The sequence below is a fragment of the Pseudomonas psychrophila HA-4 genome, from assembly GCF_000282975.1.
Lineage (GTDB): Bacteria > Pseudomonadota > Gammaproteobacteria > Pseudomonadales > Pseudomonadaceae > Aquipseudomonas > Aquipseudomonas psychrophila_A.
On the sequence record NZ_ALJC01000117.1, the window covers coordinates 1 to 57221 of the forward strand.

Sequence of the window (57221 nt, forward strand, 5' to 3'; positions counted from 1 at the left end):
GCCCCCCTCGCTCCTACCGTTAAAAACCTTTCTTCAACCGAACGCTTGCTGCAACGCCACGCCTGCGCCAATCAGACCTGAATACGGCGCCGTCACCAGCCAAACCGGGATGCCGTTGAGGTAGTCACTCATGCAACCTTTATCAGCAAAGCTTTTGGCAAACCCGCTGCTCAAGAAAATATCGGCAAAGCGCGGTACCACGCCGCCGACAATGTACACACCGCCACGCCCGCCGACAGTTAATACGTTGTTGCCCGCGACCCGTCCCAGCCAGCAACTGAAATGTTCCAGTACCTGCAATGCCAGCGGATCACCGTCCAGCGCTGCTGCCGTAATGGCACGGTCGCTGTCCAGCACCGGAGTATGCCCACCGACCGCGCAGATTGCCCGATAGACGCGCGGCAAGCCGCTACCACTCAGAATGCTTTCGGCACTGACATGGCCGATTTCGTTATAAATGTGCTGCCACAATTGAACCTCGCGCGGGTTGCTCATCGGCAGATCGACGTGGCCGCCCTCCCCCGGTAAGGCCATCCATTGGTCCTCGCCCAGATTGAGCAAGGTGCCCACGCCAAGCCCTGTACCCGGCCCGATTACCACCGCAGGGCGCGTCGGATCGGCAATACCGGGGCATACCTGAAGCACATCTGCGAGCTCAAGGCGAGTCATGCCCAAGGCCATGGCGCTGAAGTCATTGATCAACAGCAAATTGTCGACGTGCAATGTTTTGCAAAACGCTGTGCGGCTCAAGCGCCAATGGTTGTTGGTAAAACGAAACTCATCACCGCTCACTGGCCCGGCTACCGACAGGCACACCGAGCCTACAGCCCCAAGGCTTATGTCCAGATGTTGCAGGTAAACCTTAATCGCGTCTTCCGGGCATGCATAATCGGCGGTGGCCAGTACGCTGACGGAGCGTAACTGATCGTTTTCCCACAGTGCAAAACGTGCGTTGGTGCCACCAATATCACCGACAAGGGCGAGCTTCATTTAAGGTTTTCCAGAGCCGAGGTAAAGGTACTCGCGCCCTGCTCAGCCGAACTGAAAGCCTGACGCATAAACGCAAACAACTCACGCCCGGTACCTACGGCATTACTCAAGGTGCCGACGGCCGGGGTGCGTGCCGCGAATTCTGCCTCATCTACCAACAGTTGCAACGTACCTTTAACGCCATCGACCCGAATCAGATCGCCATCCTGAACTCGCGCCAGTGCGCCGCCAATCGAAGCTTCTGGGCTGACATGAATGGCTGCCGGAATTTTGCCCGACGCGCCGGACATACGGCCATCAGTAATCAGCGCCACTTTGAAGCCGCGATCCTGCAACACACCGAGGAACGGCGTCATTTTATGCAGCTCGGGCATGCCGTTCGAACGCGGGCCTTGAAAGCGCATAACCGCGACAAAGTCGTGCTCCAACTCACCGGCCTTGAAGGCATCGGCCAATTGCTGCTGGTCCTGGAAAACCCGCGCCGGGGCTTCAACAATCTGGTGTTCTGGCGCAACCGCCGAGACCTTCATCACCCCGCGTCCCAGATTACCTTCCATCACCCGCAATCCACCCTCAGGCGAGAACGCACGGGCCACCGGACGCAAGATCGATTCGTCGAGACTTTCAATCGGACCATCACGCCATACCAAGTTGCCATCCACAAGGAACGGTTCACGGGTGTACCGGCTCAGTCCATGACCGGCCACGGTGTTGACGTTTTCATGCAGCAGGCCAGCCTCAAGCAATTCACGAATCAGGAACGCCATACCGCCCGCAGCCTGAAAGTGGTTGATGTCGGCTTTGCCGTTTGGATACACATGGGACAGGGTTGGCACCACCTCGGACAGATCGGCCATGTCTTGCCAGGTCAGTTGAATACCGGCCGCCATGGCAATCGCAGGCATGTGCAAGGTGTGGTTGGTAGAGCCGCCAGTGGCATGCAGCGCGACGATGGAGTTGACCAGTGAACGCTCGTCCACGATCTCGCCCAACGGCATAAAGTCGCCACTTTGCTTAGTCAGGCGGGTCACTTGGTGCGCCGCTTCACGAGTCAGTGCATCGCGTAGCGGTGTGTAAGGATTGACGAAAGACGCGCCCGGCAAGTGCAGGCCCATCACCTCCATCAGCAACTGGTTGGTGTTGGCGGTGCCATAAAACGTGCAGGTACCAGGGCTATGGTAGGACTTCATTTCCGATTCCAGCAGCTCTTCACGGCTGGCTTTGCCTTCAGCGTAGCGTTGGCGTACGTCGGCTTTTTCCTTGTTGGAAATGCCTGACGGCATTGGCCCGCCCGGTACAAAGATCGTTGGCAGATGGCCAAAGCGCAGCGCGCCCATCAACAGGCCAGGAACGATCTTGTCGCAGATCCCCAGCATCAATGCGGCATCAAACATGTTGTGCGACAGCGCAACGGCGGTCGACAGCGCGATGACTTCGCGGCTCAACAGGCTCAGTTCCATCCCCGCTTCACCTTGGGTCACACCATCGCACATGGCGGGCGTGCCACCGGCGAATTGGCCCACGGAGCCCATTTCACGCAGCGCTTGTTTGATTTGCTCGGGGAAGTGCTCGTAGGGCTGGTGTGCCGAGAGCATGTCGTTATATGACGAAACAATTGCCACGTTGGCAGCGTTCATCAGTTTCAGGCTGTTTTTATCTTCCGTGCCACACCCGGCCACGCCATGGGCGAAGTTGGCACATTGCAGCTTGCCGCGTTGCGGGCCGTCGCTGGCGGCACCGCGAATAAGCGTCAGATACGCCTCGCGGGTTCCACGACTGCGGGCAATAAGACGCTCGGTGACTTCAAGAACGCGGGGATGCATGTGTTGAACTCCAGGCTAACGGATGTGGCGACCTGTGCGTGTCCTATGCTGACGGAGGCTCGCAGACGCGGCTTCAGTCATTTGGACCCGTTGATTCAGGTCACTCGTTGTAGATAAAACAAAATATTGCCACTTAAATGGCTTGTTTTCTATTTTTATGAGAATAATCTTGTAATTCCAACAACAAATTGATGACAGGTGCTTTCCATGACACTACGAATCGCAATCAATGGTTTTGGCCGGATCGGCCGTAACGTCCTGCGAGCACTGTATACCCAAGGCTACCGACAGGACTTGCAGATCGTCGCCGTCAACGATTTGGGCGACAGCTCGATCAACGCTCACCTGCTCAAGTACGACACGGTTCATGGCACATTCGACGCGACGGTTGAACATGATCAAGAAAGCCTGACCGTCAATGGTGACCGCATCAGCGTGACCGCCATTCGTAACCCGGCTGAGCTGCCATGGGCTGCGCTGAAGATTGATGTGGTGTTTGAATGCACCGGTTTCTTCACGGAGCGCAGCAAGGCCGAAGCACACATTACCGCTGGCGCCCGTAAGGTGATTATCTCCGCTCCGGGTAAAAACGCCGATGCGACGGTGGTCTATGGCGTTAACCACGACATTCTGCGCCAATCGCATCAGATTATTTCCAATGCGTCCTGCACCACCAACTGCTTGGCGCCGGTGGCACAAATTCTGAACCGTGAATTTGGCATTGAAAATGGCTTGATGACCACCATCCACGCCTACACCAATGACCAAAACCTGACCGACGTGTATCACACCGACCCGTACCGCGCGCGTTCGGCCACCCACAACATGATCCCGAGCAAAACAGGCGCCGCCGAAGCTGTGGGTCTGGTGTTGCCAGAATTGGCCGGCAAGTTGACGGGCATGGCGGTACGCGTACCGGTGATCAACGTGTCACTGGTCGACCTTACCGTTGAACTGAAACGCGACGTCACAGCGGCCGAAGTCAACGCCGTGTTCAAAGAAGCCAGCCAACACTCCAAAGTCCTGGGTTACAACAGCTTGCCGCTGGTTTCCAGCGACTTTAACCACAACCCGCTGTCGTCGATCTTTGACGCCAACCACACTAAAGTCAGCGGCAAACTGCTGAAAGTGCTGGCGTGGTACGACAATGAGTGGGGCTTCTCCAACCGTATGCTCGACAACTGCCTGGCGCTGCACAACGCGGAGTAACGCGATGATCGGTATCAGCTTCACCATGGCTACCTTGGCGGCGCGCAAGCGTATCGCCCTGGTGGCCCACGATCACTGCAAGGGTTTCCTGCTGGACTGGGCCGAACGCCACAAGGCAGAACTCAGCCAGCACGACCTGTGCGCAACGGGCACCACAGGCCTTTTATTGAGCAAACGCCTGGGGTTGCCGATCGAAAGCATGATCAGCGGCCCCTTGGGCGGCGATCAGCAGGTGGGCGCGCAGATCGCCGAGCAGAAAATCGACATGCTGGTGTTTTTCTGGGACCCGTTCGAGCCACAGCCCCACGACCCGGACATAAAGGCCCTGCTGCGCGTGGCAGCGGTGTGGAACATTCCCATCGCGAGCAATGAATGCACCGCTGACTATTTGCTCAGCAGCCCATTGATGGGCCAGCCGCACGAGCACCGTATTCCAGATTACGCAGCGTATTTAAAAGGCCGGGCATAAAACAACGCTCCTGCAGGATCACAAATCCTTAGGAGCGAGCTTGCATCGCAATCTTTTGATCTAAACCGCCCCCGCTTATTGGCGCTTATTCAAAAACATCACTTGACCAACAGTACAGATGATAAGCATTATCATTCGCTCAAAATCGGTCGGGTAGCACTGTGAGTCAGTCCCACTTCAATCAAGTCTTCCTTACTCAGCGAGTGATCTTGCTGCGTACCTTGCAGCGAATGGTACATAACCCCAGCACCGCAGAGGATTTGCTGCAAGAGACTTACCTGCGGGTAACCCGCGCCCTGAGCGAGCGCACGGTCGAGCATCTGGAACCTTTTGTCTTTCAGACAGCGCGCAATCTGGCGCTCGATCATCTGCGTGCCCGTCGTATTCAGGCGCGCACGGTGGTTGAAGATGTACCGATGGAAGTCATTGAAGGGGTTGCCTCCCCGCTCAGCACCCCGGAAGAAGCCCATCAAGCCGCGCAATTACTGGAGCGTTTGAGTGTGAGCCTAAGCCAGTTGAGCGCTCGCCAGCAGCGTATTTTTATTCTCAGTCGCCTGCATGGTTGCAGTTATCAAGAAATTGCCCAAGAGCTTGACGTCTCATTGAGTACGGTTCAGAAGGAACTGAAATTGATCATGGCAATCTGCATTGGTGTAGCCGACAGGCTTAATCGGCCTTAATCTTTAGCGCCGATGCCCACAAGCCAGCCCTGAAATTGCCAAGGAACACCCGTGACGGACACTCACAAATCTGCTGCGCCTGAACCGGCGCACAAGGTGCTGCCAGACAGCATCATGGATCAGGCACTGGACTGGCTGATTACCCTTGAGTGTGCGAGCGACGAACAAAGAGCCGATTTCAAGACCTGGCTAAACGCCGACCCGGCGCATGCCCAAGCCTTTGCCAAAGCCAACGCCATCTGGAACGGGCAACCGGTGCTGGATGCGGCCCAAACCCTACAAACGCGCCGAGCGCCTAGCCTGTTGCGCCGTATCAGTCAGCACTGGAAACACGTGGCTGCAGCGGCAGTATTGATACTCACGGTCGGTGGTTACAGCAATGTGCCGTTACGTCTGCAAGCGGATCACCTGACCGTGATAGGCGAGCGCCAGCGTCTGCAACTCGAAGACGGCTCAAAAGTGCTGCTCAATACCAATTCGGCATTTTCCAGCAAAGTGGTTAACGCTCAATCCAGCGCCCGCCTCTATAAAGGCGAAGCGTTTTTTGAGGTCCCGGCAAATCTTGAGCTTCCGATGATTCTGGATGCCGGGCCGGTGCGCGTCAGTGTGCGCGACACCGCCTTTGCCGTGAGTTACCTCAATGGCGAAGCACAGGTTCGCGTGCAGCGCGGTGATGTCGATTTGCGAGTGAGCAGTGTTGGCGCGCAGATGCGCTTGTCGGCCGGTAACAGCGTAAACATCGGCCCCAACGGTTTCAGCCGCACCACCAAACTCAACCCCCAGACCGACCTGGCCTGGGTTCAAGGGCGGCTGGTGTTTGAGAACTGCCCCATGAGCAAAGTGTTGGATGAAGTTCGGCGCTATTACCCCGGCTGGATCATCAACAAAAACGAGAAGTTGGCCAACGTAGCTGTGACGGGAAACTACCGTCTCGACCAGCCGCTGGACATCGTGCGCTCCCTCGCCCACATCACGTCAAGCAGCGTCTCTGAGTTCCCGGCGCTGGTTATTCTTAATTAGTTAACTATTTTTTTACTCGATAGCCTTTCGTCGTTCGTCTCGTTGTAGTCAATGCAACTGATTCGCATTTTGAGTCAGCTTCGCAACTATAAGATTCGTTCACCACGGAGCGCTATCAATGCCCACACGTTTCAACAACCGGTCTTCATCCAACGCCCGCACTGGCACTGGCGGCTTGCACCAGTGCACTTTGTCGTTGTTGACCGTTGCTATGCTTTTGGCCGGCGTTCAAGCGGTGCCGGCCATGGCCGCGACCGATGCACCGAGCACTAATCGCTCCGTGGGCAATTACAAATTTGCAATCTCTCAGCAGCCCCTCGCGTCTGCCTTGAACGACTTCATCGCCGTGACCGGTTGGCAGGTCGGCTTGCCTGCCGAGTTGGCGCAGGACGTGTCTTCTCCTGGTGTTCGCGGCTCCTTGGCCCCGGAAAAAGCCCTCGACCGCCTGCTCATCGGCACCAACCTGAGCTATCGCAAACTGGGCAGCAACAACATCGTCCTCGAAAAACGCGGCGCTACCAGTGGCACCCTGGCCTTGCAGCAAGTGACCATCAGTGCCACGCGCCAAGAACAAGACGTGACGTCGGTACCCAGTACCGTCACCGTCCATGACCGTAAAGATCTAGACCGCGAGAACGTCAATACCATTAAGGATCTGGTGCGTTATGAGCCGGGGGTATCGGTAGGTGGCGCGGGCTTACGCGGCGGGATCAGTGGCTACAACATCCGCGGCATCGACGGTGACCGGATCCTCACCCAGATTGATGGCGTTGAGATTCCAGACTCCTTCTTCAACGGCCCTTACGCACAGACCCAACGTAACTACGTTGACCCTGAAATCATCAAAAGCGTTGAAATCCTCCGTGGCCCAGCGTCCGTGCTGTACGGCAGTAACGCCATAGGCGGTGCCGTCAGCTACTTCACCCTGGATCCGGATGACATCATCAAACCGGGCCAGGATGTCGGCGCCCGCCTCAAGACCGGTTATAGCTCAGCCGATCGCAGCTGGCTCAAATCAGGCACTGTGGCCGGTCGCTCGGGTGACTTTGACGGTTTGCTGCACTTTAGTCAGCGCGACGGCCATGACACCGAGTCTTACGGCAACCGTGGCGGCAATGGCCTGGCACGTACCGCGGCTAACCCGGAAGACGTAAGAACTACAAGCGTGCTGGCCAAGGCAGGCTGGAACTACAACGACGACGACCGTCTGGCCCTCACTTACGAGAAGTACAAAAGCCACGACGACGTCAATGTGAAGAGCGCTGTGGGCGGGCCGTTCGGCAATGGAGTAGGACAAAACATGTACCGTTCGCGCACGGGCACCGACACGGTGAGCCGTGAACGCTTCGGCCTGGTCAACACCATGGTTGTCGACAGCCTGGTTGCCGATCACATCAAGACCAGCCTTAACTACCAAATCGCCAAAACAGATGAGAGCACGCTGGAAGATTACTTTCCATACACCCGCAATGTCATGCGGTCACGTGACACCACGTATCAAGAGAAGCAATGGATACTCGACGCCCAAGCGGACAAGGCCTTCAACATCGGTGAAACCGATCATTTGCTGACCTATGGCGCCACCCTTAAAAATCAGAAAGTCACCAGCTCGCGCAGCGGCTCCGGCACTTGCCTCGCTGTGGGCAAAGGCTGTACGGCAGTCGGCGCTGACAGCCCGTCCGATTACCTGGTCAAGTCCAGCGACTTCCCTAACCCAACCATCAACACCTACAGCCTGTTCGCACAAGATCAGATCAGTTGGAACGACTGGACCTTCATGCCGAGCCTGCGTTACGACTACACCAAGCTGACGCCGCACATCACTCAAGACTTTCTCAATACCCTTCCCGTCGCTGAGCGCACAAATGTCCCCGACGATAAAAAAGTCTGGCACCGTGTCTCGCCAAAATTCGGCCTGACTTACGCATTGACCGAGCAATACACTTGGTACGGCCAATATGCGGAAGGTTTCCGTACACCTAGCGCCAAAGCGCTGTATGGCACCTTCGAGAACCTGGCAGCCGGTTACAAAGTGGCAGCCAACCCGAACCTGGAACCGGAAAAAAGCAAAAGCTTCGAAACCGGCCTGCGTGGCAAGTTTGATGCAGGTTCATTCGATGTAGCGGTGTTCTACAACAAATACCGCGACTTCATCAACGAAGACGCTATTAAGCCCGGTTACAACGAGACCACCTTCCAGAGCAACAACATTAAACGCGCCACCATCAAGGGTGCCGAGGTTAAAGGTCTGTTGAATCTGGATGCGTTCGGCGCACCAAAAGGCCTGTACACACGCGGTTCGGTTGCATATGCCCATGGCGAAAACGAAGACAACGGCGAGCCAATCAACAGCGTAAACCCCCTCAAAGCCGTCATAGGCCTAGGTTACGATCAGGAAGCCTACGGTGCTCTGGTCAGTTGGACACTGGTCAAGCGCAAGGACCAAGTGGATAACACCACCTTCTTCGCTCCAGACGGCACCAGCAAACAATTCAAATCGCCGGGTTATGGCGTGCTCGACCTGAGCGGTTTCTACAAAGTCACCAAGGACGTTACCGTCAATGCTGGCCTGTACAACCTGACCGACAAGAAATACTGGAACTGGGATGACGTGCGCGGTTACGACAGCGTCGGTGAAGCGGGCGTGCTCAACCCTGCCAACATGGAACGTTTGACCGCTCCCGGCCGTAACTTCTCAGTCAATCTGGTCTGGGACATCTGATCATGAGCCTCGCTGCGCAGCCCTTTTATGCCGCGCAGTGAGGAATTTTTACTGTGATGCGTCTTGTTGATCGTCTAGTTACAAAGCGCATCTCATTCTCAAGGATATTTGCATGACCACTCCAGATACCACAGCGCGTCCCTCCGAGCGCTCAAAGCGCCTGACTCTGGCCACCCGTCAGACGCACGACACGCTGGGCGAAAAAGTCATGGGCCATGATCCCTTCGGCAGCATCGCCAATTACGCCCATTTCGCCACGGCTCAGTACCTGTTTTTGACTGAACTGGCAGCACTGCACACCGATGAGCGTCTGATTCAGCACATCCCTAACCTGCCTGAGCGTTGCCGCGCAGAGCAGATCAAGGCTGACTTGATCGACCTCAAAATCAAACTGCCCGCACCGGTTGCAGGCGCAGTGAAAAACCCGAGCATTGCGCAAGCACTGGGCTGGGTGTTTGTTTCCGAGGGCTCCAAGCTGGGCGCCAAAATGCTCATCAAACAAGCCGAAGGGCTCGGGCTCAGCACCACTCATGGTGCTCGCCACTTGGCGGAGCCTGTCGATGGCCGGGGCCGTAACTGGAACTCCTTCATCGAGATGCTTGACGCCGTTGAACTCACACCAGAGGAAGACGCAGAGCTGGAGCAAGCCGCTAACGATGCATTTAGCCGCTTCACCTTCCTGCTTGAGCAGACTTACGTAAAACAGCCTGAATTGGCTTAAGCTTCACCTGCCCGATCAGCGCTCGCTGACCGGGCGTCCTTTTCTGCGCCTTGAGCCTATGACACACCCAACTCAATCTTCATCCAAAATCGCCCGCTTCTTGTTTGGAGTGCTGGCCTACGTAAGCTTGGGCATTGGCCTGATCGCCATTGTGATTCCTGGCTTGCCGACCACCGAATTCATTTTGCTCGCCGCTTGGGCCGCGACCAAAAGCTCCCCGCGACTGAGTGCTTGGCTCGAAAACCACCGTTTGTTTGGTCCGATCCTGTTCAATTGGCGCAACGGCAAAATCATCCAGCGCAAGGCTAAAGTCAGCGCCACCATCAGCATGCTGCTATGTGCCGGGCTGATGCTCTACGTACTGGATCACGGCTGGCCGGTGTTTCTGGCCATTGCCGGTATGGGCATGGGCAACCTGTGGATCTGGTCACGACCAGAACGGCTGCCTTTGGCAAACAAATGACTGCACGCACATTTCTCTCGTAGCAGTTGCCCTCTTATAGGGTCAACATCCCGCTGAACAGCGCATACGCCGCCCCCAGCGCCGCAATCATCACCGCCCCGAAAATTATCGGCTCCGCGCCCTTAAACAGCGGCTCGCCCTGTTCACGTTTGGCTTTGGCGAACAGAAAAATCCCTGGCGCATAGAGCAAGGCCGACAACAGCAAATATTTCGGCCCCGCCGCGTACAGCAGCCACATCGCGTAAGTCATTGCGATGGCCCCTACCAACAAGTCTTTGGCCCGCGGCCGACTGGCCAGCTTGTACGTCTCGCCCCGCACGCAGAGCAGCACCGCATAAGCTGCCGACCAGAAGTAAGGCACCAGAATCATCGATGAGGCGAGGTAGATCAGGGTGGTGTAGGTGCCCGACGACACCAGGGTGATGATCAGGAAGGTCTGGATCATCACGTTGGTAAGCCACAGGGCGTTAACCGGTACATGGTTGGCGTTTACCTTGCTCAGGAACGCGGGCATGGTTTGGTCCTTGGACGTGGCAAACAAAATCTCAGCGCACAGTAGCGCCCACGACAACAACGCTCCGAGCAACGAAATGGCCAGCCCAATACTGATCAGGATCGCGCCCCACTCGCCCACCACATGTTTAAGCACCCCTGCCATCGAGGGGTTCTGTAAGCCCGCCAATTCAGGCTGGGTCCTGATGCCCAGCGACAGCACATTCACCAGCACCAACAAGGCCAGCACGCCCAAAAAGCCAATGACCGTGGCCTTCCCCACATCGGAGCGCTTTTCGGCCCGACCTGAATAAACACTGGCGCCCTCGATCCCGATAAACACAAACACGGTGACCAGCATCATGTTGCGCACCTGGTCCATCACGCCGCCCAGGCTGGGCATTTCAGTGCCCCAAAAATCCTCAACAAAAATGTCCGCCTTAAACGCGACAGCGGCCAACACGATAAACATTATGATCGGCACAATTTTCGCGACGGTGGTCAACTGGTTGATAAACGCGGCCTCTTTGATGCCGCGTAAAACCAGAAAGTGCACACTCCAGAGCAATACCGAGGCGCAGCCAATGGCAATCGAAGTGTTGCCCTGGCCAAACACCGGCATAAAGTAACCCAGGGTGCTGAACAGCAGCACAAAGTAGCCAACGTTGCCCATCCAGGCACTGATCCAGTAACCCCAAGCTGACGAGAACCCCATGTAGTCGCCAAAACCGGCTTTGGCGTAGGCATACACCCCGGAGTCCAGTTCCGGCTTACGGTTGGCCAGCGTCTGAAACACGAAGGCCAGCGCCAGCATCCCCACTGCGGTGATGGACCAACCGATTAACACCGCTCCGCCAGCAGCACGCTCCGCAATATTTTGTGGCAGTGAAAAAATACCGCCACCAATCATCGAGCCGACGACTAACGCAATCAGAGCATTGAGCCTAAGCTTCTGTGTCTGTTGTGACATCGCCACCTCAGTATTTAATTAATTATCAACGGATAGCCGGCTACAGATGTTCACTGAACTAAATATATGAACAGCTTGTTCGTTTAAACGTATTACGCAATAAACATTCACTTTTTAATAACAACCTTTTCCATTGAAGCCCAATAGACACTTCATATGTAGACGACGTTTTCATTTACGCAACAAAAAAATGAAACATGAATCTAACATTTGCAAATCTGCAAATAGTGTCTAGCTTCAATCCCCACGATACAACAGCTGTCACCGCCGTTCTGCCTACAAAGCCCCTTAGCACGGACTTTGCAGGCCGGGTCAAAAATACGTAATGGCGACCTACCCTTTATTAATAATGGAATGTAGTCATGCCCTGACCTACGTCAACTCACTGCATAAACAACGGAATAACCTTTTAGGCCTCATCTCTCCTGGATTGGAGTCCCTACAAATGTCTGATACTCCTGGAAAACTTCGACTGGGTGCATTGGTTGCTCTGGTAGTCGGCTCGATGATTGGTGGCGGTATTTTTTCACTGCCACAAAACATGGCTGCAAGTGCTGATGTCGGTGCAATTTTAATAGGCTGGGCAATTACCGCTGTCGGCATGCTGACACTCGCTTTTGTGTTCCAGACCCTCGCTAACCGAAAACCCAACTTGGACGGTGGTGTTTACGCCTACGCCAAGGCCGGTTTCGGCGACTACATGGGCTTCTCGTCAGCCTGGGGCTACTGGATCAGCGCCTGGCTCGGTAACGTCGGCTACTTTGTGCTGCTGTTCAGCACATTGGGCTATTTCTTCCCGATCTTCGGCGAAGGCAATACCCCGGCGGCCATCATCGGCGCCTCTGTTTTGCTGTGGGCCGTGCACTTCTTGGTGCTTCGCGGCATCAAGGAAGCAGCGTTTATCAACCTTGTGACCACCGTCGCCAAAGTGGTTCCGCTGATTCTGTTCATTCTGATCGCGGTATTCGCCTTCAAACTGGACATCTTCACCAGTGATATCTGGGGCCTGAAAAACCCTGATCTGGGCAGCGTGATGGACCAAGTGCGCAACATGATGCTGGTCACCGTGTGGGTGTTCATCGGTATCGAAGGCGCAAGCATCTTCTCTTCCCGTGCCGAAAAGCGTTCAGACGTGGGCCGAGCCACGGTGATCGGGTTTATCACCGTACTGCTGTTGCTGGTGCTGGTGAACGTCCTGTCGCTGGGCATCATGACCCAGCCCGAACTGGCGAAATTGCAAAACCCGTCGATGGCGGCCGTGCTTGAGCACGTCGTGGGTCACTGGGGTGCGGTGCTAATCAGTGTTGGTTTGATCGTGTCGTTGCTGGGTGCCCTGTTGTCGTGGGTGCTGCTGTGTGCCGAGATCATGTTCTCGGCCGCTAAAGACCACACCATGCCGGCCTTCTTGAAAAAGGAAAACGCCAACCATGTACCGGTTAACGCCTTGTGGCTGACCAACGCCATGGTGCAGGTGTTCCTGATCATCACCCTGTTCTCGGCCAGTACGTATCTGTCGCTGATCTACCTAGCGACCTCGATGATTCTGGTGCCTTACCTCTGGTCAGCGGCCTACGGTTTGTTGCTGGCGGTACGCGGTGAGACTTACGAAAACGCCCTGGCTGAACGCAAGAAAGACCTGTTTATCGGCGCTGTTGCGCTGATCTACGCCATCTGGCTGATCTATGCCGGTGGCCTGAAATACCTGCTGCTCTCGGCTCTGCTGTACGCACCTGGCGCGATTCTGTTCGCCAAGGCGAAACGCGAGAGTGGCCAGCAAGTGTTCACCAGTATCGAGAAAGTGATTTTTGCCGCAGTTGTCATCGGCGCCCTCGTGGCGGCGTATGGCCTCTACGACGGCTTTCTAACCCTGTAACTCCCTGTTTATGTACTTTGGAGGATGACTGTAATGACCACGGAAAAAGTGAAGTACGGCGTACATTCCGAAGCCGGAAAGCTGCATAAGGTTATGGTGTGCTCCCCAGGTCTGGCTCACCAGCGCCTGACGCCGAACAACTGTGATGAACTCTTGTTCGATGACGTGCTCTGGGTTAACCAGGCCAAGCGCGACCACTTCGATTTCGTCACCAAAATGCGCGACCGCGGGATTGATGTGCTGGAAATGCACAACCTGCTGACTGACATCGTCGCCATACCAGAAGCGCTGGACTGGATCCTGGACCACAAAGTGACACCGAATCAGGTGGGTGTGGGCCTGGTCAACGAGGTCAAATCCTGGATCAAAAGCTTGGAGCCGCGTCACGCAGCCGAGTACCTGATTGGTGGCGTATCGGCGGACGATTTGCCAAGCAGCTTCGGCGGCAAGACCATCCAGATGTTTCGTGATTTCCTCGGTCACACCAGTTTTATTCTGCCACCGCTGCCGAACACCCAATTCACCCGCGACACCACCTGCTGGATCTACGGCGGCGTTACGCTGAACCCGATGTACTGGCCAGCGCGCCGTCAGGAAACCCTGCTGGCCACCGCGATTTACAAGTTCCACCCTGAGTTCACCAACGCCGACTTCCAGATCTGGTACGGCGACCCGACAGTCGACCACGGCAATGCCAGCCTTGAAGGCGGCGACGTTATGCCAATCGGCAAAGGCGTCGTACTGATCGGCATGGGTGAACGTTCCTCTCGCCAAGCCATCGGTCAACTGGCACAGAACCTGTTCAAGAACAAAGCGGTTGAACGCGTCATCGTTGCGGGCTTGCCAAAATCACGCGCCGCCATGCACTTGGACACCGTTTTCAGCTTCTGCGACCACGACCTGGTCACCATCTTCCCGGAAGTCGTGAACCAAATCGTTGCCTTCTCCCTGTACCCGGATGAAAGCAAAGCCGGCGGCATTGACGTACGACGTGAAGAAGCCAGCTTCCTGGATGTGGTCGGCAAGGCGCTGGGCCTCAAAACCCTGCGCGTCGTCGAAACCGGCGGTAACGCCTTCGCCGCCGAGCGCGAGCAGTGGGACGACGGCAACAACGTGGTGGCACTGGAGCCGGGCGTGGTGATCGGTTATGACCGCAACACCTACACCAACACCCTGCTGCGTAAGGCCGGTGTGGAAGTGATCACCATCAGCGCATCTGAACTAGGACGCGGCCGTGGCGGCGGCCACTGCATGACCTGCCCCATCATCCGCGACCCAATCGACTACTAATTCACTCAATTGATTGCTTGCGCTGGCCCCCACAAGGGGCGGCGCAAGCCGGTTAACCAGAAACCCAGGAGATCCCCATGGCGTTTAACATGAAAAACCGCAGCCTGCTAAGCCTCGTGCACCACACTCCACGCGAGCTGCACTATCTGCTGGATCTGTCCCGTGACCTCAAGCGCGCCAAGTACACCGGTACTGAAGAGCCGCATTTGAAAGGCAAAAACATTGCGCTGATCTTCGAAAAAACCTCGACCCGCACCCGTTGCGCCTTTGAAGTGGCGGCCCACGACCAGGGCGCGCACGTGACGTACATCGATCCGGTTTCATCGCAAATCGGCCACAAAGAAAGCATGAAAGATACCGCTCGCGTTCTGGGCCGCATGTTTGACGCCATCGAATACCGGGGTTTTGAACAAGCGATCGTGGAAGAGCTGGCCAAGTACGCCGGTGTGCCGGTGTTCAACGGCCTGACTGCTGAGTTCCACCCAACGCAAATGATCGCTGACGTGCTGACCATGCGCGAACACAGCGACAAGCCATTGCACAACATCAGCTACGCCTACTTGGGCGACGCCCGCAACAACATGGGTAACTCCCTGCTGCTGATCGGCGCCAAGCTGGGCATGGACGTACGTATCGCAGCCCCTAAAGGTCTGTGGCCAGAAGAAGCATTTGTTAAGCAGTGCCAAGAATTTGCCAAGGAAAGCGGTGCCAAAATCACCCTAACCGAAGACCCGAAAGCCGCCGTTAAAGGCGTGGACTTTATCCACACTGACGTTTGGGTGTCGATGGGCGAGCCGGTTGAAGCGTGGAACGAACGCATCAAACTGCTGCTGCCGTATCAGGTCAATGCCGAAATGATCAAAGCGGCAGAGAACCCACGCGTGAAGTTCATGCACTGTCTGCCAGCGTTCCACAACAGTGAAACCAAAGTCGGCAAAGACGTGGCAGAACACCACCCGAACCTGAAAAACGGCATTGAAGTCACAGAGGAAGTGTTCGAGTCCCCGGTCAATATTGCTTTTGAGCAAGCCGAAAACCGTATGCACACCATCAAGGCAATCTTGGTAGCGGCTCTGGCTGATATCTAAGTCATAACGCCAATTCTGTAGGCGCGAGCTTGCCTCGCGATCTTTTAACAGCTCAAAAGAACGCGCGACAAACTCGCGCCTACAGATCCGGACTTCCCTGCTCAATAAGGACTTTTTCTATGCGTATCGTCGTTGCACTGGGCGGTAACGCCCTTCTGCGTCGCGGTCAGCCCATGACCGCTGAGAATCAACGCGAAAACATCCGCACCGCCACCGCCCAAATCGCCCGCATTGCCCATGGCAATGAATTGGTGGTAGCCCATGGCAACGGACCTCAAGTTGGCCTGCTGTCGCTGCAAGCTGCGTCCTATACCGCCGTAGCGCCCTACCCGCTGGACGTGCTCGGTGCGGAAACCGAAGGCATGATCGGCTACATGATTGAGCAAGAGTTGGGCAACCTGCTGCCATCAGAGGCGGCTTTTGCCACCCTGCTGACCCAAGTTGAGGTCGATCCTAAAGACCCCGCATTCCAGAACCCGACCAAGCCAATTGGCCCGGTTTACAGCGAATCCGAAGCCAAGAGCCTGGCGGCCGAAAAAGGCTGGAGCATTGCCCCGGACGGTGACAAGTTCCGCCGTGTTGTAGCCAGTCCGAAACCCAAGCGCATCTTTGAAATCCGCCCAATCAAGTGGCTGCTGGAAAAAGGCACCATCGTGATTTGTGCAGGCGGTGGCGGTATTCCGACCCTGTACGGCGAAGACGGCAAACTCAAAGGCATTGAAGCCGTGATCGACAAAGACTTGGCCTCTTCGCTGCTCGCGCAACAACTGGGTAGCGATCTGCTGGTGATTGCCACTGACGTCAACGCTGCGTTCATCAACTGGGGCAAGCCGGACCAAAAAGGCATTGCTCAGGCGCACCCGGATGAGCTAGAAAAACTCGGCTTCGCCGCAGGCTCTATGGGGCCGAAAATCGAAGCGGCTTGCGAGTTCGCCCGTAAAACTGGCAAAACCGCAGTGATTGGCGCACTGGCGGATATTGAAGCTATCGTTCAAGGTAAAGCGGGTACTCGGGTCAGCACCGAAAAATCTGGTATTACGTATTTCTGAACCTAAGGGCAGGCCTTACCGTCTGCCCTTAACTAATTTAGCCCCAAGGAGCAGCCCTATGGCCTCGTTCGAACCCGGTCACCTGCATATCCATCGTGAGGCACTAAATACACAAGACTTTAGTTATGACATCAAAATTGATTACCAGGTCGTTCAGGATCCCAAGGAAGGTAAATCGATGCAGTTCGACATGCACGGTCATATCAACCATAAGGACTTCAAGGACACGTTCACCCTGCCCAAGGACATGGCGTTCAACTTCGCTCAAGTGGCCTTCAAGATTGCCGTGAAAAATGGTATGCCGGGGAACGCAACAATTATTTCAATGCACAAGTACTACGATTTGATGTTCAAGGACGTACGAGAACAACTCAACGTCCAGCCGGGCGACCCGGTTAAACCTGAACACCTCGAATAACCCCTTCCTGTAGGAGCCAGCGATCTTTTAAAAAATCAAAAGATCGCGCGGCAATCTCGCTCCTGCACGTTGTCTGTATACGACCCACATTTCACCAATCCTCCCCGCCAAGGCATACTGGCCATCCTTTGGCCGAAGTTTTCCTCGTTCTCATGCGTATCCATGTCAGTTTTATCGACCGTGTCGGCATCACCCAGGAAGTTCTGGCGTTGCTTGGCGGGCGTAATCTCAATCTGGATGCGGTGGAGATGGTTCCACCCAACGTTTACATCGACGCCCCGACGCTCAGCCCGCAGGTGCTCGACGAATTGCGCGAAGCGCTGTTCCGGGTCAACGGTGTGCAGTCGGTGACGGTGGTCGACATCCTTCCCGGCCAGCGCCGCCACCTACAACTCGATGCCCTGCTCGCCGCCATGACCGACCCGGTTCTGGCGCTGGACAGAGACGGCCATGTGTTGCTGGCCAACCCGGCATTGGTCACGCTGTACGGCCGCGACCCGACCGGTGAAAGCGTCGGTGAGCTGTTCAGCAATCCGGGCTTGCTGGATGTGTTGCTGGAAAACGGTTTTCGCCTGCCCCTGCGCGAGGTCACCCTTAACGGCCATCCGCTGATGCTCGATGCCACGCCGATTACCGATGCCGGTGCCCTGCTCACGCTGTACCAACCAAGCCGCATTGGTGAACGTCTGGCCGCCCTGCACCACGACCACGCCGAGGGCTTTGACGCACTGCTCGGTGACTCGCCTGCAATCCGCACCTTAAAAGCCCGTGCGCAGCGCGTGGCAGCGCTGGATGCTCCGTTATTGATTCAAGGTGAGACCGGCACCGGTAAAGAGCTCGTGGCGCGCGCCTGTCATGCCATCAGCGACCGTTTTGCCGCGCCGTTTCTGGCCTTGAACTGCGCTGCACTCCCAGAAAACCTGGCCGAAAGCGAACTGTTCGGTTATGCCCCCGGCGCCTTCACCGGCGCACAACGCGGCGGTAAGCCGGGGCTGATGGAACTGGCCAACCATGGCACGGTGTTTCTGGATGAAATCGCGGAAATGTCACCCTACCTGCAAGCCAAACTGTTGCGCTTTTTGAATGACGGCAGCTTCCGCCGGGTCGGGGGTGAGCGCGAGGTCAAGGTCAATGTACGGATCCTAAGCGCCACGCACCGCAACCTCGAAAAAATGGTCAACGAGGGCACGTTTCGCGAAGACTTGTTCTATCGCCTCAACGTGCTAAGCATCGAAGTACCGCCGCTGCGCGAGCGCGGCCAAGATATTTTGCTGCTCGCGCGCACCTTCATGCAGCAGGCCTGCACCCAAATCCAGCGCCCAGTGTGCCGCCTAGCACCGAGCACTTACCCAGCGCTATTGGGCAATCGCTGGCCGGGTAATGTGCGCCAATTGCAGAACGTGATCTTTCGCGCGGCCGCCATCTGCGAAAGCACGCTGGTGGACATTGGTGACCTAGACATTGCCGGCACGTCGGTGGCGCGCCAAGGCGACAGCGAAATTGAAACCCTGGAACACGCCGTTGAATCTTTCGAAAAGGCACTGCTGGAAAAGCTCTACGTCAGCTACCCCTCGACCCGGCAACTGGCCGCCCGCCTGCAAACCTCGCACACAGCCATTGCGCATCGACTGCGTAAATACGGCATCCCAGGCAAAAATTGATCGTATAGACGCGCGCCTACACGATCCGTATTGATTTCATTCCATCGTAATGAATTCAATACACCCGCCTTAACCCTGTGCTGCTCAAGGCTTTGATCCTCTTAGATTTTTTAATGCAGCCGGCGTTGTATCGATTTCGCTACAGCACATTGTTCAAACCATTCTCAAAAAATACTCAACTACCTGATAAATAAAGCTTTTATCAAAGTGGCAACCATTTTGCAGTGAACTCATCCATTAGCTCGACCTGCGCGAGCATTACACCTGTGACCACCAGACACGTCTGGACCTGAGGAGTTTCGATGAGCGACTTGCGTTTTACTGAAGACCACGAATGGCTGCGTGCCGAAGCCGATGGCAGCGTGACCGTAGGCATTACTGCTTTTGCGCAAAACGCTTTGGGCGATGTGGTGTTTGTTCAGTTGCCTGAGTTACAGGCTTACGACAAAGGCGCAGAAGCCGCCACCGTTGAATCAGTCAAGGCCGCCAGCGGCGTCTACATGCCGCTGGATGGCGAAGTGCTCGAAGTTAATCCCGCGCTCGATAGCAGCCCGGAACTGGTCAACGAAGACCCGCTGGGGCGAGGCTGGTTCTTGCGCTTCAAGCCTGCTGATGCAACTGCCGTCGACCAGTTGTTGGATCAGGACGCGTACGACCGCCTGATCAAAGCCAACACCGAAGCCTGAGGAATCCACCATGACTATCAATCTCAGCACCGCCAATGAATTCATCACGCGCCACATCGGCCCGCGTCAGGCCGACGAGCACGCCATGCTCGCCACGCTTGGTTTTGAATCGCTTGAAGCCCTCAGCGCCAGCGTGATCCCGGAAAGCATCAAGGGCACCAGCGTCCTCAACCTGCCAGCCGGCCAAAGCGAAGCCGATGCATTGGCATCGATCAAGGCCATCGCTGCCAAAAACCAGCTGTGTAAAACCTATATTGGCCAAGGCTATTACAACTGCCACACGCCTTCGCCGATCTTGCGCAACCTGCTGGAAAACCCGGCTTGGTACACCGCTTACACGCCGTATCAGCCAGAAATCTCCCAAGGCCGCCTCGAATCGCTGTTGAATTTCCAGACACTGATCAGCGACCTCACCGGCCTGCCGATTGCCAACGCGTCGCTGCTCGATGAGGCCACCGCCGCTGCCGAAGCCATGACCTTCTGCAAACGTCTGAGCAAGAACAAAACCAGCCACAGCTTCTTCGCCTCCAGCCACTGCCACCCTCAAACCCTCGATGTACTGCGCACCCGCGCCGAGCCGCTGGGGATTGACGTGGTGGTCGGTGATGAGCGCGAGTTAAACGACGTATCGACGTTCTTCGGGGCGCTGTTGCAATACCCGGCCAGCAATGGCGATGTATTCGACTACCGCGAACTGGTTGAGCGCTTCCACGCGGTCAACGCGCTGGTGGCGGTAGCGGCCGATTTGCTGGCCCTGACCTTGCTGACCCCGCCGGGTGAATTTGGCGCCGACGTGGCCATCGGCAGCGCCCAGCGTTTTGGCGTGCCACTGGGTTTCGGCGGCCCACACGCGGCTTACTTCTCGACCCGCGACGCGTTTAAGCGTGACATGCCGGGGCGTCTGGTCGGTGTTTCGGTCGACCGCCATGGTCAGCCTGCGCTGCGCTTGGCGATGCAAACCCGCGAGCAACATATCCGCCGCGAAAAGGCCACCAGCAACATCTGCACCGCCCAAGTGCTGCTGGCCAACATCGCCAGCATGTACGCCGTGTACCACGGCCCTAAGGGCCTGACGCACATCGCCCAGCGCATTCATCAACTCACCGCGATTCTGGCGCAAGGCCTGACGGCGCTGGGACTGAAGGTTGAACAAAGCCAGTTCTTCGACACCTTGACCCTGAACACCGGCAACCAAACGGCCGCACTGCACGCCAAGGCGCATGCTCAGCAGGTCAACCTGCGCGTGGTCGACAGCGAGCGCCTAGGCCTGTCGCTGGATGAAACCAGTAGCCAGTCAGACGTGATCGCTTTGTGGACGCTGCTCGCCACTGATGGTCAGGCACTGCCTGACTTTGACGCACTGGCTCAATCGGTAAAAGGCACCCTGCCCGCTGGGTTGCAGCGCCAATCGCCGATTCTCACCCACCCTGTGTTCAACCGCTATCACTCCGAAACCGAGCTAATGCGTTACCTGCGCCGCCTGGCCGACAAGGACCTGGCGCTGGACCGCACCATGATCCCGCTGGGCTCGTGCACCATGAAGCTCAACGCCGCCAGTGAAATGATCCCGGTGACGTGGGCCGAGTTCGGCAACCTGCACCCGTTTGCACCGGCCGAGCAAAGCTTGGGCTATCAGCAACTGACCAGCGAACTGGAGGCCATGCTCTGCGCGGCTACCGGTTACGACGCGATCTCGCTGCAACCTAACGCCGGTTCTCAGGGTGAGTACGCGGGCTTGCTGGCCATTCGCGCGTATCACCAGAGCCGTGGCGAAGAACGCCGCGACATTTGCCTAATTCCGTCCTCGGCGCACGGCACCAACCCGGCCACCGCCAACATGGCCGGCATGCGCGTGGTGGTGACCGCCTGTGATGCACGCGGCAACGTCGACATCGAAGACCTTCGCGCCAAAGCCATCGAGCACCGCGACCATCTCGCCGCCCTGATGATCACTTACCCGTCGACCCACGGCGTGTTCGAAGAAGGCATTCGCGAAATCTGCGGCATCATTCATGACAACGGCGGCCAGGTGTACATCGACGGCGCCAACATGAACGCCATGGTCGGCTTGTGCGCTCCGGGCAAATTCGGCGGCGACGTATCGCACCTCAACCTGCACAAAACTTTCTGCATCCCACATGGCGGTGGCGGCCCGGGTGTTGGCCCGATTGGCGTCAGGTCTCACCTCACGCCTTTCCTGCCGGGGCACGGCATCATGGAGCGCAAAGAAGGCGCGGTCTGCGCAGCACCATTTGGCAGCGCGAGCATTCTGCCGATCACGTGGATGTACATCCGAATGATGGGCGGCGAAGGCCTGAAACGCGCGTCGCAACTGGCCATTCTGAACGCCAACTACATCGCCCGCCGTCTCGAAGAGCACTACCCAGTACTGTACTCAGGCACCAACGGCCTAGTGGCACACGAATGCATCCTCGACCTGCGCCCACTAAAGGAGAGCAGCGGCATCAGCGTTGATGACGTAGCCAAGCGCCTTATCGACTTTGGCTTCCACGCCCCGACCATGTCGTTCCCGGTGGCGGGCACGTTGATGATCGAGCCGACTGAAAGTGAGTCCAAAGAAGAACTGGACCGTTTCTGCGAAGCCATGATCCGCATCCGCGAAGAGATTCGCGCGGTCGAAAACGGCAGCCTCGACAAAGAAGACAACCCACTGAAAAACGCCCCGCATACCGCAGCCGAAATGGTTGGTGAGTGGACTCACCCCTACAGCCGTGAGCAAGCGGTGTACCCGGTAACGTCCTTGATCGACGGCAAATACTGGCCTCCGGTGGGCCGTGTCGACAACGTGTTCGGCGACCGCAACCTAGTCTGCGCGTGCCCATCGATAGAGCTTTATGTTTAAGCAGCTATAAGTTTCTAGCTGCAAGCTGCAAGTTAAAGCACGTTCGCTTTAACTTGCAGCTTAAAGCTTGTGGCTTACCGCTTGGAGTCCCCATGTCATTAAGCGTGTTCGACCTGTTCAAGATTGGCATCGGCCCCTCCAGTTCTCATACCGTCGGCCCCATGCGTGCCGCCGCGCGTTTTGTCGAAGGCTTGCGGCGTGATGATCTGCTACACAGCACGGCCTGCGTAAAAGTAGAGCTTTATGGCTCCCTCGGTGCCACCGGCAAGGGGCACGGCAGCGACAAGGCCGTGTTATTGGGCCTTGAAGGTGAACACCCGGACACTGTTAATACCCAAACCGTGGCCGAACGTTTAGCTGCCATTCGCAGCAGCGGGCGTTTGAACCTGCTGGGCGAACACCCCATCGAATTCAACGAAAAACTGCACCTCGCGATGATTCGCAAACCCCTGCCCTTTCACCCCAACGGCATGATTTTTCGTGCCCTGGATGCAGCCGGCATTCAGATTCGCAGTCGCGAGTATTACTCGGTCGGCGGTGGTTTTGTGGTGGATGAAGGCGCAGCAGGCGCTGACCGCATTGTCGAAGACCGCACTGAACTCAAGTACCCGTTCAAAACCGCCAAGGATCTGCTGAGCCATTGCGTCACGCACAACCTGTCGATCAGCCAGGTGATGCTGGCCAATGAAAGTGCCTGGCGCCCCGAGGCCGAAACCCGCAGCGGCCTGCTGCGCATCTGGCAGGTGATGCAAGACTGCGTGAATGCGGGCTGCCGCAATGAAGGGATTTTACCCGGTGGTTTGAAGGTGAAACGCCGAGCCGCCGCGCTGCACCGTCAACTGTGCGCAAACCCTGAGGCAGCGCTGCGCGATGCGTTGTCAGTGCTCGATTGGGTGAATTTGTACGCGCTGGCGGTCAATGAAGAAAACGCCAACGGCGGACGCGTGGTCACGGCCCCCACTAACGGCGCGGCGGGAATTATTCCAGCCGTTTTGCATTACTACATGCGCTTTATCGGCGGCGCCAACGAAGACGGCGTGGTGCGGTTTCTGCTGACGGCCGCCGCTATCGGCATTTTGTACAAAGAAAACGCTTCAATCTCGGGCGCTGAAGTCGGCTGCCAGGGCGAGGTCGGCGTGGCCTGTTCCATGGCCGCCGGTGCATTGTGCGAGGTGCTGGGCGGTAGCGTTCAGCAGGTCGAAAATGCTGCTGAGATTGGCATGGAGCATAACCTCGGCCTCACCTGTGACCCGATTGGCGGGCTGGTACAAGTCCCGTGCATCGAGCGCAATGCCATGGGTTCAGTCAAGGCCATCAACGCCGTGCGCATGGCCTTGCGCGGCGACGGCCAGCACTTTGTCTCGCTCGACAAGGTGATTCGCACCATGCGCCAGACCGGCGCCGACATGAAAAGCAAATACAAAGAGACTGCCCGCGGCGGTCTGGCTGTCAACATTATTGAGTGCTGATTTTCAAGGAGTCACGAATGTCCACCGAACACCTGCTAAACACCCCGCTGCACGCACTGCACCTTGAGCTCGGCGCCCGCATGGTGCCGTTTGCAGGCTATGACATGCCCGTGCAATACCCATTGGGCGTCATGAAAGAGCATCAACATACCCGTGAACAGGCCGGGCTGTTTGATGTGTCGCACATGGGGCAAATCCTTCTGACCGGCGCTGATGCCGCCAAGGCACTGGAAACACTGGTGCCCGTGGATATCATCGATCTGCCGGTGGGCATGCAGCGTTATGCCATGTTCACCAACGAGCAAGGCGGCATTCTTGACGACTTGATGGTGGCTAACCTGGGCAATGACCAGCTGTTTTTGGTGGTCAACGCAGCCTGCAAGGATCAAGACCTGGCACATCTGCGTAAGCACTTGAGCGCCCACTGTGACATCCAGCCATTGTTTGAAGAGCGCGCTCTGCTGGCGCTGCAAGGCCCGGCCGCGGTTGATGTATTGCAACGTCTGGCGCCAGAAGTGGCGAAGATGACGTTCATGCAGTTTGCCCCGGTCACCTTGCTCGGGGTTGACTGTTACGTCAGCCGCTCGGGGTATACCGGTGAAGACGGCTTTGAAATCTCAGTGCCTGCGGCGAACGCTGAAGCCTTGGCGCGCCACCTGCTGGCAGAACCAGAGGTTCAGGCCATTGGTCTGGGCGCCCGCGATTCATTGCGCCTTGAGGCCGGTTTGTGCCTATACGGGCATGACATGAACGAAAAAACGACACCTATTGAGGCCAGCCTGTTGTGGGCAATCTCCAAAACGCGTCGCGCCGATGGCCCGCGTGCCGGTGGTTTTCCGGGTGCCGAACAGATTTTTGCCCAGCAGCAAAACGGCGTTGCACAAAAACGGGTCGGCTTGCTGCCCCAAGAACGTACACCCGTGCGTGAAGGCGCTGAAGTGGTTGATAAAGACGGTAAGGTTATCGGCAGAGTGTGCAGTGGCGGCTTCGGCCCGACACTTGGCGCGCCTCTGGCAATGGCTTATCTGGACATCGCACACACCGCGGTAGACAGCGACGTATGGGCAATAGTCCGTGGTAAAACTGTACCGATGAAAGTCTCGAAAATGCCATTTGTAGCGCAACGCTATTACCGAGGATAAGCGTCAGATTTGTCGCTATCTAGCTATACAGTTGTATGGTCACGCTAGTTGCGTGCCATACAACTGCTACAAAAGAGTGCGAAGTTTCGATAGCGAAACTTACATTTAAGGCACGAAAACAATTGAACATTTCTATGACTAAACTTACACACGAGCCACAGTAGGAACGAGCTTGCTCGCGATCTTTTTATCTTTAACAAGCTCGCTCCTACAGGGTTCGTGCTCGTTTAAGCGAACTACAAGAGGCTCTAAGTTACTTATTTAAGGGGCTTGTTTTTTCAATCTTAGTTTCGTAGAGTTCGACCACTGTGTTTGCATGGGTCGCTGGAATCGTGACCTGGGCAGTAGCTCTATGATTGCTACAACCCGTTCTGCGTCTCTTACTTTCCTGCAACCCAGCACCAGTCCTCTTTAATTGCAAAGGGGCTGTCATTTAATTGTTAGCGTCAAGGAAATAAGAAATGTCCCAACGTCAGAGCGGTACCGTTAAGTGGTTTAACGATGAGAAAGGTTTTGGTTTCATTACTCCGGAAAGCGGCCCAGATCTGTTTGTGCACTTTCGCGCCATTCAGGGCAACGGTTTCAAAAGCTTGAAAGAAGGCCAGAAAGTCACCTTCATCGCAGTTCAAGGCCAAAAAGGCATGCAGGCTGACGAAGTTCAAGCCGAAGCCTAAGCCTCTGTTGCACAAAAGCCTCTGATGCTGACATCAGAGGCTTTTTTATGGGCGTAATTTCGTACTATGGGTTTTTTCCTTCACGAGAACCTGCCATGTCAAAACAACCACTTAGCCCTCAAGGCGACTTTCCCGCCGTTGGCCTGGGGCGCCGCTTGGCAGCCATGTTCTATGATTTCCTGCTGTGTACTGCCCTGCTTATCGTCACCACGTTTATTTACAAGCTAATCATGATGGGCTTTATCGGCGAGGCCAGAATGCGCGCGCTTTCAGAGTCCGGAGCGCTGGACGGGGACCCCCTGCTTTCAACTATTTTGTTCTTCGTGCTCTTCGCATTCTTTGCCAAGTTTTGGACCCATAACGGGCAAACCCTCGGCATGCAGGTGTGGGGCGTACGCGTACAAAACGCAGACGGTACAGCCATCAGCCTGTGGCAAGCGCTGTTGCGGTTTGTGGTGTCGATTGGTTCATGGCTGTGTTTAGGGCTGGGGTTCATCTGGGCCGTGTTCGACAAACAGAACCGCACCTGGCACGACTTGTACTCAAACAGTCAGTTGGTGCGTATTCCCAAGCAGAAGAAATAAAAAAAACCCGTATCTCTCGATACGGGTTTTTTAACATTTGCGCCTTCTGAAACCCCTCTGCCATTTGATCTGCGGCGCTTCAGAGAAACGGGTTGCTTCGCAACCCTTCGCAGCCTTCGGCAGCGACTACGCGTTATGGTTACTCAGCCAGCTTAAAGGTAATGAAGCTGGCACGACCTTGACGCAGTACACGCATCGACACCGAACGATTTTTCGGCAATGACTTGGCAATTTCAGTGAATTGCTTGGCATCGGAGATCGCCTGGTTGTTGAGGTGAGTAATCACGTCGCCAGGTTGCAGACCAATCAACGCCGCAGGACCGTCCTGTACGTCTTTGATGATCACGCCACCCTTAATGTCGTTGGCCTTCTTCTGCTCATCGCTCAAGTCCGACACGGACACGCCCAGACGGTTGCTGCTTTGCTCAGCACCGGTGGTGCCTGCCAGCTCTTTACCTTCGTCCGGGATCGCACCGACAGTCAGGTCCAGCGTTTGGCGCTTGCCGTTACGAATCACTTCAAGGGTCGCTTTGCTGCCCGCCTTGAGGGCGCCCACCAAGTGCGGCAGGTCTGCCGACATAACAATCGGTTGACCGTTCATGCTCAGGATCACGTCACCCACTTGCAGGCCGCCCTTGGCAGCCGGGCCGTTATCCAGCACCTGAGCAACCAGAGCACCGGCAGGTTTGTCGAGACCGAACGACTCAGCCAGGTCTTTGTTGACCTCTTGAATCACCACACCCAACCAGCCTCGGCTCACTTTGCCGCCAGTCTTGAGCTGATTGGAAACATCCATCGCGACATCAATCGGAATAGCGAAAGACACGCCCATGAAGCCACCGGAGCGGGTGTAGATCTGCGAGTTGATACCCACGACTTCGCCTGCCAGGTTGAACAGCGGACCACCCGAATTACCCGGGTTGATCGGCACGTCAGTTTGGATGAACGGCACGTAGCTTTCATTCGGTAAGCTGCGGCCGATGGCGCTAATGATGCCTTGGGTCACCGTGTGGTCAAAGCCGAACGGCGAGCCGATCGCCACGACCCATTGCCCGGCCTTAAGGTCCTGAGACTTGCCCAGTTTCAGAACAGGCAGGTTTTTGCCTTCAATTTTCAACAACGCCACATCGGAACGTGGGTCAGTGCCCACCAGCTTGGCTTTCATTTCGCTGCGGTCAGACAGACGCACGATGATTTCATCCGCATCCGCAACCACATGGTTGTTGGTCAGGATGTAGCCGTCAGGCGAGATGATAAAGCCCGAACCCAGAGACTGGGCCTCGCGCTGACGTCCGCCTTGACCACCGCCTGGCGGCATGCTGCGTTCAAAGAAATCCCGCAGACCCGGCGGCAGGCCTTCCAGATCAGGCATTTGCATGCTGGAGACTTTACGGTCCGGCAGCTTTTGCGTGGTACTGATATTCACCACAGCGGGCGAGGCTTGCTCGACCAATTGAGTGAAGTCCGGTAGCTGAGCTTCAGCCAGGGCCGGTACCGCCTGCCCAAGCATCATCACGGCAGCAAAAATGGGTAAGTAAGATTTCAATCGAGGCATTGATTTACAGCTCCCGTTAATAGCAGCAGGTGTAGGCACCAGGTCCCAAAAAACTAAAGCCAGCATAGACCGTATTTTTGACACCCGGAAAACAAACAAGGCCAGCGCCCGTTGGGCCCTGACCTAGATAAAAAGAGGAAACACAGTGCACATTGATAGGTTCACCGCTCATTTCGGCGTTGCACTAAGGTTTGGCCTGAGACGGAGTTTCGGCCTGCCCTGCTCGTATTGAGAGTGCAATGCGCTCGGCGGTCCCCATCGGTATTTCACCCACAACCGTCGCCATGATGTCTCCGTCGGGCGTGGTGAGATGCCTTGAAACCGCAACAGTCGGGCCAAGCTGCAACCGCACATCGGCAACAGCGGCGCCTTTCAAGGGCTCAAGAAATACAGAAAACCGCGTCAGACCATCGTCATACATGAGGCTGGTAACTTCTGATTTAGTCTTAGGATCGCGACGCACGGCACTGCTGAGCAACTCAAACCCCGGAGGTAGCCAGTCGGAATGCCAAGCATGCGCAGGCTTAATCGTGGGTGAAGCATCGTCAGCCATGGCCACAGGCCGGCATTGCCCACTGGGCTTGAGCTGGCTGTCATCAGGAGGGGTTATTTCAAGATGGGTGAACTGAAAGCGCTCCAGTAACTGACCTTTGTCATTGAGTAACAATGACTTCAACGGCAAGCCGGTTTCACGGTCCAGATACAGTTCGACACCATAACGATGCTGATCGCGTGGGGTCAGCGCAATAACCACGACCGGGCGACCTGCAACCCGCGAGTCACCGGTGCGTGTCACGGAATACCAGTCATTAAGGCGCTGGAGGTTGAGTTGTCGCGCGGTGGTATCGGCGACATCTCCAAGGCCTGAAACAACTTTGCCAGTGACGCACTCAGTGCGTCCATCAGCACGAACAACCTCGTATGCAGCGCCATCAAGCTGAATCAGCCGTTCACGAACCTTCCCGTCTTGTACACGGTGCCAGATGCCATGGGTAGAAAAGCTCCCATTGCGCTCGTAAATGAAGGTGCCCTGATAACTTTGCTGTTGCTCGGCTTGCCCAAGCCGTTTAAGCCAGTCTTGGGCATCATCAGCGTGTGCGGGTACAGCAAACCAGCCACTGAGCAAAAGCGGTAACAGAGGTAGGACGCGCATGATGGTCCTTAACGGTTTTCCAAGCTGGCAGCACGTGCGTAAGGCAGAGGGCTTTCAGTACCTTTCAAGGCCGCTTGTTCAGCATGTTGGCGCAGGTAGCCCGGCAAACGCTGATCTTGCCAGCCAGGTTGACCTTGCAGCACACCGTTAGCCATCGGCCCGGTGCCATGCTCGGTGTTCTCGGTGTAGTTGGCCAACACCGCCGGGCCTTTAACCATAGGAGCGCTCAGGCTCGGCTGACCGCTTTGCTGGGCAAGCTGAACACCAACGATGTCATCTTGGTTGTACAGCCTGACACCCGCCAGAACGGCAACTGTCACCGAGGCGGCAACTGCCAGACGGCCTATGCTGCGCCAAGGGCCACGGACCACTTTGACCGGGGTTTGTTCTTCGGCCAATGCGGCCGACACAGCCGATGCGATGTCCAGGCGCGGTATCAGCAAGTCCTTGTGCATCACTGCACGGGCAACTTGATAACGCGACCAGGTGTCACGTGTTTGTGGGTCGTCAAAGGCATTCAATACCCGACGTAATTCCAGTTCGTCCGCTTCGTTATCCATCACTGCGGACAGCGATTCCTGCAGGGCTTCACGACTCATGGCGGTTCCTCTCTTGGCTGTCGCCGCTGTCTCAGTTTTCCTGCAACAACGGCTGCAGGGCTTTATCGATGGCCTCCCGAGCGCGGAAAATCCGGGAGCGCACGGTACCAACCGGACATTGCATGACGCTCGCAATATCTTCGTAACTCAGACCATCAAATTCACGCAAAGTTAATGCCGTACGTAAATCTTCTGGCAGAAGCTGAATGGTGCGGTGAACCGTGCCTTCGATCTCGTCGCGGAGCAAAGCGCGCTCCGGCGATTCCAGATCTTTAAGACCGTGATCACCATCATAGAATTCAGCATCTTCAGAACTCACATCACTATCGGGTGGACGACGACCGCGTGACACCAAATAGTTTTTCGCCGTGTTAATGGCGATGCGGTAGAGCCACGTGTAAAACGCACTGTCACCACGAAAATTGCCAAGCGCTCGATACGCCTTGATAAAGGCCTCTTGCGCCACATCCTGGGCTTCATGGGTGTCGTGCACAAAACGCACGATCAACCCGAGAATTTTGTGCTGGTATTTCAGCACTAGCAGATCGAACGCACGCTTGTCACCGCGCTGAACGCGCTCGACCAGCTGCTGATCCTCTTCCTGGGTTAGCATGAATACTCCTCATAAGACCGGGAGGAAGAGCGCTTTGCTAATTGATCAGGCTTGCAAACATAGACTCGGGCTTTACACAAAAGTTCTCTCCCCCCTGGCAAGTTTCCTGCGCACTCGGATTTGGCGCGCACGAAAACGCAGCTCGGGCCTGCCCGGCTGCGTCAATAATCTTGTCGTCAAATTCACCTGCCGGGGTCGCAACACCCACCCCGCATAGAATTGACGCGATTCCCCTTTATGATGGGCAACCCTCTATGGAACCCTGGCCCGTAAGAAAAGTTCCAAAATGCCATATCGGATTTAACACCCGTCACATCAAAAAACACGGTTCGGGCCTCGACTGCACGCTGAGCGCAGGCCCTGATTCGCGGATTTATTCTGCAAATCGGCAAGCAGACAGCTCAAGTCTGAGGCACACTTCTCGCCCGCTGTAATTTCCCGATGCCACAAAGGCCCGGCTATTGTGCCGATCCCCCCCTCTATATACTAGAGGGCGCTTTTTTTGCGGACATAAGAAGAATGAGCCGACATTTTCAACATGATGTGCTGGTGATTGGCAGCGGTGCTGCCGGTTTGAGCTTGGCGCTCACGCTGCCTGGCCACCTGCGTATCGCAGTGCTGAGCAAGGGTAATCTGGCCAATGGCTCGACGTTTTGGGCACAGGGCGGCGTCGCTGCAGTGCTGGATGACACCGACACAGTGCAGTCCCACGTCGAGGACACACTGAATGCCGGGGGCGGTCTGTGTCACGAAGATGCCGTACGCTTTACGGTCGAACACAGTCGCGAAGCCATTCAGTGGTTAATTGACCAGGGTGTGCCCTTCACCCGCGATGAACCCGCGGACCCAGAGCACCCCGGCTTTGAATTTCACCTGACCCGTGAAGGCGGCCACAGCCATCGCCGCATCATCCATGCCGCCGACGCCACTGGCGCGGCCATCTTCACAACCCTGCTCGAACAAGCCCGAAAGCGCCCCAACATCGAGCTGCTCGAACAACGCGTTGCCGTTGATCTAATTACCGAACGTCGGTTAGGCCTGGAAGGCGATCGCTGCCTCGGCGCCTACGTGCTTGACCGTGCGACGGGCGAAGTCGACACCTACGGTTCGCGGTTCACCATTCTGGCCTCGGGCGGTGCCGCCAAGGTGTACCTCTACACCAGCAACCCCGACGGCGCCTGCGGTGATGGCATTGCCATGGCCTGGCGCTCAGGTTGCCGGGTCGCGAACCTCGAATTCAACCAATTCCACCCCACGTGCCTATACCACCCGCAAGCCAAGAGCTTTTTGATCACCGAAGCCCTGCGTGGCGAAGGCGCTCACCTCAAGCTGCCAAATGGCGAGCGCTTCATGCACCGTTTCGACCCACGTGGCGAACTGGCCCCGCGTGACATCGTGGCCCGCGCCATCGACCACGAAATGAAACGCCTGGGCATCGACTGCGTTTACTTGGACATCAGCCATGAGTCCGACACGTTCATCAAGACCCATTTTCCGACGGTCTATGAACGCTGCCTGGAATTCTCCATCGACATTACTAAGCAAGCGATTCCGGTGGTTCCGGCTGCTCACTACACCTGCGGCGGCGTGATGGTCGACGGCCACGGCCGAACTGACGTCCCGGGGCTGTACGCGATTGGCGAAACCAGTTTTACCGGGCTTCACGGTGCCAATCGCATGGCCAGCAACTCATTGCTGGAATGTTTCGTGTATGCCCGCTCTGCGGCGGACGACATCCTGACGCAACTGGAGCACATCGACATACCAGACGCGCTGCCAAGCTGGGATGCCAGCCAAGTGACGGACTCGGATGAAGACGTGATCATCGCCCACAATTGGGATGAGCTGCGCCGATTTATGTGGGACTACGTAGGCATTGTCCGCACCAACAAGCGCCTACAACGTGCCGAGCACCGCGTGCGCCTGCTACTGGATGAGATCGACGAGTTTTACAGTAACTATAAAGTCAGCCGCGACCTGATTGAGTTACGCAACCTGGCGCAAGTGGCTGAACTGATGATCCGCAGCGCGATGGCGAGAAAAGAGTCACGGGGTTTGCATTACACCCTCGACTACCCGGACATGCTGCCCGAAGCGCTGGACACTATTCTGGTGCCAACCACCTACGTCGACTGAACTTGAGCCGCACACGCAGGCGCCGATGCTGATCTGGCGCCAGCGCGTCGCCAGCAATGCACACAGACCTCACTCTGCGCTCGCCCCGCAGGCTAAATCGCACCAGCACCATGAACGGCAGCGCCAAGCTGTCACGGTGCAGTTGTACAGCCTGCCAGCCGTTGGCACGGCTCCATAATTGCCAGCCCTCGGCACTGCGCCGCAAACCGGTAAACGCACTCGCATGCGTCAACCTAATATGTCGCGGCAACACCCAAACCCCATGCGCCAGACACAACAAAATCCCGAGCAGGCGGGCCCACACAGGCAACGAAAGAAGGCAGATTGAGATCAGCGCCAGCGATTGGGCTGCAAGATACGCCGCCAGCAATTGGCCTGAGGCCTGCCAGCGGCATTCGAAATAATTACTTGGGTTGGACACGGTCCAGAATCATGCGGACCATGCGCTGCAGCTCGGGGTCATCAGACTCGGCACGTTCCATGAACCAGCCGAACATGTCCTGATCTTCGCACTCAAGCAGCTTGCGATAGCACTCGCGATCAACGTCATTGAGGTGGGGGTAAACCTCCTTGACGAACGGTACCAGCAGTACGTCCAGCTCAAGCATGCCGCGGCGGCTGTGCCAGTAGAGACGATTGAGTTCAACATCTTCGACCATGGAGCGCTCCTCAAATAGAGCGCAAGTATACAGGCCGATCCGCCATAGAACAGTCGGCTTTGGTCGCTGGGTGTTGATCCTTTGCGAACTACCCATTTACAGGTCACCCCTCTATGATGTGCCCCAGACTTTATAACGTGCGATGACTCATGGCCGACTCCGCTTTTTTCTGCACCCTATCTCACGAAGGCGTTCTCGCTGTTATCGGCAACGACGCCAGCAAGTTCCTGCAAGGGCAATTAACCTGCAACCTCAACTATTTGAGCGACACACGCTCAAGCTTGGGTGCGCGTTGCACGCAAAAAGGCCGGATGCAATCTAGCTTTCGTATCGTCCTCGAACCTCAGGGCTGTTTTTTGGCCATGGCGCGCGAACTGGTTGAACCGCAATTGGCTGACCTAAAAAAATACGCTGTGTTCTCCAAGTCCAAACTGACTGATGACAGCGCCAACTGGGTGCGCTTTGGCCTGAACCAAGCTGACGTGGTACTGGAAAGTCTGGGTATCCAACTGCCAGCCGATACCGACAGCGTGGCCCATGCCAATGGCCTTATCGCCATTCGCGTCTCTGAAGGCCGTGCCGAGTTGTGGGCTGCGGCGGAACAAACCGACGCCCTGCGCCAGCACTTGCAAGCGCAACTCAGTGAAGCCGATCTCAATCAATGGATACTAGGCCAGATACGTGCAGGTATCGGCCAGGTCATGCCCCAGACTCGCGAGTTGTTCATCCCGCAAATGCTCAATCTGCAAGCCGTGGGCGGTGTCAGCTTCAAAAAAGGCTGCTACACCGGGCAAGAAATCGTTGCGCGCATGCAGTACCTCGGCAAACTCAAACGCCGTCTCTACCGCCTGTCGCTTGGCGCGAGCCACGCGGTGCCAGAACCTGGAACGCCGCTGTTTTCACCGACTCACAACAGCTCCGTAGGTGAAGTCGTGATTGCCGCTCAAGCGCAAGACAGCATTGAATTGCTTGCCGTATTAACCGCTGAGGCGGCCGAAGCGGGAGACATTCATGTGGGTGATGTGCAAGGTCCTGAGCTTTCGTTGCTTGATCTGCCTTATCAGCTAGACCGTGATCGTGAGATCCAGCGCTAATTGCCACCCTAGAGAACAGAAATGAGTATGCTGGCGCACAAAGTCCAAATGGACTTGGTAAAGGCCATCGATCGAGATGACCTGGTTTTGCCCACGCTACCGGAAGTGGCGTTAAACATCCGCAAGGCAGCAGAAAACCCTGAAATCAGCGTCAGTAATCTGAGCAAAGTCATCGGTCGCGATACGGCGCTGGCAGCACGACTGATTAAAGTCGTTAACAGCCCGCTCCTGCGTGCACTCTACGAAGTCACCGACTTGCACACGGCCATTACGCGGCTGGGCGTCAATTACAGCAGTAATCTGGCCATTGGCTTGGTCATGGAACAGATTTTCCATGCCCGCTCGGAAGTCGTCGAAAACAAAATGCGTGACGTCTGGCGCCAAAGCCTAGAAGTGGCTGGTATTTGCTACACCCTGTGCCGTCGATACACCTCGCTCAAACCCGACCAGGCCGCACTGGGTGGGCTCGTGCATCAAATTGGTGTGTTGCCAATTCTGACCTATGCCGAGGAGCACAACGAACTGCTCTCCGACCCCGTGTCGTTGAACCACGTGATAGAGCGCATTCACCCGCTGATTGGCGACAAATTGCTCGCGGTCTGGGAGTTCCCGGAAATGCTGCTCAAGCTTCCCGGCCAATACCAAGATTTCACCCGCGAGTCCAAAGCCGTCGATTACATCGACCTGGTGCAAATCGCCACCGTGTTCTGTCATCAGCGCAACACCTTGACTCTCAGCCAAGCGTTGAGCGCCCTACCGGCCTTCAATCGACTGAGGTTGGATGCGGACAGCGAAAAGCTTCAGCAAGAGCTGGAAGACGCGCGCGGAATGTTTATTTAACGGCCCACGGGTTTATACCGAGCGATTGCCGCTGGCTGGCACAAAGCTCACCCGCACTTTCAACCCGCCCTGCGCGCCATCATGCAGGCTGATGTGCGCCAGGTGCGCGCGGCAGATCTCGCCGACGATCGCCAACCCCAGCCCCGAGCCCGCCACCTGCTGGTTGCGCCGATAAAAACGCTCAAAGACTCGCTCGCGGTCTTCATGCGGAATACCCGGCCCATCGTCTTCAACTTCCAGCACCGCCGCAGAGGTCACTCGCAAAATGACATTACCGCCCACCGGGGTGTGCGCCAAAGCGTTGTCCACCAGGTTGCTCAACAACTCATTGAGCAAGGTCGGTTCTCCTCGCAGCCATACCGGATGATCAGCCTCCAGCGCTAACGCGACCCCTCGATAATGCGCCAATGGCGCCATGGCCATACCCAGGTCTCGCGCCAGTTGGCTGAGGTCGAGCAATTGCGCAGCGCCTTCAGCAATGGCCCGAGCACCGTTTTCAATACGCGCCAGTGACAGTAGCTGGTTGGCCAAATGTGTCAGCCGATCAGTGTCCTGCCCCGCGTGCTCAAGTGTCTGACGCAAGGTCTGCGGGTTGTCTGAACGCAAACCTAACTCAAGCCGGGCCTTGAGCACCGCCAGCGGGGTTCGCAGTTCATGGGCCGCATCAGCGATAAACTGCGCCTGACGCTCAAACTGTCCGCGCAAGCGCTCGGTAAAGTGATTAAGCGCCTGTACCAGTGGCCTCAATTCATGCTGTACCGACACCAGCGGCAACGGCCGTAAATCGTCCGACTCCCGCTCCTCTACCGCATTGCGCAAACGCTCCAAGGGACGCAGCGCCGCACTGACGGCAAACCATACGACCAGCAATGCGCCCAGCCCGAGCATGCCCAAACGCAGCAAGGTGTCGGCCATCAAACTGCGCGCCATGACCACACGTGCTTCATCGGTTTCTGCCACGCGAATTTCAGCCATGCCATTCATATTCGGCTCGCTCACGGCTTTGAGCAGACTTACCACGCGCACGTTCTGACCCAAGTATTCACCGTTGTAAAAGCGCGCCAACGCGGGGTAATCATCGGTACGCGGGGTGCCGGGAGGCGGTGCAGGCAAGTGTTCATAACCGGAAATTAACCGCTGATGAATATCGTTGACCTGATAGTAGATGCGACCGGCACTGTCGTAGGCGAAGGTATCGAGTGCAACGTAAGGTACGTCAGCACTGAGACTGCCATCACGTTGCGACAACCCTGCTGCGATGGTGCGGGCAGAGGCCAGTAAGGTTCGATCATAGGCGGTGTCTGCCGCCTCGCGACCATTGAAATAAGCGCTTAAACCACTGGCCAGCATCAGCACCACTAGCAACAGCGTCAGGTTCCACAGCAGCCCCCAGCGTAAGCTGTCGACCTTAAACATCACGGCTTTCCAGCAAGTAGCCCAACCCCCGAAAAGTCACAATCGCAACCGCCTGGCCATCCAGTTTTTTACGCAAGCGGTGCACGTAAATCTCAATGGCGTCAGCGCTCGCTTCCTCGTCAAGGCCAAACACTTGCGCCGCCAGTTGCTCCTTGCTCATGACCCGTCCAGGTCTTGCAATTAACGCTTCCAGCACCGCCTGTTCACGCGAGGTCAGGGTCAGCAATTCGTCTCCCAAAGAGAAACGTCGGGTTTCGAGGTCATAGACCAGCGCGCCGCAACGCTGCTGCCGCTCACCGCCTAATACGCTGCGGCGCAATAAGGCTTTGACCCGAGCTTCGAGTTCAGTCAGCTCAAACGGCTTGGCTAGGTAATCATCAGCCCCAAGGTTGAGCCCGTGAACCCGGTCCTTGACGTCACTGCGCGCCGTCAGCATCAACACCGGCGTGGTTTTGCCACGGCTGCGTAAACGTGCCAGCACCTCAAAACCATCCATGCGCGGCAGGCCGACATCCAGAATGGCCACCGCATACTCTTCACTGCTCAACGCCAGGTCAGCGGTCACGCCATCGTGCAGGACATCCACGGTCAAACCCGTGCTTTTAAGGGCTTGAGCAACGCTCTCGGCCAATTGCAACTGATCCTCGACCAAAAGAACACGCATCGGGTTCACCTCATTATTTTTGTACGGACTCAAGTCCTTCTGGGGCGGAGTTTACAGCGGTAAATGCACTGTGGAGCCCAAAAAACACTGAAAGAAAACTGAAAGGTTGGCGAAAGGTTGACCGATTAGGATCATGCAACAGGCAGTTACATCTGCCGCGCTTTTGATTCATAGCGCTGCGCAAAACACCTCGATGTGTTTTCGCTAATAAGAACAATAATGGAGCACACCCCATGCTGAAGCCTCAGCGCAAAAATGCTTGCCTCACCACGTCCTCTGTTTCGCGCTCACCTGCGCCAGGTCTGCGAACGGCATTCTGCTGCCCCTCACTTTATCCGTGACACCCACGATGCACGGCATTTGCCCTGCGTAAACGTTGGCGATGGCAACGGCTTATAGCGACACAATTCTGCTCGCTAAAAACAATAACTCCTGTGGAGACACCATGAACTTCTCACTGCGCAATCTTGCTCTCACGGCTGGCTGCATGCTGGTTGCTGGTCAACTAATGGCTGAACCGAAACGCCCGGAATGCATCGCCCCGGCCTCCCCTGGCGGTGGTTTTGACCTGACCTGCAAACTGGCGCAAAGCGCTCTGGTGAACGAAAAACTGCTCAGTAAGCCTATGCGCGTGACCTACATGCCAGGGGGGGTGGGCGCAGTGGCGTATAACGCAGTCGTCGCCCAGCGCCCGGCAGATGCCGGCACGCTAGTGGCGTGGTCCAGCGGCTCGCTGCTGAACCTGGCCCAAGGCAAGTTCGGGCGTTTCGATGAAAGCGCTGTTCGCTGGCTCGCAGCCGTAGGCACAAGCTACGGCGCTATCGCCGTTAAAAGTGACTCGCCCTACAAGAACCTCGACGACCTGGTTCAAGCGCTGAAAAAAGACCCGAGCAAAGTGGTCATCGGCTCTGGCGGCACGGTCGGCAGCCAGGACTGGATGCAAACTGCCTTGATCGCCAAGGCTGCCGGTATCAACCCACGTGACTTGCGTTACGTGGCCCTGGAAGGCGGCGGCGAAATTGCCACGGCCCTGCTTGGCGGGCACATCCAGGTGGGCAGCACCGACATTTCCGACTCCATGCCGCACATCCAGAGTGGCGACATGCGCCTGTTGGCGGTGTTTGCCAATGAGCGCCTCGACGAGCCGGAAATGAAAGACATCCCCACCGCCAAAGAACAGGGCTACGACATTGTCTGGCCTGTTGTGCGGGGTTTCTACCTAGGTCCAAAAGTCAGCGATGCCGACTACGCGTGGTGGAAGGATGCTTTCGACAAACTGCTGGTTTCCGAAGAGTTCGCTACCTTGCGTAATCAGCGCGAACTGTTCCCGTTCTCCATGACCGGGCCGGAACTGGACACTTACGTGAAAAAACAGGTCGCCGACTACAAAATCCTCGCCCATGAATTTGGCCTCATCCAGTAACCGCCGCTGATCACAGGCTGTGCCCCTGAACATGGGTACAGCCTTGGAGTGAACCATGCTCTTACAACGTATTTTTGCCTCGGCGTTGCTCATCGTCTGCGCCGGTCTGGCGGCGATGGCTTGGCCCTATCAGGCTTCGTTTTCCTACGAACCGGTCGGACCTCGCGCCTTCCCGCTGTTGATGCTCGGCCTGATGGGCCTGGGGTTGATCTACATGATTTTTCGCCCCACGCCGGTGGTGCACAGCGAAGACGACCCGCAACTGGATCGCGAAACCCTAATCAAAATTGGCCTCTGCACGGTGCTGCTGCTGATCTTTGCTGGCACATTCGAAACACTCGGTTTCATCCTCAGCGCCATATTGATTGGCATCCCGATGGCTCGCCTGTATGGCGGCCGCTGGTTGCCCAGCATTGTGATCATCAGCCTGATGAGCGTCGGCCTTTACCTGTTGTTTGATAAAGCCATGGACGTTCCGCTGCCACTTGGCCTGCTCGACGTTCTGGAGAACTGATATGGATACTTTTAGCTACTTGGGCCAGGGCTTCGGTGTTGCGCTCAGCCCTTACAACCTCGTCACCGCACTGTGCGGCACATTGATCGGTACGGTAGTGGGGCTGTTGCCCGGGCTTGGACCGATCAACGGCGTTGCACTGCTTATCCCCATTGCCTTCGCTCTTGGGTTGCCACCCGAGTCGGCGCTGATTTTGCTGGCGGCGGTGTACCTGGGCTGTGAATACGGCGGTCGTATCAGCTCTATTTTGCTGAACATTCCGGGCGAAGCATCGACTGTCATGACCACCCTCGACGGCTACCCTATGGCCCGCAAAGGCTTGGCTGGCGTTGCATTGTCTTTGTCGGCTTGGAGTTCTTTCATCGGGGCCTTTATTGCCACGTGCGGCATGGTGCTGTTCGCGCCGCTGCTGGCCAAATGGGCCATTGCCTTTGGTCCGGCAGAATATTTCGTGCTGATGGTATTCGCGATTGTCTGCCTCGGCGGCATGGCAGGCGACCGGCCCCTCAAGACTTTTATCGCTGCGCTAATTGGCCTGTTTCTGTCGTGCGTCGGGATTGATGCCAACAGCGGGGTCTACCGTTTCACCGGGGATAACATCCACCTGACTGACGGCATCCAATTCGTCGTACTGGTACTCGGGCTGTTTTCCATCAGTGAGATTCTGTTGTTGCTGGAAAAAACCCATCGCGGGCAAGAAGCGGTGAAAGCCACCGGGCGCATGATGTTCAACTTTAAAGAAGCGTCGGCCGTGTTCGTGGTGAATATCCGCTGCGGCTTACTGGGCTTCGTCATGGGCGTGCTGCCGGGTGCCGGCGCAACCTTGGCCAGTGCGGTAGCGTACATGACAGAGAAACGCTTGGCGGGTGCTTCTGGCACGTTCGGTCAAGGTGACTCGCGAGGACTTGCTGCGCCTGAAACTGCCATTGGTGCTTCAGCCTGCGGCGCACTGGTGCCCATGCTGACACTCGGTGTTCCAGGTTCTGGCACCACGGCGGTAATGATTGGCGCATTGTCGCTGTACAACATCACCCCTGGCCCACTGTTGTTTCAACAACAGCCGGACATTGTCTGGGGCCTGATTGCTTCGTTGTTTATCGCCAATATCATGCTGGTGATCCTCAACATCCCGATGATTCGTATCTTCACCCGAATTCTCGCGGTGCCAAACTGGGCGCTGGTGCCGGTGATTGCGATCATTACCGCCATCGGTGTGTATGCGGTCCACGCGACGACATTCGACCTGTTCCTGATGATCGCTATCGGCATCTTCGGTTACATCCTGCGCAAGCTCGATTTCCCGCTTTCGCCAGTCCTTCTGGGGTTCATCCTTGGCGGCCTGATGGAGCAGAACCTGCGTCGAGCGCTGTCTATTTCCAATGGTGCGTTGGATATCCTGTGGTCCAGCCCAATCACGATGGGTGTGTGGGTACTGGTCTCAATCATGCTGCTGTTGCCTATTCTGCGAATCTGGCGCAAACGCAGTGCCAAGCGCCGCGCTATAGCTAATGCCAATGCCAATGCCTGAATCCGGCTTTAAGAGTTGGTGGGCTACCCCGCTGGTCGGTCTGGCTGGCGGGTACCTCGCCAGCCTTATCGGCTGGCCATTACCCTGGATGGTCGGCTCTTTGCTCGCGATCATCCTGGTGCGCTGTTTGACCCCTTGGCAATTGACTGAGATACCCGGCGGACGCAAATGCGGGCAATGGGTGGTGGGCATCGGAATCGGCCTGCACTTTACGCCGGTGGTGATGCAGCAAGTGCTTGCACACTTCGGACTGATTTTTGTTGGCGCGCTGCTAACCAGCCTGTCGAGCGTTATCGGGGTATGGTTGATGCGCCGCAGCGGAGAAGACCGCGCCACTGCGTTTTTTTCCAGCATGCCCGGCGGCTCGGGTGAAATGGTGAACCTCGGCGCACGCAATGGCGCCGTTTTAAGCCGTGTTGCTGGCGGTCAAAGCCTCAGGGTGCTGGCCGTTGTGTTGTGTGTGCCAGCCACCTTCAAGTACGTGCTGGGCGAAGGCGCACCAGCTTTGCAACCCAGCACAATCGACTACTACTGGTTAGCCGTGTTGTTTCCAGCCGGCGCCCTGCTGGCCTGGACATGGCAGCGGTTGCGTCAACCCAATCCCTGGTTATTTGGGCCACTGCTGATCAGTGCCACCGTCAGTATCGCGTGGAACTTGCACCTCGGCCTGCCTGACGGCAGCAGCCAAATGGGCCAATGGTTGATAGGCAGCGGGCTGGGCTGTCACTTCAATCGCGCATTTTTCCGTCGCGCCCCATCGTTCATCGGACGAACCTTGCTGGGTACTGCATTGACGATGCTGATCGCCAGCCTGTGCGCGTTCGGCTTAAGCGCCCTGACCCATCTCGATCTGCGTTCCATCACTCTGGGCATGATGCCCGGCGGCATTGCAGAAATGAGCCTCACCGCACAAACACTGCAACTATCAGTGCCACTGGTGACAGCGCTGCAAGTCATGCGCTTGCTCTTTGTACTGTTTTTGGCAGAGCCCCTCTTTCGATACTGGGCACGCGTTACTCCCCGTTAGCGCACACACCTCACCTGTCTATGTAGGAATATTCCCCGTACTGTAATCGGCATTCCTACAAACTTGCTTCGTTGTTCAGCGGTTATCAGAACGATTATTTTTAGTGCTTCAAGAATAATCATTCTGTCCAGCACAACACTAAAAGCAAGGGCCGCCTATGAAAAACACCTCTCCTGCCGAAGTCTCACTTTCGGCTCAAAACCTGCACTCTCCACCACAGTTTATGCCGGCTCTGACCCCGAAAGAACAGGAGGTACTCGGGTGGTGCGCTCGAGGAAAGACCAGCGCTGAGGTTGCGATCATTCTGAACAGATCAGAGACAACGATCAATTTTCACATCGCGAACTTGCGGCTTAAATTTGGCGTTACATCGCGTCATGCCGCCGTCCTCAAAGCTATAAAACTCGGCATGCCTTTATTACCTTAAATGGCACTAAGCGAGCTTGCCCAGGAATATAACCATGAACTCTTCCATCGCCTACACCTCAACTTCCCATTGCCCCACCGACGATACATTTTGGCCACCCGTCAACTTGCGACAGCTAAGGGCCGCATTGTCATTAAATTCAACCATCAGTGAAACTCGACTTAAAATAGCGGCACTGGGCGCTACGTTAAAAGTAAACACGATGCTCGCGGCATGGCGTTTTAACTTGCGACAACAGGGCTATGTTCATCTCGAACACGTGCCAGCCCCAAGCATTGATGATTGCTCAATATTAGTGGCGTACTACATCAACGCCATTGAAACAACCACCGCCCTTGAGCTTTCCCAACACCTAAAAATCTCAGCGTGCGGACGGGCGTGCCACCTTGACGAACTATGCGCCAATGGCCTATTCACGAGTGAGAACAGGCATCATGACGAATGAACTCTTTAGTTTTGCTAATTATTGGTACCTCAACATCGGGTTGCCCATCATCGCGATGATTGATCGTGATGCGCTCTTTGGGGCGTCTCTGGGGGCTTGGGTTGTGACCAGCGCGCGCAGGTCTCTCAAGGGCTGGCAACATCTGGGGTCGTTTCTCCTGAGCGCCTGCGTCGGGTATCTGTTCACCCCGGTTGCTTTGCCACATCTGACAGGCTTGTCGGTCGGCGTCACTGCTTTTATCTGTGCGCTCGTGGTTATCCCTATCAGTATTAAACTTATGATTTGGGTGAACACCACTGACATTGTCGATGTGATACGACGATTTAAAGGCCCTAAATAAACTACACACGGGGCATGACAATTTCAAGACACGCTGATAACTCTTTCACTTTTTCATTTAGCCGCTGAAGCTGCTGTTTCTCTTCAATCACTTTATAAACAGCGCGTTGATCTGAACGATTTAACACGCGAAACATCAACACTAGTTTTTCTTCATACTCAGTCAACCTGCCAATTGATTCAACCAACGGTTGTGGCACCTGTAATAACATCGGGCCTTGGCCACCAAACAACCAATCAAGAGAGACCCCACGAGCCTGCGCTACTTCCATACATATGGAATAAGGAATGCGGCCCCGGCCCTTCCAGCTACTGAGCGTTTGCGGGCTGACACCCAGCACCTCAGAAAGTCCCGAGTCCGTTTTCACGTGGGTTATTTTTTTCAACCGCCCGAGTATTTCAATTGATTTATTGCTACTCACTTTGAATTATTCCAATTTGACTTTGTTGTGTTTTTTGGCAGAATTTACGCATTTTGAGTAATTTAAAGTCCTAGACATGTAACAAATATCATCCGAACCAAATAATATAGAAACAACAGACTAGGAAAAAACAAACACTTCCAAACAACACATCAAAAAGATTACTCAAAAGGAGTCAAAAGTCTTACAAGTACGGTTAAAAAATCTTACTCCCTATCAAAAGAACTGACATCTCCGCCTATAGGCTGTCAGCTCGCACTGATCAATGGATTGGTCTTTTTTTGAAATTAACGTGCTCATTTAATCGAGCACAAAACAATAGTTCAACTGGAGTCAGTCATGAGCACTTATAAAATGGTTTGTCCGCATTGCTTAAGCAGAATGCGTATTCGCACCAGCGAAGGTCGACATATCTTCTTGCGCGTCGCTTATTTGCAATGCACAACTGAAGCGTGCGGTTGGTCGGTCAGGGCCGAATTTGAAATGACCCATGAGTTGTCTCCCAGTGGCATGCCGAACCCGAATGTTCACCTTCCAGGCGTCAATCAAGAGTTGCGCCAAGCAGCGCTGCCTACCGAGAGAATTATTGATGAGAGCGTACGAGCATGATCCCTATTTACTCTCAAATCGATGGACAGCACTGCATTCAGCAAGCGGCACTGGATTTTTTACAACGTTACCAAGCTCGGCATGTCGGAAATGATCAGGTGCTATTTTGCAAAGCTGTTGAGTATTTGAGCTCAACTTTCGAACTGGCCACGCCTCTTGCGGAAAAACTGGTCAGTCATGCCTATGGCGATTTGAAGATCCTCCATGAACGACGACGTCTGGACATCAGTGCGAGCAGCGATACCCTTGCCGTCATTACCGACCCAGCCAACGGAATGACTTGGGCTGTGCCCGTCGGGGTAATTGTAGGAAGAATTATCGAGGCGCCAAACAACCGACGATTGCGCCTGGTCTGACTCAAATCGACCGCTAGGCTCTGTACGACATGTTTTCGCACGTGGGTTAGGCAAGGCGAAAACAGGCGAGAAAGCGGAGTCTACGGGTTGTAAATGAGTATTTCGGACCAGCTTTGAGCACCGCATTACCGAGCGCAGATACATTTCCTACAGAGCCTAGCGCGAGCCAGCACACCAGGCGCCTTACCTGGTGTGCCAAATTTTGGGCCGTCCCGAAACAGACAGAGACGACTTAAATCGGCGGTAACGCCCAGTCGACAGGCGATAAGCCATTCTGCTCAAGAAACTTGTTGGTTCGACTAAAGTGCCCATTGCCGATAAAGCCGCGGTACGCAGAAAGTGGTGACGGATGCACCGACGTCAGCACTAAGTGCTTGGTTGCATCAATCAGCTTTTGCTTGCTTTGTGCATGCGCGCCCCATAACAAAAAGACCAGCTTGGGCTGCTCTTCACTGACCACTTGAATAATACGATCGGTGAAACGCTCCCAGCCTTTCTTGGCATGAGAAGCGGCAATCCCCCGCTCCACCGTCATGGTCGTGTTGAGCAGCAGAACGCCTTGATCCGCCCAATGCTGCAAGCAGCCATGCGGGGCGATATCAATATTTAAATCGCGCTTGAGTTCTTTATAGATGTTGGCCAGTGAGGGCGGCACAGCGATGCCCGGTTGAACTGAAAAGCACAAACCATGTGCCTGGCCAGGCCCGTGGTAGGGGTCTTGCCCAATAATGACCACTTTGATTTTATCCAGCGGGGTGGAGTTCAACGCATTGAAAATAAGCGGCCCTGGCGGGTAAATTTCTTTTCCGGCCGCGTGCTCCAGCCGTAAGAACTCACGCAGCTCGCTCATGTAGGGCTCATCGAACTCCTCACGCAAAGCCTGCTTCCAGACAGCTTCAAGTTTTATACGATCATCCGACGTCATGGCTACACCCTGAAAAACAATGCCGCGGACACTAAAAAAGCTCGCCCTCAATGTCAATTGATCAATGCAGCGTTTTGATGCATCACAGACTGGCGCATCGAACGCCAGCCTGTGACAAGCAGCTTTGGAGCGGTACCTTAAGCCCGCTTATCGGCCTCCCCACCCCCTGCCCTGACCTGAACCGTAACCACCGCCATAGCCACCTCCGTAGTGATACCCCGGAGACGGACGGTAGCCTGGTCCCCAGTAACGGGGCGACGGCGCGTAGTAGCCCCGAGGGTAGACGTAGTAAGAACGATAACCGCCGTAGTAATAAGGCGCCGGCGACGTATACACCTCAGTGGTGCGATAACCGCTATAGCCCGAGTAATATGGCACGCACGCAGACACAGCCAAACTCAATACAACGATAGTGAGTAGACGACGATACATAGCGGCCTCCTGGACCGCGAAAGGGCACATACCAGCGGCGCTGGACGGCGGCAAACAGCAACGCTGCCTGACAGTGTTTAAGACCGTAAAAATAAGACTCGGTGCCGTGAATGAAAACTGTCAGACCAGCGGATGCACCCACGCTGATGCATCGCCCGGCGCCTAGAGTTTTCACAACACCTACACTCAAACCACTGACGCTGGCCCACTAACGGACACACTGACATGACTGCCCCTAACCTCTGCCCAGCGTGCGGTGCGCGCAATAACTGCTCTATGGCCAGCGAGCAAATCGAGGACCAACCTTGCTGGTGCTACAGCGTCAGCATTGACCCGCAGATCCTCCAGGCCTTGGCGCCCGAACAACGCAACAGTGCATGCCTCTGCCCGCGCTGCGCAGATGTGTTAAGCCAATTGCCGCCAGCGTCGACTCAACAGCTCACGTAAGATGCACACCTGTATTTCTTGTGATGTATCGCTATGCGCCTAGACCGTTTTCTTAGCAACTTACCCCAGTTCAACCGCCAGCAAGCACGCCTGCTGCTCATAGAAAAACGCGTTCACGTTGATGGTCAGGTTGTGTGTGACCCGCACCATGATGTCCGGGAGTTTAGCCATGTCGAGCTTGGAGATCAGGTCTTGCAGGTTGGTAAACCTGCGCGTTACTTGATGCTTCACAAGCCGCCCGGCTGCGTCAGTGCCACACAAGATCCCGAACACCCGACGGTGCTTGATCTGCTAAACGAGGCGGACAAACACGACCTGCATATCGCTGGCCGACTGGACTTCAACACCAGCGGCCTGATGCTCATCACCAATGATGGCCACTGGTCACGCCATCTGACCCAACCGCAGACCAAACTGCCTAAGGTCTATTACGTCGAGACCGAGCAACCCATCAGCGGCGAATATGTCGCCAAGTTCGAAGAGGGGGTGTTTTTCGCCTATGAGAACCTGACTACATTGCCTGCCAAACTGCAACTGCTCGGCCCTTGCAGTGCGCGCCTAAGTATCGTTGAAGGCCGCTACCATCAGGTCAAACGCATGTTTGGCTACTTCAACAACAAGGTCGTGCGCCTGCACCGTGAAAGCATTGGCCCCTTGACCCTCGACAGCCAGCTTGCACCCGGCGAGTACCGGGCACTCACTGCTCAGGAAAAAGCTGCGATCTTTTAAACGATCAAAAGCTCGCGAGGTAAGCTCGCTCCAACAGTTGAATGCGCGTATGGCCCCGCCTACCTGTCACAATCGCAGCGCATTATCCGCCTGACAGACGCTCGATTCACTGGAGTCAGACGCCATGATGAAGCCCGAAATCGCCGTGCTCGACATTCAAGGGCAATATCGAATACACACCGAGTTCTATCGCTCTGATACCGCAGACAACACCATCATCCTGGTCAACGGCTCTATGGCGACCACCGCATCGTTTGCCCAAACCGTGAAAAATCTGCACCCATATCTGAACGTCGTGCTGTACGACCAGCCTTATGCAGGCAAGTCAAAACCGCACAATCGGCATCAAGAAATGCTGACTAAAGAACTCGAAGCCCATGTGCTTCTCGAGTTGATCGAGCATTTTGATGCGCAGTACTTACTGTCATTTTCATGGGGTGGTACAGCCGCGTTGACCGCACTGGCGAGTGCGCCACGGCGCATCAAAAAAGCCGTTATCAGCTCCTTTTCGCCGCTCATCAACGCCCCTATGCGCAACTACCTGGAGCGCGGTCGCAATTGCCTAGCAGACTGCAACCGCACGCAAGTCGGCAACCTAGTCAATGACACCCTAGGCAAACACTTGCCGTCGCTGTTCAAGCGCTTCAACTTTCGGCATGTCAGCACCCTTGCCGAGCATGAATACGCTCAAATGCACTTTCATATTGATCAGGTACTGACGGGCGATCAGCAGTGCTACCTCAACGCCACGAAGAGCATTGAAATACCTGTGCTGTTTATTAATGGCGCCTGGGATGAGTACACCGCTGCAAGCGACGTCGTGCAGTTTGCGCGACCGATCCGCAACAGCCAGTTTATTTGCTTGGAAAACACCGGGCACTTTCTGGACATGGAACACAAGCAGGCCAGTCACATCAGCAAGATTGCCCTGCTGAACTTTTTAAAACCCCACGCTTCATTATTTTCCAGACCCACGCAACACATGTCGCTTGCGCTGTGATGCTCCCAGCGACACGAAAGAGTTTTAAACAACGTCAAAAAAATCATCTTTTAAGAATAAAAACTTCTCATCAGAGCCGACTTCTGGTACAAAGTTAGCCGCTTTGAGCGGGTATAGTTTAGTGGCAAAACGAAAGCTTCCCAAGCTTTAGTTGAGGGTTCGATTCCCTCTACCCGCTCCATATTTCCTAGCGTTTTCAGGCTCTTACGCCTACTTCTTTCTTGCCATTCCCCTCTTCGCGTCGAATCATTATCTGCATACCGCAGTTGCTGTAAGCGGAGCGTGTACCTGTTATTCATCCATCAACCGCCAAGAACAAGCCGCGAACCTGTGCCACTCACAGCACATCTGCCCGCAGTTGTGGAAAGACCTTTGAAACCTTGTTCAACAAGTAGTCGCCATACTCACCGTGGAAGGCATGCACATTGGTCTTATCCCAGCGCTGAGCGCTGTCGTCCTGTTGCTCAACCACGGGTAAACCGGCAATAGGCTGTACCCGAGCTCTGAAGTTGGGGTCGAAGAACAGCGGGAACGACAACCGGTCGGACCCCGAGGTGTTGCGTGCGACACGATGCGGCGTCGAGCGATACAAGCCACCTGTCATCCGGTCCAGCATGTCACCGATGTTGCACAGAAATGCGCCAGGGATGGGCGTCGCGTCGATCCAGCCTTGGGGTGTACGCACTTGCAGGCCACCGATGCTGTCCTGATGAAGAATGGTCAACAGCCCATAATCGGTGTGTTCGCCCACACCCCATTGCACATCCAGCCCTTCTGGAACGGGTTGCGAGGGGTAGTTGAACAGGCGGAACAAAATCAGTGGATCCGCGGTGTAGCGATCGAAAAAGTACTGTTCGTCCAAACCCAGACTCTGGGCGACGCCTTCCATCAAACGATGGCCCAATTGGGTGACCGCCTGCATGTAGGCGAGGATGGTTTCGCGAAAGTCGACGACGTCAGGAAACAGGTTTGCGCCATGAACCGGGGTTTTGGCCACGACTTCCGGCGCCGATTCGTCCAGTTCAGTCCCCAAGTACAAGCCTTCTTTCCAGTCTGGCCGATTGGAGGTCAGCTCACCGCCAAGCGGGAAGTAACCGCGCCAGGCTCGCCCACCCAATTCCATCCGCCAACGCAATTTAGTGGCCTCATCCAGCGCAAAAAACTCATGACTCAAGGTTTCCAGCCGCTGTACCAGTGCCGGGTCGATGCCATGCCCGACGACATAGAAAAAGCCCTGCTCGCGGCAGGCGCGGCTGATGTGCTCAGCGACTTCACTGCGCCCGCTTGCAGTGAACAATGGCGCCACATCAATGATGGGTAACTCTCGGATCGCAGTGTTCATGGCCACTCAGCCCTCAAACGGCAGACGAAAAAGGTGTTCGGATATCCGCCAAAAATTTCTGTGTGCGCGGATGTTCCGGGTTCTGGAAAAAGCGCTCGGCAGGCGCTCGCTCAAGTACTCGGCCCTGATCCATAAATAAAACCCGGTCGGCCACTTCACGGGCAAAGCCCATCTCGTGGGTCACCACGACCATGGTCATGCCATCGCGGGCCAGATCACGCATCACCAACAACACTTCCCCAACCATCTCCGGGTCGAGCGCACTGGTGGGCTCGTCAAACAGCATCAGCGGTGGGCGCATCGCCAGCGCCCGAGCAATGGCCACGCGCTGCTGCTGACCACCGGATAAATTGATCGGAAACGCGCTCGCCTTGTGCGCGAGCCCCACACGATCGAGCAACACCATGGCTTCTTTTTCGGCGTCTGCACGGCTCAGGCCACGCAACCGAATGGGCGCCAATGTGCAGTTTTCCAGCACGGTGAGGTGTGGAAACAGGTTGAACTGCTGAAACACAAAGCCGATGTGTGAACGAAACTGGTTCAGGTCCAGGTCCTTGGCGTGGATGTCCTGACCATCTATCAGGATGCGCCCGGACTTGATCGGCTCCAGGCGATTAAGGGTGCGGATCAGGGTCGATTTACCCGACCCCGACGGCCCGCAAATCACCACCACTTCGCCCTTGGCAATGTGCTCATCGACATCCACCAGCGCCTGATAGGTGCCGTACCACTTGTTAACTTTTTCCAGACGAATCATCAGGTCACCTTGCTGTTGTCAGTTAAGGAAACACGTTGCGTCTGACGCCTCTCAAGCCAGAAGGCGAAACGTGACAGGCCAAAGCACGACACAAAATACGTGAGCCCCAGAATCAGGTAGACCTGAGCTGGCATGGTGAATACCTGCGTGTTGATCTGCGAGGCGATAAAGGAGATTTCCGTGAGGCCAATGATGTAGCCCAATGAGGTTTCCTTGATCGTCGAGACAAACTGGTTAACCAGCGAAGGCAGCATCGTGCGCAACGCCTGCGGCAGGACCACCCAGCGCATCGTGCGCCAATAGCCGAACCCCAGCGAACGGGATGCTTCCACCTGCCCGCGATCCAGCCCCTGCACCCCGGCGCGAACGATCTCAGACAGGTACGCCGCGTCGAAGATCACCAGTGCAATCAGCATGGTGGTGAACTGGTCGGTCTTGAATCCGGTGAGGCTGGGCAGAAAAAAGTACGCCCAAAAAATCACCATCAATAACGGGGTGCCGCGCACCACAAACACCAACGCCGTAACCGGCCAACGCAGCCAGCGCCACGGGCTGAGCCGCGCCAAGCCGAACAACACGCCCAGCGGCATTGCCAATACCAGCGCAGCAGACGCCAGGATCAAGGTCAGTGCCAGCCCGCCGAGCGGCCCGTTGGGGTATTGACCCACTAAGAAATACACCCAGTACGAATCGATCAACTCTACTGTGGTCATCGTGATTTCGCCTGCACGTAGCGGTGTTGATACCACGCCGCAGCACCGGTAATCAGCAGCGACACGCTGAGATAGGCCGATGTGGCAAAGGCAAAGGATTCAAGGCTGCGGAATGTTGCGGTTTCAACCTGCCCGGCCTGATACATCAACTCGGCCACACCGACCACCGTGGCGATGCTGGTGTTTTTCCACAGATTGAGGGTTTGCGAGATCAGCGGCGCAATGGTCACCCGCAAGGCTTGCGGCAAGACCACCAGACGCATGCTCTCAAGGTAACCAAAACCCAGGGCTCGCCCGGCTTCCAGTTGCACGATAGGGATCGCGCGGATACCGCTGCGAATGTCTTCGCTCATAAAGGCTGCGGTGTACAGCGTCAACGCGACGATGGCGCTGATGGCTTCAATGTTGCCGGCGTAGAGCCACTCGCGTAAGGACTCAGGCAGAAACTCGGGCGCAGCGAAATACCAGAACAACATGTGCGCCAGCAACGGAATATTGCGGATTGATTCAACGTAGGCAAAACCCAGCCATTGCAGCGGCCGCACGGGTGACAGGCGCAGCAAAGCAATGAACAGTGCCAACGGGAGTGAGCACACTAACGTGACACAGGCGAGCTTTATAGACAGCATCAAGCCACTGAGCAGCATGTCGTGGTATTGACCGCTCAGGAGTAACGAATAATCAAAATCCGGCATCACGCGTAAAACTCTTGGAGACCGGCTGGCCATTCATTGGCGTTGCCTGGGGTTACCAGACCAGCAATGTCACGACCAGCCCGCCTAATGGCAGCGGTTACTCAACCTGATCGGAGTCGATCTTGAAATGACGCTCGGCCTGGTTCGATTTGGTGCCGGGGCCGTACCATTTCAGGTACAACTTCTCGGCCTCACCCGAGCTTTCAAGACGCGCGAGCGTTTTGTCGACTGCCACTTTCAAGTCGCCGCTGTCTTTGCGAACCGCCAGCGCCAACGCTTCGGTGCTGAGGTTTTCAGGGAGGATTGCGTAGCCCTTGGCGGCTGCGCCGATCTTTGCGTAATCGTTAGTCAGGGCCGACTCATCATCGACGAAGGCCTTGCCTTTGCCTTGTTGCAACGCCAGCAGCGCTTGTTGCGAGGTGTCAAAGGTCACAACTTTAGCAGTAGGCAGCGCCTTGAGGATGTTGGGTTCCTGAGTACCGCCTTTCACGGTCAGAATTTTTTCCCCGGCCAGTTGATCAAGCGCAGTAACGCCGCTGGATTTTTTCACCAAGGCTTTTTGCCCAGTAATCAACACCGAATTCGAAAAATCGACCAACGCTTCACGTTCTTTGTTGTGAGTCAGCGAAGCGGCCAGCAGATCAACTCGCCCCTGTTGCAACTCTGGAATGCGCGCCGCTACGGCGATCTGTTTGTAGACCGGCTTAACGCCCAGGTCCTTGGCAATTTCATTGCCCAGATCGATCTCGTAACCAATGATCTGGCGGGTCTTAGGGTCGACGAAACTGTTGGGCTCATCAGTACCCAAGGTACCGATCACAATCTCACCCTTGTTTTTGATGGCGGCGACATCGGCAAAAACGCCAGCGCTCACGAGAGACAACGCAACTGCAACGGCCGAACTCAGAAGGCTAATTCTCATCTCAGGATCTCAAAAGAAAAACTTAAGAACGTGACCCCGCCACTGATCAGCAGTGCAGGCCATTAGCCTTGGATACTAACAACCAGAACTTAAAGAGATAAAAGAACTATTTAATATATCTATATCGCATTAATGATTATCGGGCAGCTGTGACGAGTGCCATTCCTCCTTGTGGGCGCGGGCTTGCTCGCGATGCAGACGACTCGGCCTATCTGTTACACCTTGTCGACCCAATCGCGAGCAAGCCCGCGCCCACAGAGTACAGACGCTTTAATTGCCCTTCATGGCCGCCGTCAGCTTGTCGACGTTGTAGCGGAACATTTGCGCATACGTCGGCGCCGGGCCATCAACAGGTGACAGCGATTCAACGTAAAGCTCACCACCCGGTTGCGCGCCGCTGGCATTAGCGATTTGCTTGACCAGCCGCGGGTCACTGGAGTTTTCGAAGAAGTAGGTACTGACGTGCTCTTGCTTGATCTGTTTGATCAACGTGGCCACATCCGCCGCGGACGCTTCAGTTTCTGTCGAAAAGCCCAGCGGTGACAGGAAGGTCACGCCGTAAGCATCGCCGAAGTAACCAAACGCATCATGCGAGGTCAGAACCTTGCGTTTGTCACCCGGGATTGCCTGAACCTGCGCGCGGGCATAAGCATCAAGCTGTTCCAACTGCTTGATGTACTGCTCGCCCTTGGCTTGATAATCGCTGGCGTTGTCCGGGTCGGCCTTCTGCAAGGCACTGATGATATTGCGCACATAGACCACGCCATTCGCTGCACTGTTCCAGGCATGCGGGTCGGTGATCTGCTTGCCATCTTCCTCCATGCTGCGGGTCTTGATGCCATTGGACAGCACCACCGGCTGGCCTTGGTAACCCGAGGCTTTGATCAAGCGATCCAGCCACCCTTCCAAGTGCAAACCACTGACAAAAACGATATCGGCTCGCTTCAACGCTTGCGCATCATTAGGTGTGGGTTCGTAGGCATGCGGGTCGCCGTTGGGGCCAATCAGTGAGGTCACGTGCACATGGTCGCCGCCCACGTTATGCACCATGTCGGCGATGACGGTGAACGACGCCACCGCTTCGATGGGTTTGGCCTGAGCAAGGCCGGCAATACTCGACAATGCGAAAACAGCAGCCAGCAGTGTTAACGGCTTCATTGGAATCCCCTCTTCTTTTTGCGTGCCTGAAATCAGTGGGCGAGATGCGCTTTCGGGAACAGGCGGCGCACAATTCCGCTGCGCCCGAACAGCAGCGAAAACACATAAAAGGCGCTGGCGGTCAGCACAATCGCGGGGCCGGAAGCGACGCCGGCATGGAAGGACACGATCAAGCCAATAAAGCCTGACAAGGTGGCAACCAAGGTCGAGATGATCATCAGCGCGCTTAAGGATGTGGCCCAGAACCGCGAGACGGTCGCAGGGATGATCATCATGCCCACGGCCATCAATGTGCCAAGTGCCTGGAAGCCCGCCACCAGGTTGAGCACGACCAGCAACAGAAACAGCACATGATAGAGCGATCCGCTGCCGCCGACTGCACGCAAGAACCCGGGATCAAAACACTCCAGCACCAGCGGTCGATAAATCAGTGCGAGTACGATCAAGGTAAATGAGGCGATGCCACCGACCATGAAAATGGCCGGATTATCAATGGCCAAAATCGTGCCGAACAGCACATGCAGCAGGTCCACGCTGGAACCATGCAACGAAACAATAAGCACGCCTGCGGCCAAAGACGTCAGATAAAAGCTCGCGAAACTGGCGTCTTCACGCAGGCTCGTGAATCGGCTGACCAGCCCTGACAGCAAGGCCACCAAGAGACCTGCGATCAATCCGCCAAACCCCATCGCGGGCAATGACAAACCTGCAAACAGAAAGCCCACCGCGGCTCCCGGCAACACCGCATGACTCATGGCGTCTCCCACCAAACTCATGCGCCGCAACATCAACAACACGCCAACCGGGCCAGAGCCGATACCCAGCGCCAGGCAGGCGATCAGGGCTCTGCGCATAAAACCAAACTCGACAAAAGGCTGAATCAACGTCTGATAAATCATCATGACTGCTGCTCCTCATTCATCGCGCAGGGGGTTGCGTCATCGCTCCAGTACTCCGCCATGTTGCGCGCCCGACGCAAATTGTCGGCGTGCAAAACGGTGTCGGTGTCGCCCCAGGCAATCGCTTCGCGCGCCATCAGCAGCGTGTTGGGAAAGTGTTTGCGAACTTGGTCTATGTCGTGCAAAACCGCGATCACGGTACGGCCCTGACCATGCCAGTCGCGGATCAGCTTCAGCAGATCTTGCGTGGTACGGGCGTCAATGGCAGTGAACGGCTCGTCCAAAAGAATGACTGCCGCGTTCTGCATCAATAAGCGTGCAAACAACACCCGCTGAAATTGCCCCGCTGAAAGCGACCCGACACTGCGACGTTCAAACCCTTCAAGTCCTACTGCCAGCAACGCCTCTTGTGCCTGCCGAGCCTGCTCGCGACTGACACCGCGAAAAGCGCCGATGCTGCGCCACGCGCCCATGATCACTGTGTCTGCAACATTTAACGGAAAGCTGCGGTCGATTTCGGCGGCTTGCGGTAGATAACCAACATTGTGCAGCGCAAGGCTGCCGCGATCGACTCGCCCGGCGGCAGGTTTTAACGTCCCGGCAATGGCTTTAATCAGCGTTGATTTGCCAGCGCCATTGGGGCCAACAATCGCCGTGAGGCTGCCTGCCTCAAAACACCCACTGATGTGATGCACCGCGGGGCGGCGTTCATACGTGACGGTAAGGTCATCAAGGCTAATCCTGACTGCACTCATGGAATAGACACCGCCCATGCAATACCCAGCCACAACACAACCAAAATGGCCACAGATACCAGCAGTCGCCTACCCGCAGATTGAGCCAGTGCAGAACCGGCAATTGCGCCAACAAGGGGGGATAGAGAAGTCTTCACGCGGGTCGCTCGAAATATAATGTAATGATATTACATCCCGATAAATGATTATGCCTAGTGAATATCTGAACCGGTCATCGAACGCTGAAAATGCCTATGCACCCAGAGCCTGGGCTGTCTTATTCAATATCCGTTCTTTTTAATCGAGTACATCGCCGTGTCCGCGTGGTGCAGCAACTGCTGGGAGTCATCACCGTGCTCGGGGTACACGGCAATACCAATGCTGGGCACGATGTTGAGCACGTGACCGTCAAGCTGTATTGGCTGGCTGAGATCCTTGCGAACTTTTTGTGCCACGATTAACCCATGCGCTGGATGCTTGATGTTTTCCAACACCAGCACAAATTCGTCCCCACTCATTCTGGCAACCGTGTCGCTTTCACGGACGCACGCCTTCAAACGCAGCGCCACCTGTTGCAACAGCGCATCGCCGACAGCATGTCCGTAGCTATCGTTGACGAGCTTAAAGTCGTCCAGGTCCACATACAGCACAGCCAAATACGCGTGCTCGCGTTTTGCACGGGCCAGCGCGCTGTTCAAACGCTCATAGAGAAAATCACGATTGGGCAAGCGTGTCAGCGCGTCGTGTTGCGCCAGATACTGCAAGCGAGCATGCAGCTTTTGCCGTTCGATGGCCGCTGCTACCTGTGCCGACACGAACAGCAGCAGTTCTTTGTGTGACTCGGTGTAGCACTCGCTTGCTGCTGAACTCATCACCAGCAGTACTCCGATGATGCCGTTTTGCGTGGTCAGCGGGACGCCCAGCCACGATGGCGAATCCTGAACGCTGTGCAGCACAGGCAGTCCGCTGCGAATCACTTGGTCACATAGCCGATCCATCTCAAACATCGAATGTTCAGCGTGTTCAGCAACGTGATAGGGGAAATCAAATGAGCCTTGGGACTGGTCACAGAGCGCTACCGCAAAATTCAACGCCGGTAACCATTGACCAATCAGTTGGTGCACACGCTTGAACAGCGCTAACAAATTCTCAGCGGCATGGGCGGCTTCGGAGATGGCAAACAGCGCCAATTGCCGCGACTCGGCCTGTTTGCGTTCAGTGATGTCACGGGCGACAGCGACGCGCAGTTGATAGGTCTCGGACCAGCGCGCAGTCCATGAAATATGGACCACGCGCCCATCCTTGCGCAGGTAGCGGTTCTCGAAGTTGAGCTGAGGCTTGCCGCCCATGACTTCACTGGCGGCACGTAACGTGCGCTCATGATCCGCGGGCAAAACCAGCTCAATCATGGGGCGGCCGATCAGTTCGTGTTGTTCGTAGCCGAACACGCGTTCACAGGCCGCACTGACATAAACGAAATGCCCATGACGGTCGACGACACAGACCGCATCCAGCAACAGGTCAATAAAACTGGCTTGTGACAGGTATTCTTTGATGTCCATAGCGTGTTCTATGCCTCAGGGTCGAAGGTAAGCATCCATCCCTGTCACTCGCACGCTGCACTCCTTGCAGTTCACCTCAATCGTTACTGCTCACCAACCCCGGCAGTGCATGCGCCAAGGCACTGATCGCAAAACCGATAAACATCAGGCCGCACAAACGTGTAATCAGCAATTCATGGCGTTGATACAGCGCCCGAACATGTCCTGCCCCCACGATCCCGATCAAGATCGCGTAAGCCAGCGCCCCACCCACAAAGCTCAATGCGATAAGCCAAGGCAGCATGGACCAGGTCAGCAGTTCGGCACGTCCTGACAGCAGCGCAGTAAACGTCGCCACGGCCACCGGATAGGCTTTGGGATTGGTCAAACCGAAGAAAATACCGTGGGCAAAGGGCTGCCGTGCAGGGCCTTGCTGCGCCCCGCTACTGCGCTTGGCCCGCACGGCACGCAGGCCCAGCCAAAACAGATAAAGACCGCTGAGCAGGCCGAGCACATTGAAAGCGGTACTGCCAAATTCGCGCGCACCCACAATCGCAATCAGCGCTGTGCTGCACCAAATGACATCCCCCAACAAATGACCGCAGAGAAATCCAGCGCCCGCACGACGCCCGCGGGTAGCGCCAATCCCAAAAACAGCGAGGACGCCTGGTCCGGGAGTGATGCCATAGATAAAGCCCGAGGCCAGAACGGCCAGCAACAACGAAGGTGTCATGCGCAACGCTCCAGAAAAA

General features: G+C 56.0%; 57 protein-coding genes and 1 tRNA gene. 35 read left to right on the top strand and 23 right to left on the bottom strand.

The features are described 5' to 3' along the window. Positions 1 to 33: 33 nt before the first annotated feature. Both B347_RS0119560 and edd read right to left on the bottom strand, forming a co-directional pair. Positions 34 to 990 carry a glucokinase gene (locus B347_RS0119560; protein WP_019411381.1) on the bottom strand — a complete coding sequence of 319 codons (957 nt, stop codon included), beginning with the start codon at positions 988 to 990 and terminating at the stop codon, positions 34 to 36. After that, positions 987 to 2813: a phosphogluconate dehydratase gene (gene edd, locus B347_RS0119565; RefSeq protein ID WP_019411382.1), complete on the bottom strand. Its 1827-nt coding sequence runs from the start codon at positions 2811 to 2813 to the stop codon at positions 987 to 989. The genes B347_RS0119560 and edd overlap by 4 nt, the downstream gene beginning before the upstream one ends. Positions 2814 to 3020: 207 nt before the next feature. Between edd and gap the strand changes: the two genes are divergently transcribed. From gap to B347_RS0119600, 7 genes are all read left to right on the top strand, one after another. Beyond that, positions 3021 to 4022 (top strand): type I glyceraldehyde-3-phosphate dehydrogenase, encoded by a 1002-nt coding sequence (gene gap / locus B347_RS0119570; protein ID WP_019411383.1) that lies wholly within the window; start codon positions 3021 to 3023, stop codon positions 4020 to 4022. A gap of 4 nt (positions 4023 to 4026) precedes the next feature. Beyond that, the gene (locus B347_RS0119575; RefSeq protein WP_019411384.1) at positions 4027 to 4491 is read left to right on the top strand and encodes a methylglyoxal synthase; all 465 of its coding nucleotides are present in this window, start codon (positions 4027 to 4029) and stop codon (positions 4489 to 4491) included. 161 nt (positions 4492 to 4652) lie between these two features. Beyond that, entirely contained in the window at positions 4653 to 5171 is a 519-nt protein-coding gene (locus B347_RS0119580; RefSeq protein WP_026014301.1) for an RNA polymerase sigma factor, read from the top strand. A 51-nt stretch (positions 5172 to 5222) separates the two neighbouring features. Further along, positions 5223 to 6191 carry a FecR family protein gene (locus B347_RS0119585; RefSeq protein WP_019411386.1) on the top strand — a complete coding sequence of 323 codons (969 nt, stop codon included), beginning with the start codon at positions 5223 to 5225 and terminating at the stop codon, positions 6189 to 6191. A gap of 118 nt (positions 6192 to 6309) precedes the next feature. Next, positions 6310 to 8913 (top strand): TonB-dependent receptor, encoded by a 2604-nt coding sequence (locus B347_RS0119590; protein WP_019411387.1) that lies wholly within the window; start codon positions 6310 to 6312, stop codon positions 8911 to 8913. Between the two features lie 112 nt (positions 8914 to 9025). Beyond that, entirely contained in the window at positions 9026 to 9634 is a 609-nt protein-coding gene (locus tag B347_RS0119595; RefSeq protein WP_019411388.1) for a biliverdin-producing heme oxygenase, read from the top strand. Between the two features lie 58 nt (positions 9635 to 9692). Continuing rightward, positions 9693 to 10097 (top strand): YbaN family protein, encoded by a 405-nt coding sequence (locus B347_RS0119600; protein ID WP_019411389.1) that lies wholly within the window; start codon positions 9693 to 9695, stop codon positions 10095 to 10097. 34 nt (positions 10098 to 10131) lie between these two features. On the opposite strand, the gene arcD (B347_RS0119605) is transcribed toward B347_RS0119600, so the two are convergent. Next, positions 10132 to 11559, bottom strand: coding sequence for an arginine-ornithine antiporter (gene arcD, locus B347_RS0119605; RefSeq protein ID WP_019411390.1), 1428 nt, complete (start codon positions 11557 to 11559; stop codon positions 10132 to 10134). Between the two features lie 445 nt (positions 11560 to 12004). Here arcD (B347_RS0119605) and arcD (B347_RS0119610) point away from each other — a divergent pair, with 445 nt between their 5' ends. The 12 genes from arcD (B347_RS0119610) (at position 12005) to B347_RS0119665 (ending at position 26356) form a co-directional block, all read left to right on the top strand. Continuing rightward, complete coding sequence (arcD, locus tag B347_RS0119610) at positions 12005 to 13432, top strand: arginine-ornithine antiporter (RefSeq protein WP_019411391.1); 1428 nt, start codon at positions 12005 to 12007, stop codon at positions 13430 to 13432. A gap of 33 nt (positions 13433 to 13465) precedes the next feature. Further along, complete coding sequence (arcA, locus tag B347_RS0119615; RefSeq protein WP_019411392.1) at positions 13466 to 14722, top strand: arginine deiminase; 1257 nt, start codon at positions 13466 to 13468, stop codon at positions 14720 to 14722. A gap of 77 nt (positions 14723 to 14799) precedes the next feature. Beyond that, positions 14800 to 15810 (top strand): ornithine carbamoyltransferase, encoded by a 1011-nt coding sequence (locus B347_RS0119620; protein ID WP_019411393.1) that lies wholly within the window; start codon positions 14800 to 14802, stop codon positions 15808 to 15810. 119 nt (positions 15811 to 15929) lie between these two features. Further along, positions 15930 to 16859: a carbamate kinase gene (arcC, locus tag B347_RS0119625; RefSeq protein WP_019411394.1), complete on the top strand. Its 930-nt coding sequence runs from the start codon at positions 15930 to 15932 to the stop codon at positions 16857 to 16859. Between the two features lie 58 nt (positions 16860 to 16917). Then, entirely contained in the window at positions 16918 to 17277 is a 360-nt protein-coding gene (locus B347_RS0119630) for a DUF5064 family protein (RefSeq protein WP_019411395.1), read from the top strand. 152 nt (positions 17278 to 17429) lie between these two features. Further along, positions 17430 to 18938, top strand: coding sequence for a sigma-54-dependent transcriptional regulator (locus B347_RS0119635; RefSeq protein ID WP_026014302.1), 1509 nt, complete (start codon positions 17430 to 17432; stop codon positions 18936 to 18938). 302 nt (positions 18939 to 19240) lie between these two features. Beyond that, on the top strand, positions 19241 to 19624 hold the full coding sequence (gene gcvH, locus B347_RS0119640; RefSeq protein ID WP_019411397.1) for a glycine cleavage system protein GcvH: 384 nt from the start codon (positions 19241 to 19243) through the stop codon (positions 19622 to 19624). A gap of 10 nt (positions 19625 to 19634) precedes the next feature. After that, on the top strand, positions 19635 to 22487 hold the full coding sequence (gene gcvP, locus B347_RS0119645) for an aminomethyl-transferring glycine dehydrogenase (RefSeq protein WP_019411398.1): 2853 nt from the start codon (positions 19635 to 19637) through the stop codon (positions 22485 to 22487). Between the two features lie 92 nt (positions 22488 to 22579). Continuing rightward, positions 22580 to 23956, top strand: a complete 1377-nt coding sequence (locus B347_RS0119650) for an L-serine ammonia-lyase (RefSeq protein WP_019411399.1) — start codon at positions 22580 to 22582, stop codon at positions 23954 to 23956. Between the two features lie 17 nt (positions 23957 to 23973). Beyond that, positions 23974 to 25098 (top strand): glycine cleavage system aminomethyltransferase GcvT, encoded by a 1125-nt coding sequence (gene gcvT / locus B347_RS0119655; protein ID WP_019411400.1) that lies wholly within the window; start codon positions 23974 to 23976, stop codon positions 25096 to 25098. A 461-nt stretch (positions 25099 to 25559) separates the two neighbouring features. Further along, entirely contained in the window at positions 25560 to 25772 is a 213-nt protein-coding gene (locus B347_RS0119660) for a cold-shock protein (protein ID WP_007977299.1), read from the top strand. 95 nt (positions 25773 to 25867) lie between these two features. Next, complete coding sequence (locus B347_RS0119665) at positions 25868 to 26356, top strand: RDD family protein (RefSeq protein WP_019411401.1); 489 nt, start codon at positions 25868 to 25870, stop codon at positions 26354 to 26356. A 139-nt stretch (positions 26357 to 26495) separates the two neighbouring features. On the opposite strand, the gene B347_RS0119670 is transcribed toward B347_RS0119665, so the two are convergent. The 4 genes from B347_RS0119670 to rpoE all read right to left on the bottom strand — a co-directional run bounded on the left by B347_RS0119670 (position 26496) and on the right by rpoE (position 30276). Continuing rightward, positions 26496 to 27911 (bottom strand): DegQ family serine endoprotease, encoded by a 1416-nt coding sequence (locus B347_RS0119670; protein WP_019411402.1) that lies wholly within the window; start codon positions 27909 to 27911, stop codon positions 26496 to 26498. A gap of 184 nt (positions 27912 to 28095) precedes the next feature. After that, positions 28096 to 29064 carry a MucB/RseB C-terminal domain-containing protein gene (locus B347_RS0119675; RefSeq protein WP_019411403.1) on the bottom strand — a complete coding sequence of 323 codons (969 nt, stop codon included), beginning with the start codon at positions 29062 to 29064 and terminating at the stop codon, positions 28096 to 28098. An 8-nt stretch (positions 29065 to 29072) separates the two neighbouring features. Then, positions 29073 to 29663: a sigma-E factor negative regulatory protein gene (locus B347_RS0119680; RefSeq protein WP_019411404.1), complete on the bottom strand. Its 591-nt coding sequence runs from the start codon at positions 29661 to 29663 to the stop codon at positions 29073 to 29075. A 31-nt stretch (positions 29664 to 29694) separates the two neighbouring features. Beyond that, entirely contained in the window at positions 29695 to 30276 is a 582-nt protein-coding gene (gene rpoE, locus B347_RS0119685) for an RNA polymerase sigma factor RpoE (protein ID WP_019411405.1), read from the bottom strand. Between the two features lie 519 nt (positions 30277 to 30795). Here rpoE and nadB point away from each other — a divergent pair. Beyond that, the gene (nadB, locus tag B347_RS0119690; RefSeq protein WP_019411406.1) at positions 30796 to 32412 is read left to right on the top strand and encodes an L-aspartate oxidase; all 1617 of its coding nucleotides are present in this window, start codon (positions 30796 to 30798) and stop codon (positions 32410 to 32412) included. Here the strand turns inward: nadB and B347_RS0119695 are convergent. Together B347_RS0119695 and B347_RS0119700 are read right to left on the bottom strand one after the other, a co-directional pair. Beyond that, positions 32381 to 32833 (bottom strand): protein YgfX, encoded by a 453-nt coding sequence (locus tag B347_RS0119695; protein WP_019411407.1) that lies wholly within the window; start codon positions 32831 to 32833, stop codon positions 32381 to 32383. The two genes, nadB and B347_RS0119695, sit on opposite strands and share 32 nt — an antisense overlap. Beyond that, positions 32817 to 33071, bottom strand: coding sequence for a succinate dehydrogenase assembly factor 2 (locus tag B347_RS0119700; RefSeq protein WP_019411408.1), 255 nt, complete (start codon positions 33069 to 33071; stop codon positions 32817 to 32819). The genes B347_RS0119695 and B347_RS0119700 overlap by 17 nt, the downstream gene beginning before the upstream one ends. 149 nt (positions 33072 to 33220) lie before the next feature. Between B347_RS0119700 and B347_RS0119705 the strand changes: the two genes are divergently transcribed. Beyond that, entirely contained in the window at positions 33221 to 34165 is a 945-nt protein-coding gene (locus tag B347_RS0119705; RefSeq protein ID WP_019411409.1) for a YgfZ/GcvT domain-containing protein, read from the top strand. Positions 34166 to 34186: 21 nt separating this feature from the next. Then, entirely contained in the window at positions 34187 to 35005 is an 819-nt protein-coding gene (locus B347_RS0119710) for an HDOD domain-containing protein (RefSeq protein ID WP_019411410.1), read from the top strand. A gap of 12 nt (positions 35006 to 35017) precedes the next feature. Here the strand turns inward: B347_RS0119710 and B347_RS0119715 are convergent, their stop codons facing one another. Both B347_RS0119715 and B347_RS0119720 read right to left on the bottom strand, forming a co-directional pair. Beyond that, on the bottom strand, positions 35018 to 36421 hold the full coding sequence (locus B347_RS0119715) for a sensor histidine kinase (protein WP_019411411.1): 1404 nt from the start codon (positions 36419 to 36421) through the stop codon (positions 35018 to 35020). Beyond that, a complete protein-coding gene (locus B347_RS0119720; protein WP_019411412.1) occupies positions 36414 to 37085 on the bottom strand; it encodes a response regulator in 672 nt (223 codons plus the stop codon). The genes B347_RS0119715 and B347_RS0119720 overlap by 8 nt, the downstream gene beginning before the upstream one ends. A gap of 445 nt (positions 37086 to 37530) precedes the next feature. Here B347_RS0119720 and B347_RS0119725 point away from each other — a divergent pair, with 445 nt between their 5' ends. The 7 genes from B347_RS0119725 to B347_RS0119745 all read left to right on the top strand — a co-directional run bounded on the left by B347_RS0119725 (position 37531) and on the right by B347_RS0119745 (position 42789). Continuing rightward, positions 37531 to 38508: a Bug family tripartite tricarboxylate transporter substrate binding protein gene (locus B347_RS0119725; protein WP_019411413.1), complete on the top strand. Its 978-nt coding sequence runs from the start codon at positions 37531 to 37533 to the stop codon at positions 38506 to 38508. Positions 38509 to 38563: 55 nt separating this feature from the next. Next, the gene (locus tag B347_RS0119730; protein WP_019411414.1) at positions 38564 to 39022 is read left to right on the top strand and encodes a tripartite tricarboxylate transporter TctB family protein; all 459 of its coding nucleotides are present in this window, start codon (positions 38564 to 38566) and stop codon (positions 39020 to 39022) included. Position 39023: 1 nt separating this feature from the next. Next, complete coding sequence (locus tag B347_RS0119735) at positions 39024 to 40550, top strand: tripartite tricarboxylate transporter permease (RefSeq protein WP_019411415.1); 1527 nt, start codon at positions 39024 to 39026, stop codon at positions 40548 to 40550. Beyond that, positions 40543 to 41577, top strand: coding sequence for an AbrB family transcriptional regulator (locus B347_RS0119740; RefSeq protein WP_019411416.1), 1035 nt, complete (start codon positions 40543 to 40545; stop codon positions 41575 to 41577). Before B347_RS0119735 ends, B347_RS0119740 begins: the two co-directional genes overlap by 8 nt. Before the next feature lie 223 nt (positions 41578 to 41800). Further along, the gene (locus B347_RS26115; protein ID WP_081498326.1) at positions 41801 to 42004 is read left to right on the top strand and encodes a response regulator transcription factor; all 204 of its coding nucleotides are present in this window, start codon (positions 41801 to 41803) and stop codon (positions 42002 to 42004) included. Between the two features lie 34 nt (positions 42005 to 42038). After that, positions 42039 to 42449: a head completion/stabilization protein gene (locus B347_RS26120; RefSeq protein ID WP_081498322.1), complete on the top strand. Its 411-nt coding sequence runs from the start codon at positions 42039 to 42041 to the stop codon at positions 42447 to 42449. Beyond that, the gene (locus B347_RS0119745) at positions 42439 to 42789 is read left to right on the top strand and encodes a putative holin (protein WP_019411417.1); all 351 of its coding nucleotides are present in this window, start codon (positions 42439 to 42441) and stop codon (positions 42787 to 42789) included. Before B347_RS26120 ends, B347_RS0119745 begins: the two co-directional genes overlap by 11 nt. A gap of 1 nt (position 42790) precedes the next feature. Here the strand turns inward: B347_RS0119745 and B347_RS26125 are convergent, their stop codons facing one another. Next, entirely contained in the window at positions 42791 to 43210 is a 420-nt protein-coding gene (locus tag B347_RS26125; RefSeq protein ID WP_081498323.1) for a helix-turn-helix domain-containing protein, read from the bottom strand. 339 nt (positions 43211 to 43549) lie between these two features. On the opposite strand from B347_RS26125, the gene B347_RS26130 reads away from it, so the two are divergent. After that, on the top strand, positions 43550 to 43819 hold the full coding sequence (locus B347_RS26130; protein ID WP_081498324.1) for an ogr/Delta-like zinc finger family protein: 270 nt from the start codon (positions 43550 to 43552) through the stop codon (positions 43817 to 43819). Then, positions 43816 to 44175 (top strand): hypothetical protein, encoded by a 360-nt coding sequence (locus tag B347_RS0119755; protein WP_019411419.1) that lies wholly within the window; start codon positions 43816 to 43818, stop codon positions 44173 to 44175. Before B347_RS26130 ends, B347_RS0119755 begins: the two co-directional genes overlap by 4 nt. 232 nt (positions 44176 to 44407) lie before the next feature. Here the strand turns inward: B347_RS0119755 and ung are convergent, their stop codons facing one another. Next, positions 44408 to 45100 carry a uracil-DNA glycosylase gene (gene ung, locus B347_RS0119760; RefSeq protein WP_019411420.1) on the bottom strand — a complete coding sequence of 231 codons (693 nt, stop codon included), beginning with the start codon at positions 45098 to 45100 and terminating at the stop codon, positions 44408 to 44410. A gap of 657 nt (positions 45101 to 45757) precedes the next feature. Here ung and B347_RS0119765 point away from each other — a divergent pair. The 4 genes from B347_RS0119765 (at position 45758) to B347_RS0119780 (ending at position 47889) form a co-directional block, all read left to right on the top strand. Further along, on the top strand, positions 45758 to 45979 hold the full coding sequence (locus B347_RS0119765; protein WP_019411421.1) for a cysteine-rich CWC family protein: 222 nt from the start codon (positions 45758 to 45760) through the stop codon (positions 45977 to 45979). Positions 45980 to 46012: 33 nt separating this feature from the next. Continuing rightward, positions 46013 to 46708, top strand: coding sequence for a pseudouridine synthase (locus B347_RS0119770; RefSeq protein ID WP_026014303.1), 696 nt, complete (start codon positions 46013 to 46015; stop codon positions 46706 to 46708). A gap of 127 nt (positions 46709 to 46835) precedes the next feature. Then, entirely contained in the window at positions 46836 to 47708 is an 873-nt protein-coding gene (locus B347_RS0119775; RefSeq protein WP_026014304.1) for an alpha/beta fold hydrolase, read from the top strand. 107 nt (positions 47709 to 47815) lie between these two features. Continuing rightward, a tRNA-Gly gene (locus tag B347_RS0119780) sits at positions 47816 to 47889 on the top strand. Positions 47890 to 48045: 156 nt separating this feature from the next. Here B347_RS0119780 and B347_RS0119785 read toward each other — a convergent pair. The 10 genes from B347_RS0119785 to B347_RS0119830 all read right to left on the bottom strand — a co-directional run bounded on the left by B347_RS0119785 (position 48046) and on the right by B347_RS0119830 (position 57202). Next, on the bottom strand, positions 48046 to 49050 hold the full coding sequence (locus B347_RS0119785; protein WP_019411425.1) for an isopenicillin N synthase family dioxygenase: 1005 nt from the start codon (positions 49048 to 49050) through the stop codon (positions 48046 to 48048). A gap of 13 nt (positions 49051 to 49063) precedes the next feature. Then, a complete protein-coding gene (locus B347_RS0119790; protein WP_019411426.1) occupies positions 49064 to 49807 on the bottom strand; it encodes an amino acid ABC transporter ATP-binding protein in 744 nt (247 codons plus the stop codon). Continuing rightward, the gene (locus B347_RS0119795; protein WP_019411427.1) at positions 49807 to 50520 is read right to left on the bottom strand and encodes an amino acid ABC transporter permease; all 714 of its coding nucleotides are present in this window, start codon (positions 50518 to 50520) and stop codon (positions 49807 to 49809) included. The genes B347_RS0119790 and B347_RS0119795 overlap by 1 nt, the downstream gene beginning before the upstream one ends. Further along, the gene (locus tag B347_RS0119800) at positions 50517 to 51215 is read right to left on the bottom strand and encodes an amino acid ABC transporter permease (RefSeq protein WP_019411428.1); all 699 of its coding nucleotides are present in this window, start codon (positions 51213 to 51215) and stop codon (positions 50517 to 50519) included. Before B347_RS0119800 ends, B347_RS0119795 begins: the two co-directional genes overlap by 4 nt. 97 nt (positions 51216 to 51312) lie before the next feature. Next, positions 51313 to 52137, bottom strand: a complete 825-nt coding sequence (locus B347_RS0119805; RefSeq protein ID WP_019411429.1) for an ABC transporter substrate-binding protein — start codon at positions 52135 to 52137, stop codon at positions 51313 to 51315. 270 nt (positions 52138 to 52407) lie between these two features. Beyond that, complete coding sequence (locus tag B347_RS0119810) at positions 52408 to 53295, bottom strand: metal ABC transporter substrate-binding protein (protein WP_019411430.1); 888 nt, start codon at positions 53293 to 53295, stop codon at positions 52408 to 52410. 32 nt (positions 53296 to 53327) lie between these two features. Then, positions 53328 to 54197: a metal ABC transporter permease gene (locus B347_RS0119815; RefSeq protein ID WP_019411431.1), complete on the bottom strand. Its 870-nt coding sequence runs from the start codon at positions 54195 to 54197 to the stop codon at positions 53328 to 53330. Further along, positions 54194 to 54949 carry a zinc ABC transporter ATP-binding protein AztA gene (gene aztA, locus B347_RS0119820; RefSeq protein ID WP_033388042.1) on the bottom strand — a complete coding sequence of 252 codons (756 nt, stop codon included), beginning with the start codon at positions 54947 to 54949 and terminating at the stop codon, positions 54194 to 54196. The genes B347_RS0119815 and aztA overlap by 4 nt, the downstream gene beginning before the upstream one ends. A 260-nt stretch (positions 54950 to 55209) precedes the next feature. Continuing rightward, positions 55210 to 56490, bottom strand: a complete 1281-nt coding sequence (locus B347_RS0119825; protein WP_019411433.1) for a diguanylate cyclase domain-containing protein — start codon at positions 56488 to 56490, stop codon at positions 55210 to 55212. A gap of 76 nt (positions 56491 to 56566) precedes the next feature. After that, on the bottom strand, positions 56567 to 57202 hold the full coding sequence (locus B347_RS0119830; RefSeq protein ID WP_026014306.1) for a LysE family translocator: 636 nt from the start codon (positions 57200 to 57202) through the stop codon (positions 56567 to 56569). Between the last annotated feature and the right edge of the window lie 19 nt (positions 57203 to 57221).

Coding starts and splice junctions, on each gene's coding strand:
- B347_RS0119795 (WP_019411427.1), bottom strand. CDS start 50,520: ATGACCACAGTAGAGTTGATCGATTCGTACTGGGTGTATTTCTTAGTG.
- B347_RS0119735 (WP_019411415.1), top strand. CDS start 39,024: ATGGATACTTTTAGCTACTTGGGCCAGGGCTTCGGTGTTGCGCTCAGC.
- B347_RS26115 (WP_081498326.1), top strand. CDS start 41,801: ATGCCGGCTCTGACCCCGAAAGAACAGGAGGTACTCGGGTGGTGCGCT.
- B347_RS0119710 (WP_019411410.1), top strand. CDS start 34,187: ATGAGTATGCTGGCGCACAAAGTCCAAATGGACTTGGTAAAGGCCATC.
- B347_RS0119705 (WP_019411409.1), top strand. CDS start 33,221: ATGGCCGACTCCGCTTTTTTCTGCACCCTATCTCACGAAGGCGTTCTC.
- B347_RS0119630 (WP_019411395.1), top strand. CDS start 16,918: ATGGCCTCGTTCGAACCCGGTCACCTGCATATCCATCGTGAGGCACTA.
- B347_RS26130 (WP_081498324.1), top strand. CDS start 43,550: ATGAGCACTTATAAAATGGTTTGTCCGCATTGCTTAAGCAGAATGCGT.
- B347_RS0119745 (WP_019411417.1), top strand. CDS start 42,439: ATGACGAATGAACTCTTTAGTTTTGCTAATTATTGGTACCTCAACATC.
- B347_RS0119620 (WP_019411393.1), top strand. CDS start 14,800: ATGGCGTTTAACATGAAAAACCGCAGCCTGCTAAGCCTCGTGCACCAC.
- B347_RS0119790 (WP_019411426.1), bottom strand. CDS start 49,807: ATGATTCGTCTGGAAAAAGTTAACAAGTGGTACGGCACCTATCAGGCG.
- gcvP (WP_019411398.1), top strand. CDS start 19,635: ATGACTATCAATCTCAGCACCGCCAATGAATTCATCACGCGCCACATC.
- B347_RS0119595 (WP_019411388.1), top strand. CDS start 9,026: ATGACCACTCCAGATACCACAGCGCGTCCCTCCGAGCGCTCAAAGCGC.
- B347_RS0119815 (WP_019411431.1), bottom strand. CDS start 54,197: ATGATGATTTATCAGACGTTGATTCAGCCTTTTGTCGAGTTTGGTTTT.
- nadB (WP_019411406.1), top strand. CDS start 30,796: ATGAGCCGACATTTTCAACATGATGTGCTGGTGATTGGCAGCGGTGCT.
- B347_RS0119785 (WP_019411425.1), bottom strand. CDS start 49,050: ATGAACACTGCGATCCGAGAGTTACCCATCATTGATGTGGCGCCATTG.
- B347_RS0119805 (WP_019411429.1), bottom strand. CDS start 52,137: ATGAGAATTAGCCTTCTGAGTTCGGCCGTTGCAGTTGCGTTGTCTCTC.
- gcvH (WP_019411397.1), top strand. CDS start 19,241: ATGAGCGACTTGCGTTTTACTGAAGACCACGAATGGCTGCGTGCCGAA.
- B347_RS0119575 (WP_019411384.1), top strand. CDS start 4,027: ATGATCGGTATCAGCTTCACCATGGCTACCTTGGCGGCGCGCAAGCGT.
- B347_RS0119670 (WP_019411402.1), bottom strand. CDS start 27,911: ATGCCTCGATTGAAATCTTACTTACCCATTTTTGCTGCCGTGATGATG.
- B347_RS0119740 (WP_019411416.1), top strand. CDS start 40,543: ATGCCTGAATCCGGCTTTAAGAGTTGGTGGGCTACCCCGCTGGTCGGT.
- B347_RS0119755 (WP_019411419.1), top strand. CDS start 43,816: ATGATCCCTATTTACTCTCAAATCGATGGACAGCACTGCATTCAGCAA.
- B347_RS0119825 (WP_019411433.1), bottom strand. CDS start 56,490: ATGGACATCAAAGAATACCTGTCACAAGCCAGTTTTATTGACCTGTTG.
- B347_RS0119590 (WP_019411387.1), top strand. CDS start 6,310: ATGCCCACACGTTTCAACAACCGGTCTTCATCCAACGCCCGCACTGGC.
- B347_RS0119765 (WP_019411421.1), top strand. CDS start 45,758: ATGACTGCCCCTAACCTCTGCCCAGCGTGCGGTGCGCGCAATAACTGC.
- arcD (WP_019411391.1), top strand. CDS start 12,005: ATGTCTGATACTCCTGGAAAACTTCGACTGGGTGCATTGGTTGCTCTG.
- B347_RS0119730 (WP_019411414.1), top strand. CDS start 38,564: ATGCTCTTACAACGTATTTTTGCCTCGGCGTTGCTCATCGTCTGCGCC.
- B347_RS0119680 (WP_019411404.1), bottom strand. CDS start 29,663: ATGAGTCGTGAAGCCCTGCAGGAATCGCTGTCCGCAGTGATGGATAAC.
- B347_RS0119660 (WP_007977299.1), top strand. CDS start 25,560: ATGTCCCAACGTCAGAGCGGTACCGTTAAGTGGTTTAACGATGAGAAA.
- B347_RS0119715 (WP_019411411.1), bottom strand. CDS start 36,421: ATGTTTAAGGTCGACAGCTTACGCTGGGGGCTGCTGTGGAACCTGACG.
- gap (WP_019411383.1), top strand. CDS start 3,021: ATGACACTACGAATCGCAATCAATGGTTTTGGCCGGATCGGCCGTAAC.
- B347_RS0119830 (WP_026014306.1), bottom strand. CDS start 57,202: ATGACACCTTCGTTGTTGCTGGCCGTTCTGGCCTCGGGCTTTATCTAT.
- gcvT (WP_019411400.1), top strand. CDS start 23,974: ATGTCCACCGAACACCTGCTAAACACCCCGCTGCACGCACTGCACCTT.
- ung (WP_019411420.1), bottom strand. CDS start 45,100: ATGACGTCGGATGATCGTATAAAACTTGAAGCTGTCTGGAAGCAGGCT.
- aztA (WP_033388042.1), bottom strand. CDS start 54,949: ATGAGTGCAGTCAGGATTAGCCTTGATGACCTTACCGTCACGTATGAA.
- B347_RS26120 (WP_081498322.1), top strand. CDS start 42,039: ATGAACTCTTCCATCGCCTACACCTCAACTTCCCATTGCCCCACCGAC.
- B347_RS0119700 (WP_019411408.1), bottom strand. CDS start 33,071: ATGGTCGAAGATGTTGAACTCAATCGTCTCTACTGGCACAGCCGCCGC.
- B347_RS0119720 (WP_019411412.1), bottom strand. CDS start 37,085: ATGCGTGTTCTTTTGGTCGAGGATCAGTTGCAATTGGCCGAGAGCGTT.
- B347_RS0119775 (WP_026014304.1), top strand. CDS start 46,836: ATGAAGCCCGAAATCGCCGTGCTCGACATTCAAGGGCAATATCGAATA.
- arcC (WP_019411394.1), top strand. CDS start 15,930: ATGCGTATCGTCGTTGCACTGGGCGGTAACGCCCTTCTGCGTCGCGGT.
- B347_RS0119665 (WP_019411401.1), top strand. CDS start 25,868: ATGTCAAAACAACCACTTAGCCCTCAAGGCGACTTTCCCGCCGTTGGC.
- B347_RS0119650 (WP_019411399.1), top strand. CDS start 22,580: ATGTCATTAAGCGTGTTCGACCTGTTCAAGATTGGCATCGGCCCCTCC.
- rpoE (WP_019411405.1), bottom strand. CDS start 30,276: ATGCTAACCCAGGAAGAGGATCAGCAGCTGGTCGAGCGCGTTCAGCGC.
- arcA (WP_019411392.1), top strand. CDS start 13,466: ATGACCACGGAAAAAGTGAAGTACGGCGTACATTCCGAAGCCGGAAAG.
- B347_RS0119810 (WP_019411430.1), bottom strand. CDS start 53,295: ATGAAGCCGTTAACACTGCTGGCTGCTGTTTTCGCATTGTCGAGTATT.
- arcD (WP_019411390.1), bottom strand. CDS start 11,559: ATGTCACAACAGACACAGAAGCTTAGGCTCAATGCTCTGATTGCGTTA.
- B347_RS0119560 (WP_019411381.1), bottom strand. CDS start 990: ATGAAGCTCGCCCTTGTCGGTGATATTGGTGGCACCAACGCACGTTTT.
- B347_RS0119725 (WP_019411413.1), top strand. CDS start 37,531: ATGAACTTCTCACTGCGCAATCTTGCTCTCACGGCTGGCTGCATGCTG.
- B347_RS0119770 (WP_026014303.1), top strand. CDS start 46,013: ATGCGCCTAGACCGTTTTCTTAGCAACTTACCCCAGTTCAACCGCCAG.
- B347_RS0119800 (WP_019411428.1), bottom strand. CDS start 51,215: ATGCCGGATTTTGATTATTCGTTACTCCTGAGCGGTCAATACCACGAC.
- B347_RS0119600 (WP_019411389.1), top strand. CDS start 9,693: ATGACACACCCAACTCAATCTTCATCCAAAATCGCCCGCTTCTTGTTT.
- B347_RS0119635 (WP_026014302.1), top strand. CDS start 17,430: ATGCGTATCCATGTCAGTTTTATCGACCGTGTCGGCATCACCCAGGAA.
- B347_RS0119675 (WP_019411403.1), bottom strand. CDS start 29,064: ATGCGCGTCCTACCTCTGTTACCGCTTTTGCTCAGTGGCTGGTTTGCT.
- edd (WP_019411382.1), bottom strand. CDS start 2,813: ATGCATCCCCGCGTTCTTGAAGTCACCGAGCGTCTTATTGCCCGCAGT.